The organism is Paenibacillus vini (assembly GCF_018403325.1).
GTDB lineage: Bacteria > Bacillota > Bacilli > Paenibacillales > Paenibacillaceae > Fontibacillus > Fontibacillus vini.
Genome location: NZ_BOSL01000014.1, coordinates 1 through 57,671 on the forward strand (window position 1 = coordinate 1; position 57,671 = coordinate 57,671).

Below are 57,671 nucleotides of genomic sequence, written 5' to 3' on the forward strand. Positions count from 1 at the left end.
GTCCTCTTCGGTAAATCTCTTCTTGCTCATGCAATCCCCCCCCCCCGATGCTTATTCCAGTATACAAAAAGGTACCCACAGCCTGAACACCTTTTTTCAAAGTGTCCAAACTATGGGTACCAGTTTACTCAAGGGGGTCTTTTTTTATATCGTTAAGTCACTATCACTATACACATGACGGAAGTCTTTCAACAGGCCATGCCAACAGTACGGCCGATATGATCAGTCGCCTGGAGACGATGGTACTGAGCGGAGCTGACCTTCCGCTCGGGGTGGTCAGGCAGCAAATCGCCTCGGCGATCGACATTTTCATTCATCTGTCCAGGCTCCGCGATCGTTCGCGCAGAGTGACGGAAATATCGGAAGTAGTAGGAATGAAGAATGGGGAGGTGGTATTGAACCCGTTGTACCAGTTTCAGGAGAAGGAAGAGAGGTCGGGCAGAATTATCGGCGCATTGGAAAGCACCGGGAGACAATTACTGCACACGGAGAAGCTGAGCATGGCCGGAATGAGCCGCTTTGCCCGGGAACAAGCAGGTGTCGGATTATGATGGCCGGGAAGCGAACAACCGGAAAGGCCGGAAAGGTAACGGAGCCTTCCAAAGCAAGCCGGGACGCATTGCCGGATTACCGGGTGTATGTTCTTTCCAAAGGGCAAAGAATGGGCTGCTTGCTGTTTGGCGGACTCGCATTGTACGGAGTAGGCTATGTATTTTTTCATTCGCTGCTGCTTTCGTTGGTCCTGACATGCGGTACCTGCCTGATTCCGAAGTATTGGAGCCGGTATTTGCTGCGCCGAAGGAGAGAGAATCTCGGACTTCATTTCAAACAAGCGCTGTATTCGCTCTCTTCTTCACTGGCCGCCGGGCGCTCGGTTGAGAATGGATTTCGCGAAGCAATTGCCGATCTGAGACTTCTGTACCCCGACGGTAATAATGATTTGATTGTAGAGCTGGGCATCATTTGCACAAGAATGGAGTACGGGCAGCCGATTGAAGAAGCGCTTCAGGATTTCAGCCGCCGGGCTGAGCTGGAGGACATCAGCAACTTTGCGGACGTCTTCACAACCTGCAAACGGTCCGGCGGGGATTTGGTGGAGATCGTAAGGCGGACCTCGGCTATCATCAGCGAGAAGCTGGAGATCAGCCAGGAGATCGGGGTCATGATCGCCCAGAAGCGTTTTGAAGCCAAAGCTATGCTCGCTGCTCCGGTGCTTTTTCTGGTGTTTATGGATATGTCTTCGCCCGATTACATGCAGCCGCTCCATAGCGGGATTGGCCTGGTTATTTCAGCGTTTGCGCTCTTGCTGTTTGCGGGATGTTCATGGCTGATCCTGAAAATTATGGACATTCGAATTTAATAGGGAGGGATCCTGTTGAATTGGATTTGGACAGGACTTCTGGTTTGCTTGTTTGGTAGCTGGGGAGTGCTGTTTTATTACGCTTCCGGCAAATACAAGGGTTGTTCCAATATGGAGATGGAAGGGATCCGTCTGCAAAGGCTGGCGCCCCCTATGCTTTATCTCCTTGAGAAATTGCAGGTGTCCCAAAGGTTTCCGTTTTTCTTCTTCAAAATCCAGCGCTCGGTTCAAAAAATTTGCGGAGATCGCCGCGGAGGCGAATACACGTTGTTATTCCTGGCGGAAATGCTGTCGTATAGTTGGCTTCTGATGGTGCTGGGTAGTATTATGGCGCTTTTCATGAACGGGGATTTTAGCGGTTTCTTAATGGGAGCGGTATTGGCCGTATTGCTTCCTGCGGCGCTTATCAATGATCTGCATCGCAAGGTTGTCCGGCGCGAACGCGAAGTGTTGCTGGAACTGCCGGAATTATTGAACCGGATCATCCTGCTGGTCGGAGCCGGGTCTACGGTACAGCAGGCGATAAGACATTGTCTGGAACGCGGTAAAGAGAAAGAAAATCATCCATTGTACCGTGAGCTTCTGCAAATGCAAAGGGAATGGGAGGGAGGATACTCTTTCCAGCAGGCAATGGAGGGGTTCAGCAAGCGATGCGGCATACAGGAGGTTTCAGCATTTACCACCGCCGTGCTGCTCAACTTCCGTCGGGGAGGAAATGATTTTGTACTGGCGCTTCGCGATCTGTCCCGCTCATTATGGGAACGGAGAAAGGCGGTGAGCAAAACGCTAGGGGAACAGGCTTCTTCCAAGCTAGTGTTTCCCATGGTTCTGCTCTTCCTGGTGGTTGTTATTTTAGTCGGTGCTCCGGCATTTATGATTATGGATTTGTAAGTCAGCAAACATTTCAAAGGAGTGAAAAGAATGCTTACACAGATTTATGGGAAAATGAAAAGCTTTTGGCGTAATGAGGATGGGCTTGGAATGCTCGAAATGATCTTGATCATCGCGGTGATCGTAATTATAGCCGTCATTTTCAGGACACAGCTTAAAGAAATCGTCACCAGCCTGCTCGGCAAGGCGAAATCCAAAACGGAAAATTTTATGGATGGTCAATGATCCGGGTACTGCGTGACCGGGAGGGGAGCTTCACGCTTGAAGCTTCGCTTGTTCTCCCAATTATTTTTTCCACCGTTATGATCCTGTTGTTTTTCTGCTTGTATTTATATCAAAGGGTGTTGTTAGGCCAAACGGCAGTTGTGGCGGCGGAACGGAGTGCGTTCGTATGGGATAACAGTCGTAGGGATCCCTATACGGGGGCTTTCGAGGCGAACCATTATGATCCATTGTATTGGCGGCTGAGTGATGATGGGATGCTGCAATCGATATTCGGTTCCTCCCGGCAAACGCCACAAGTTGCGCTCCGGCTTCCTTCCACCGGCGTATCCGAGGATTCCCTGCCGTTGTATAAGCTCAATCGGACCGGTAAAGCCATCCCCGAAGTAATGAACGGAAAGATGGAATACGATAACAAGGTGCTGCTTCGCAAGGTGAAGGTGTCTTTAAACCGCCTGGTGCCTCTTGTTCCTTTGGAGCGAGTCATCGGTGACCTGGCGCAAGAAGGGCAGGCGGAATCTTATGTCGTGGATCCTGTGGAATGGATAAGGACAGTGGAATTGGCCCGTTATTATGGAGCCAAATTTAAGGGCAGCGATGGAGCGGAACCGGTCGACAAGCAAGAAGCGGGAAAAGCGTTGGAATTGTTCGGCAAGTAAAGCGGTCGGGCATGGGTCTTTGTCCGCCCGGAAGGGGGAAGAGGAATGTTTCACCCGCATCGGTCCGAACGGGGAGCGGTTTCGGTCTATTTGATTATGATTTTTGCTGTGGTTTTCGCTTTTGTTTCTATATTCATAGATTTTGCGCGGATGTCCGCGTTGCAGGCAAAAACCGAGATGCTGGCGCACGCCGCATCCCGCTCGGTCATGTCCGCATATGACCCTCAGCTTGTCGAACAGTACGGTTTGTTTGCTTTTGGGGAAACGGACGAAGGATATATCATGTCGAAGGTGCTGCAGGATCAGTTAGAGCTTGTACAACGAAGCGATGATCTGCCGGTATTAGGGGTGCGGCTCGATTCATCCACCGCAGAGCTTCAACGTCCGCTCGGGACTTATGCCGTTTTTGAACAGCAGATCAGAGAACAGATGAAGTATAAGGCGCCCATCGATTTTACGATCGAGGTGATCAACAAGTTTAAACCAATGGCCCAGGTTATGAAGGAAGCGTCCAATACGGTCGATCTGCTGGGCAAATTGCAAAAGCTCTATGACCGTCGTGAAGCGAAGCTGGATGAGCTGCTTGAGAAGCAGAGCAAGGCGGCGCAGGCTGCCGCGGAAATGGCATCGCTTATTCCACGCTCCGGCGGTTCTGGGGTCGGGACTTCCATTGACGACGGCATTTCGACCGCAGCGGATGTAGCGGCGCAGTACGCCGATTATGCATGGAAAGTGGAGGAGGACCGGAACCGGGAGCCGTTGGAACGGATTTATACCTGGGAGATCAGCCGTTATCAAAATGGAGCCTCACGATTGTTCGGCAAGCTTGGGGATAGAAATAGGGACGCTGACAAGCAGCATAAGGAATTGCTCCCACAAGCAAGGGAACTGCTTATGGAGGCTAAAGATATCAATGAGCAGATGAGAATCGTCATTGAAGAGGCCGAACAGCGTCCGGCTCAGGATGGTTATAACGAAGTATCCGCCATGGCCAGTACCGGAGGCGGGGAGCCGGCAACGGGCGGTGATGAAATTGCCAAGATCCGTCAGCGAAGCCGAGATTTGCTATTGCCGGAGCAGTTATTCTCCGACTTTGAAGCGGATATTGCCGAGCAGGAGACAGGTTTTGAGAATCTCTTCGGTTCGGCAAATTCCTTTTTATCCTTGGAGGGTTCTGTCTTTGCTGCTTCAACCTCCACGGGGACTCTTGAATCAGCGGTGAGCGGCATGGGTGGGAAAGTAGACAAATATATGCGTGATTATGTGGATTCGGGCGCCGGGAATATCTTGTTTCAAAACCAAAAAAGGCTCGAAGCCCATCGAGGATCCGACGAAGAGAGAAAGCGTACCGAGCGTGAAGCAAGCGGCAAGCTAAAGGAAGCGAAAAACCTCGTCGGCCGAATTTCGGATTTGAAAGGCGAATTGAAGGAGCAGCAAGAGCAATTTGACCGGTTGGAATCTTTTTACAAGTCTAACCGTGAATTGAATCAGCAGTCCATGAACGGTGAAGATGCCGGTTCAACAGTCAAAGAAAGCCCTTATGATGCCGGAGGCGAGGCGATGGCCGGAATGGACTCGTTGTATGGGGGACTCTCAGGTCTTATGAAAGGAATGTCCGACAGCTGTTTTCAGACCGAGTACATCGTTAGCTATTTTGAGTATCTGGATATCAGTACGCTGGACGAGCTTATGGAAGGTAGCGAAAGCGGCCGGGATAAGATCGATATTTTGGCGGATGCTTTTGCTGCGGACAAACAGGAAGTGGAATATATACTTTACGGCTTTCATAACCCGGCTGGTAATATTGCGGCCGCTTACGGGGAGATATTTACGATGCGGTTGGCGATACGAACGATGGAGGGGTTCATTAAGAACGGAGCCAAGGGGAATCCGCTGTTGGTTCTGGCGGCAGCTCTGTTGTACGGAGTTGAGCATGCAGTAAAGGATATGATTGAGCTTACGAAAAAGGGCTCCATACCGTTAAGCGATTATTTGAAAGTTAAGCTTACATACCGGGATCACTTACGAATATTTTTGCTGCTTCACGGACGAAATGAAAGGAGACTTTCGAGGATGCTTGCGGTTATCCGTATGAACACCGGGATCGCACCGGAGGAGCGGGCGACATATTTGAAAAGTACGGTGACGACAGCCATCCCTTTATGGTTTCTGCCCGGTGTTGCCAAAACGATGGGAGAGACCGGAGCCCTAACTGGCAGGGTGGAAGGAAGCAGATATTATGCAATTAAACAAGCGGACTTCTCCTACTAAAGGAGATCGTATGGACGGAAACCGGCGGCTTCAGGGAAGTATCGTCCTTGAGGCTTCCCTCGTAATGCCGGTTTTCGTCATCGTAATATTCCTGTTTATTTACATGGTCCAGATGACTTTGTTATCCACACAAATGCACGCCGTGGCTGCAAATGCGGTCAAACAGGTTTCTGCCCATATGTATCCCGTGGCGCTTGCCGTTTCTAAGCAGTCCGTCGATTCGGCGGAAGCGGAGGGGGGAGAGCAATTGTCTGTTGGAGGGAAGCCATCGTCGTCCGCAAGGAGCATGCCGGGTCTCTCTTTGCCGGAATGGGCAGATCAGTATGCTTCATCGCTTCCCGCGCCGTTCTCCAATTGGATTTCTTCAGCGGCCGACAAAGGCGTCGAACCGCTGCAGGACATAAAAAACAGTGTCACCGAAAGCGTGCTGGACCCGGTTGTAAAGCCTCTTATCAGGCCCTTCTTAAAAGGCACGTGGTTGAATGAACATCGTCTGCATGTCAGCCGCGTCACCGTACCGGATATGAAGACGGGTAAAAATCCTTATTTCGGCCTTGAGATCAGTTATGAGCTGCCGATTAAAGTTCCGTTTACCGGGCGGCCCATCGTGCTTCAGGCAAGAGCCGAAGAGCGGTTGTGGATAGGCGATACGGGAGAACTGGAGCATGGAAACGGGAACGGAGAAGAGAATGGAGAAGCAGGACAGCCTGCGGTGATTCTGTCCAAACCCGAGCCTGCCTACGCGGGTCATCGGGCCAGGATTACGGCTCGGATCGCACCGGGTTCGACGGCCAAATTGACGGTGTACTACAAAAGCGGGGCAAGCCAGGCCAAGTACCTGGGTGAAGCCTCCGCAAACGGAGACGGGCTCGTGGAATGGGAGTGGCTGGTCGGAGGAAATACGACGCCAGGCACATGGAGTTTTGTTATTGAAACGGAGGAAGGTCTGGAGACAGCCGGACAATTCGCGGTCGAAAGTCCAAGGTCTTCGAAATAGAACCGCTTGTGGCTCGTAATCTCCAGACAAAATTTATAGAAACGGAGGGTGATTTTTTCTTGATAAATTGGGACTACTTAGGGTGCTTCATCATATTGGGAGCGGCGTTCATTACGGATATTAAAACGATGAAAATTCCTAATATGATTACCGTATCCGGAATTGTCACGGGGTTGGCGTGGCATCTCCTGACCGAAGGATGGGCTGGGGGACTGTTTGCTCTGAAAGGAGCCGCTGCGGGTTTTGGTCTGATGCTGGTACTTTATTGGTTCGGTGCGGTAGGCGGAGGCGATGTGAAGCTGTTCGGCGGCATCGGGGCCTGGATGGGTACCTATCTGACACTGAGCATTCTGATGTATTCCATTTTTGCTGCGGGCCTAATCGGTGTAGGTGTATTAATCTGGCGGCGGGAAGTATTTTCCCGGCTGCGCGGTGTGCTCCGGCAAGTGATGGGAGCCTTTATATTGCGAAGCTGGAATCCCGTCCGGGCAGGGACGAACAATCAACTGCAGATTCCGTTCATGCTTGCGGTTTTGCCTGGAGCAATTCTGGCTGTCTTTTATTTATCCTAGAAAGGGAGAGGGGGTAGCCTGATATGCGGGAACTGGTCACCGATTTTGTAAGGAACGGCGGTACATATATGGTAGTAACCGCGTTAGAAGGTATGCACTCCAGTCAAATAAGCCGTGTGCAGCAGGCGATGCTTTCCTCGGTGAACATACCGAATCTGCTGAGAGTCGATGTAAGGGAGATAGATTTTGAGGTAAGCATACACTATGAAATTACGGGCAAGCGAATGCTGTCCCAATGTCTGAAGCAAGAGAAAATCGGGATGCCTGAGCTTTACAGTCTTTTGCTCCAGGCGTTGACCGTGCTGGATGACAGCAAGCAGTACATGCTTTCACAGGATAATTTTTTAATGGATGAGAATCATATTTTCGTAGAGGAATCGTTGGCTGCGGGAACGTTGCATTTTGCTTATTTACCGGTAACCGACCGATCTACGGAGGAGCCTTTGGCAAAGAAACTCATTGCCTTGATTACGAAGATGATGACTTCTGTGACTGTGATTGAAGGGAACGGGATTCAGCAGCTTCTCCGCTTTTGTTCGGATGAACTGTTTTCCGTTGCGGAGATGAAGAAACTGTTGCTCCGTCTTCTGCTGGACGACAAACCCGCCAAATCCGAATCCAATATGGTAGCGGGGAAGCGCTTGGTTCAGCAGCCTTTGCCGGCTTCGGTTACTATCCGAGAATATATGCCGCCACATTCGCCTTCTTCGGCTGGTGTTAATATCAATCCACCCTCGTTTCTCGCTCGCGGGAAGGAACAATTTAAATTACCCACAGAGCTTGATGATAACGAACAACAAGTAGGTGAGACGGGAGAGAATGAAGAGACAGGCTCAACTTCCAAAACAACTTACATCATGCTCGGTGCGTTACTGGTGATTGCAATGATTTGGAAACTGCTTTATTTTGATCATCCAGGGAGTTTTTCATTGATGATTTGCCTTGCATTGACCTTGCTTATTGCTGTGTTTGCCATGCTTATATGGAAAGGAAAATGGAGCATTCCCGGGCGCTTCAAGCTCAGCGGCAAGCAACATGATTCCGAAGAGTTAGAGTTATCGGACAAAAGGGAGGATCTGCTTCTGGAGAAGGGCTGGCGATGGAACGAGCCTAACGAGCCTTTGAACAATTTGACGGGGATTCCTCCGGTTCAGGAGGATCGCTATGCTCCTCCGGTTGTCGAGCCCGCTGTCAACTTTGTTCCTGTGCCGCAACCGAAGACGGTATTATTGAGCAGGCGGAGTGCTCATGGTTCCGAACCGGACATGTCTTCGTCCTCCGAGCCGAGCTTTAGTCTCGATCGGATGGGTCCCGGGGAAGATCGAGGAGAGTCGATACCGCTTAGTCCGGGCAGTTTTGTCATAGGACGCTCTGAGGAAATGGTTCAATATGTGGATCTGACGCCAGGTGTCTCGCGGGCGCATGCGGAATTGATGATTCGTGCTGATGAATGCAGCCTGAAAGACCTCGGCTCCAGAAACGGAACCCGTTTGGGGGGAGAAGTCATCGCTCCCTACAAGGAATATTCGCTGAATCCGGGGGACTCCTTCATGATTGCCGAGTGTACCTATACCTTGCGAAAGTCCGGCAGACCGTCTCTCTAATTTGCCTGTAATCGTAGATTATCCTGACGAAAGAGAGTATAATAAGCGAGAATCATTCTCAATTAAAGGATAGGATTGGATTGATTAATTCGTGTATAATACTCAAGCTTACATAATCTATCATCGTTAAACGTCAAAGGATGGTTGTGACTCATGACAGCTTCGACTCAAGCTCCCAAATCCCGTTATCGTACCCGGCCGATAGCGGCTACGTTAATTTTGTTCGGCGGCGTCATTTTGCTGCTGTTCGCAATCGGGCTCTCCATCTCCGTTGGAGCGGCCAACATCAAGTTAGGAACGGTATGGAACTCATTGTTTCATTTTAACGGCAATTTGACGGAGCATCAGATTATTCTGGATATGCGGCTTCCGCGTGCGCTGGCTGCTGCATTAATCGGAGCGGCTTTAGCCGTCGCCGGTGCAATCATGCAGGGGATGACCCGCAACCCGATGGCCGATTCCGGATTGCTGGGACTGAATTCCGGGGCAGGCCTCGCACTTGCTGTTTGCTTTGCGTTTTTTCCGAGCACTTCATTTCTGATGATGATGTTTTATTCGTTTGCGGGCGCGGCGGTCGGTGCCGGTCTGGTGTTTGGAATAGGCTTTATGTCCAAGGGAGGCATGACCCCCGTCCGGCTGACTCTCGCCGGTGCGGCGGTAAGTATGCTTTTGGTCGCTCTGAGTGAAGGAATCGCTATTTATTTCAAGGTAGGTCAGGATCTCGCGTTTTGGTATGCGGGGGCGGTAACGGGAACGACCTGGACACAAATCGAAATCGTTGCTCCTTGGGTGGCTGTAGGGCTGGTCGGAGCATTTGCGCTGTCCAAGTCGATTACCCTGCTTAGCCTGGGCGATGAGGTGGCTACCGGCCTCGGTCAAAGAACCGGCTTGATCAAAGCGGTCAGTATGATTTTTGTCCTGATCCTTGCCGGGAGCGCGGTGTCGCTGGTTGGCGCCATCGGATTTGTGGGCCTCATGATCCCCCATATTGCAAGATTTCTCGTCGGAGTGGATTATCGCTGGGTAATCCCGTCGTCGGCAGTATTGGGCAGCTTACTTATGGTGTTCGCGGATATATTGGCGCGGATGGTCAATCCGCCTCATGAAGTGCCGATCGGCGCGCTGATTGCGGTGATCGGGGTACCGTTCTTCCTCTACCTGGCGTTGAAGCAGAAAGGGGGATTGGAATGAGCGCACCTGATTACTCGGCCCATCTGCGCAAAAAGGCGATCCGGGCCTACACCGTTATCGCTCTGTTTGCTGTTTTGATCCTCGTTGTCTTTATGATCAGTATGAATACGGGGGTCATCCGATTATCTCCCGGCGATGTGTTCAGAACCTTCTTCGGAATGGGAACGGCCAAGCAGGAACTTATTTTATATGATTTCAGACTGCCCCGGATCGTGATTTCCGTCCTGATCGGAATGGGGATGGCGGTTTCCGGTTGTATTTTTCAAGGAATTTCACGCAATCCGTTGGCCGACCCAGGAATACTGGGTATCAATGCCGGTGCGGGTCTTGCCGTTACGTTGTTTATTTCGTTCTACCCAACGGCGGCCGCGGCACCTGTCTTTATGATGCCGTTTCTGGCCCTGTTAGGCTCAACAGCAGCAGCGGCTTTGATCTATGTGCTTTCTTACAAGAAGCATTATGGGCTCCAGCCGATCCGTATGGTGCTGGTCGGTATTGCGCTTGCGGCTGGAATTAATGCAGCCATGATCATATTACAGCTGCGCCTGCGTCCGGAAGACTATCAAATGCTGCAAGTATGGCTGGTGGGAAGCATTTGGGGGACGTCTTGGAAATATGTATTAGCTTTGCTGCCATGGATAGTTATTTTAATGCCTTATGTGTTTATCCGCGCCAGAGCATTAAATGTGCTGAGTCTCGGTGATCAGACGGCGACGGGGCTGGGAACTTCGATCGAACGTTCCAGGCTGGGCCTGCTGGCCGCCGCAGTCGGTCTGACCGGTGCGTCGGTCGCGGTCGGCGGCGGAATCGCTTTTGTCGGCCTGATCGCTCCGCATTTGGCCAGACGTCTGGTGGGACCGAAGCATGAACATCTGCTTCCGGCTTCCGCTCTTGCCGGCGGTCTCCTGGTGATCGTCGGCGATACGCTGGGGAGATGGATTCTGCAGCCTGAAGAGATTCCTACGGGTATCGTGGTTGCCATCATCGGGGCCCCGTATTTCCTGTATTTGCTCACAAAGTCGAAAATCTGACTGTGTACGTGTTCAGAATTGTTTGCTTGATTTCAATGCCGTCAAAGCTTCCTCCAATCCGGGATAAGTAAACGTGAAGCTGGCCTGGATTGCGGCTGCTGGAAGCACCTTTTGTCCTTTCAGCAGCAACATCGACATTTCTCCGAGGAGGAGCTTTAGAAGCGGACCCGGCAAAGGGAACCAGTTCGGGCGGTGATAGACGCGGCCGATGGAGGAGCCGAATTGTTGATTGGTAACAGGGTAGGGACTGACCGCATTTACCGGACCGGATATCGAGGGATGCTTGACGCAAAAGTCGATTAACCGGATCTGGTCATGCAGATGAATCCAGGGTACCCATTGCCTTCCGGTGCCGATCTTTCCGCCGACTCCCAGCAAGAACGGGAGCCGCATCAGCGGGAAGGCGCCTCCGCTGTTTCCGAGGACGACTCCGGTCCGAAGCTTCACGAGCCGACGGCCGGCAAACCCTTCCTCTGCGGCGGCTTCCCACTGCTCGGTCACTTCAGAGAGGAAGTCGCTGCGCCCCTGTTCGCGCTGATCGTTTTCAGTGAATTCGCGACTGTAGGACGTCCCGTATATGCCTACGGCGGATGCTTGCACGATGACCTCAGGACCAGGCGTGTACAGCTTGCTGAGCCGTGCAACTTCGCGGGTTGTCGTTAAACGGGATTCCAGAATGCTTCGTTTAGCCTTGGCGGTCCACCGCTGGCTCAGCGTGGCTCCCGCGAGATTAACAAACACATGCGAGCCCTCCAGCGGGGAGGGGTCCTTCTTTAGTTCATCCCATGTCCAAAAGGTTGGTCCAGAGGTACGTCCCATGGCTTCCGGTGCATCTGTGGTTTTTGTTCTGGAGACGACCAATACTTCATGGCCTTCCTTCAACCAATAACTGCTCAACGCCCGTCCGATAAACCCGGTTCCCCCGAAAATAACGCATTTCATGTCGCAATCCTCCCTATTATGTAATCATGTTTACATAAAAACATCGTTCTTCTTTGTCTTTTACCTCTATTACACCGAACGGTTCATCCTGCTATAAAGCAAAAAACATCCGGTGCCTAGGTTCGTCAGGCCGGATGCATTTTTGTGCCGCACTTATTTGTTCATCAAATGCCGGTAAGGCTGGTAATCGATCTGGTTCTTCTCCAGAAAGGTAATCAGAAACTTGTTGTCTCTTTTCGGGGTTGCAGAAATATATCCTTTGATGCAATGATCCCGAGTCACCTCGGAAGCCTTCTCCTCAAGCGCGATTCTGCCGATTTCGGCGGCAATCGAGTGCTTGGCGATATCGCGGAACGGCCCTGGTACAGGCTGTACCAGCATGGTCAAGAAAGCTTTGGCCTCGTCCGTCCATAAATGGCGGCTTGTTTCGACCCAGTGATTTTGCCAGTCCAGTTTAGACTTGCCATCCGCTTTGGGAAGCACCTTCAAAAATTTGCGGAACATAAAAAATCCGCCGATGACCATTAACCCTAGCAGCACGAACCCCCAGAAGACAATACTGTTTAAAAATAAGTTGCTCGGTCCCTCCGAAGACAGCGGGAGCAGCAAAGCGTTGTTCAGCATGGACTTCACACCTCGATATTCTTCATGTGATATTTGTAATTGATAAAAATTATACCGTATTTCCACGATTATTTCGACACTTCTATAGATTCGGAGGAACATTTATTAGGACCCTTCCAAATGTTTCGGCATTGTCCGCCTACGCTAGCTTTATTTCGATTTTCAAGATAAAATAGGGTTGTTTAGCGATTTACTGTCCAAAAGGGGGAAAAGAAAATGCTTAAAATAGGCTCCCATGTCTCATTCTCGGACAAAGGGCTGTTAAGCGCAACTGCGGAGGCCGCTTCTTACGGCTCCAGCTCGTTTATGATATATACCGGTGCACCGCAAAATACGCGGCGCAAACCGATCGAATCGATGAATATCGAAGCTGGGAAAGCGGCGATGGAGGCAGCCGGAATCGACGAAATCGTCGTCCATGCCCCTTACATTATTAATCTCGGGTCCTATAAATCGAATACGTATCAGCTTGCGGTCGATTTCTTGCAGGAGGAGATCCGCCGGACCCATGCCCTTGGCGTGCGCAACATCGTGCTGCACCCAGGAGCTTTTACCGATAAAGACGCCGAATACGGCGTGGAACGGATTGCCGAAGGCTTAAATGAAGTGCTGAACGGCACGAATGAAACGGACGTCAACATTGCGCTCGAGACGATGGCAGGCAAAGGTACCGAGGTCGGACGCAGCTTCGAAGAGATCGCGGCGATCATTGATAAGGTGCAGCACAACGAACGGCTGACCATTTGCATGGACACCTGCCATATTCATGACGCTGGCTATGACATCGTGAATGATCTTGATGGCGTGCTTCGCCAGTTTGATGATCTTATCGGACTTAACCGGCTTGCGGTCGTTCATATCAATGACAGCAAGAATCCGATCGGCGCGCACAAAGACCGCCATACTCCAATCGGAACGGGTTGGATCGGTTTTGAAGCGATTAACCGGGTCGTTCACCATGAGGCGCTGCAAGGGCGGCCTTTCATTCTCGAGACACCTTGGGTAGGCAAAGACGCCAAAACCCAGCGTCCGATGTACGAAATGGAAATCGCATTGCTCCGGGGCGAGGTTGCCGCGCGATTTGGCGAGAATGTGCTCACCGAAATAGAGCAGCTCGGGTCCTTTTTTGCCGGACAAGACATTCATCCGCGGGCTTTTGTGCTTGATACATGGAACTTGCTCAAGAGCGACGCCAAGGCGAAAAAGGCGGATCCGCGCGAGCCGATGGAACGACTGTACGATCTCATAGCCGCAGCGAATTTGTTCCCGGATTATAACGAGGAGCAGATTAATCAGCGCCTGCTGGCCTGGCTGTCTACAGGGCATTGATCGTATTCGTTGCCAACAGATACACATAAGACACAGGGGGATTTAGAAAACGATGGATACACACGTAAAAACGGGCGGACGCCCTGTTAAACCATATGAGAACAATCGGGCGCGGATGCTGATATCCTGTCCCGACGGCCCCGGCATCGTAGCCGCGGTGTCGCAATTTCTCCATGAACACGGCGCGAACATCGTTCAGTCGGACCAGTATACGATGGATCCGGAGGGCGGCATGTTTTTCATGCGGATCGAATTCGACCTGGAGCAATTGGAAGACCGGGTGGACGGGCTGAAAGAAGATTTCGGGTCTATCGCGGACAAGTTCGAGATGCAGTGGAATCTGTATCAGCTTAGCCATAAGAAAAAACTGGCCATCTTCGTTTCCAAGGAAGACCATTGCCTGGTCGAGCTGTTGTGGCAGTGGCAGGCCGGAGATCTGGATGCAGAGATTTCTATGGTCGTCAGTAACCATCCCGACATGAAGGAATACGTGGAATCCTTCGGAATTCCGTACCATCATATCCCGGTTACGCCGGATACGAAACCTGAAGCCGAGCAGAAGCAGCTTGACCTCGTCAACGGAAAGGTCGATTTGATCGTGCTGGCAAGATATATGCAGATCGTATCTCCAGCCCTGATTCAGCCGTACCGGAACCGGATCATCAACATCCATCATTCCTTCCTTCCGGCATTTGTCGGTGGCAAACCGTACGCCCAGGCCTATGAACGCGGTGTGAAAATCATCGGCGCTACCGCCCACTACGTAACGGAGGAACTGGATGGGGGACCGATCATCGAGCAGGACGTTCAGCGGGTTAGCCACCGCGATAATGTCAGCGAGTTGAAACGGATCGGCCGGACGATCGAACGTGTCGTGCTGGCTAGAGCCGTGAAGTGGCACATCGAGGACCGGATTCTCGTGCATCAGAACAAAACCGTCGTATTTAATTAAAAAGCTTGATACAGATCAACCAACCGCGCGGCAGACAGGAGTTCACATGCCGCGCGGTTTTTGTTTTCGGGGTAACTTTTTTATCCCGGTTTTCGTTTAGGGTATGAAGGGGATTCAGGCAAATACATATCGGAGAGAGGGGAACGTCCTGTGCTTTTTTCAATAAAACGATGCTCGGCCATTGTCCTGTTCGTGCTTGCAGTCATGACTGGGCTCGGAGCTTTTGTTCCGCAGCCGGCTTTCGCGGCGGGACCGGCGATCGGCATTCAAACCGAGGTCGGCTTTGAGGGCAATGTGAAAATGAATGAATGGAGCCCGTTGACCATTACTCTGAACAGTAACACGGACGTGTCCGGGGAGCTTGTGGTTCAGGTCGAAGATCCTTATAACGGGACGAGCGTATCCCATATAAAAAAGGTCGATTTGCCGGCAGGAACGACCAAGGCTGTCACGTTCGGCATCTTGGGCAGCAGCTTTGACAATAAGAACAATGAAATTCGTTTTTACGAAGGCTCGGCCGAGTCGGGCAAATATATTCCTTTTTCCACCGGCAAGCCTTATTTGCTTAGCTCCATCAATCGAAATACGCTGATCGGCACATTGGCAGGCGATCCCGACAGCATGAATTTTTTGGCAGCTTTGAACGGTACCGGGAATAATGCAGGCATCATCCCTTTGAAAGGCGAGCAAATCCCCGTAGATGGGGTATTGCTTTCGAGCTTGGATGTGCTCGTGTTGAATAATTACCCGACAGACACCCTGAACGACAAGCAAATTGAAGCCGTTCGCTCATGGGTGAACCTGGGAGGAACGCTGGTGCTTGGCGGGGGCCAAGGCTACGCCAAAACGGCTCAAGGGTTCGAAGACTTGTCTCCCGTAGAATTCAAAGGAAGCGCGGATGTCCGCTCCTTCCCCGAGTTGGTGCAAATCGGAGGCAAGCCGCTGTCTTTAAGTGAACCCTTTCCCGTATCTTCCGCGGTCGTGAAAGAGGGGGCCCGGGCGGATATCTCGTCCGAATCGCTGCCTTTGTTTGCTTCCTGGGCTTCAGGTAAGGGCAGGGTTATATACGCCGCCTATGATATGGCGATGGAGCCCCTGCATAGCTGGGGCGGGCATGCAGCAGTATGGAATACGGTACTAAAAGAAGAATTGTCAGCGAATTCCGGCACAATGGGAGGCTGGGTCTCCGGGACGAACATGATGTCAGGCGTAAGCTACTTGCTGGATCTGTTCCCGTCGTTGACGCTGCCTCCATTCTCCCTGCTGCTTTGGCTATTGCTGGGATATGCCGTTATCGTAGCTCCTGTGTTGTATTACGTGCTTAAGAGATTCGATAAGCGGGAATGGTCCTGGGGGCTTATTCCGCTGATTGCGGTCATTGCCAGCGTCGGTATTTACGTTGCCGGCACCTCCGGTAAATCAAGCGTACGCACGCATACGCTCAGCATTGTGGAGCTCGACGGCAAGGGACAGGCTACGCGGTCTGCAGCCACCGCCTTGTTCGTACCGCGCGGCGGCACTTACAATTTGACCTTCGCGGCCGGTACTTACGTTTCCGTTACACGAGAGGACGGGCTATTGGGAGGCGGGCAATCGGGAGGAGCCAACCGGCAGTTGATTCGGGTAAATCCGGAGGCGACGGATGTGAAATTGAGAGATATGACGCACCGTTCGATTGCCAAGCTATGGATGAGTAAATCGGAACCGCTCCAATCCGGAGCGATGAAGATTGAGGTTTCCTATGATGACAAGGGCAATCTGCAGGGTACGGTTACGAACGGAACCAACGGTGATTTGAGCGATGGAGCCTTGCTGGCCGGAGGGAAAGTGTATGCATTGGGAGAGATTCCTAAAGGGAAATCGGTTCCGGTTCCCCCTTCCATTGCATCCGTAGTATATCAAGATTACGGTTCAGCTTTGTTTCCCCATACCTCGACCTCGGGTAGAAACGACGATTATTTGCTCGAACGTCAACGTGGAATGATCAATCAATATGTAGGTACGGGGTTAGTCTCCGGCAATCCCGTATTTCTCGCCTGGAACAAGGAAGAACTGGGTGAATATAAAGTCAACGGCAAGGTAGCGGCCTCTGAGCAGCTAAATATGATTGTGCAGGCTTTTTCGCCAAGCTTCACCCATAACGGCGAAATGGCGATTCCATTTGGACTAATCGCTGCAAAGGTTACTGAAACGACATCCAAAGAATGGGCAAGCGAGGGGCCCGGCAGGGTGAATATGTCGCCCGGCGATATTACATTGGAGTACGAATTGCCGAAAAACAAGGATATTCATTATTCGAATTTGGAGCTGCGCTGGACTTATTCGGGTGATCAGACGAGCGCGATGATTTGGAATTGGGATAGTGGGGCATGGGAAAAGCTGGACGGATTGAACAAATACCAGGCTGAATTCTCCACAACCGCAAAATCCTATTTACAAAACGGGTACTTGAAAATCAAAATTACGGCCGGAGAATGGGATTCCTTCGACCTCCCGGAAATCGCCCTGAAAGGAGAGGCCGGCAAATGATTGAAATTCAAAATTTGACGAAAACCTATGGCGGGTTTGATGCCCTGAAGAATGTCAATCTGTCGATTTCCAAAGGAACCGTGTTTGGCTTTGTGGGCCCGAACGGAGCCGGGAAGACAACTACGATGTCCATTTTGGCTACTTTGCTCGCACCTACCTCAGGAAGCGCGAGGGTCGGTGGATTCGAGGTGACGGAACAGCCGCACGAGGTTCGCAAAAGAATCGGCTACATGCCGGACTTTTTTGGCGTATATGATCAGTTCAAGACGACGGAATATCTGCATTTCTATGGTGCAAGCTACGGGATTCCGCGTGCGGAGCGGGAGCAATTAATCCCGCAGTTGCTGGAGCTCGTCAATTTAAGCGACAAAAAAGATGCTTATGTGGATAGCTTGTCGCGCGGCATGAAGCAGCGCCTGTGCCTGGCCCGCTGTCTTGTACATGATCCCGAAGTGCTCATTCTGGATGAGCCGGCTTCGGGACTTGATCCCCGCGCCCGGATTGAAATGCGGGAAATTCTGAAGGAATTGAAGCTGATGGGCAAAACGATCATTATTTCGTCCCATATTTTACCGGAGCTTGCGGAAATGGTGGATGAGATTGGCGTGATCGAGCACGGGGTCATGGTCGCCCAAGGCAAAGTGAGTGAAATACAAAACCGGCTTAGAGTAAAAAGAGTGCTTCATATCCGTGTGCTCGATCGTGCGGAGGAACTGGCGGAGCGGCTTCGGGACGAGGCGCATGTCAGCCAGGTGTTTCATGATGAGACCGGCGTCCACGTACACTTCGGCGGCGGCGATGCCGAGCAGTCCCGGTTACTTGGCGGCATGATTTCAGCCGGGTATCAGGTGATATCTTTTCATGAGGCGCAAAGCAATCTGGAGGACGTATTCCTTGAGATTACGAAAGGGGGAGCCGATCATGAACAAATGGCGTAGAGTGCTCATTAATCCCGTGCTCGGTAAGGAATTTACTTTGCGAATGCGGACCCCCAAGTCAGCTTTTTCCGTATTTGCATATGTGCTTGTGATGGGGCTTCTCGCGATGGGCATTATTTACGTGATGACGTCCGGCGGGGGAATTCAAAACGGCAGAGTCGATTCCGGGGTGAGCCGGATGATGTTTTACGCGTTAAGCATCGCGCAGCTCGTATTAATCGCGTTCATGACTCCTGCTCTGACGGCAGGGGTGATCAGCGGTGAGCGGGAAAAACAAACCCTGAATATGCTGCTCACCACACAGCAAAGCTCGGCTACTATTGTTTTGAGCAAGCTCTTTTCATCGCTCAGCTTCATGACGTTGATTATCCTGGCGACTTTGCCGGTATATAGCATCGTATTTTTGTACGGCGGGGTATCGCCGAGCCAGCTGGTATCCGTGTTTCTGTTTTATTTGTTCGTGATGCTGCTGCTCGGGTCGATCGGCGTATTTTTCTCCACACTGTTAAAAAGAACGATCGTATCGGTAATTATGACCTACGGCGTTGGCCTTGTGATCTTCCTGGTGACCGGGTTGGCTTATCTGTTTGCGATGAGCATTGATCGAGCCAGCTATTACAATTTAGGCGCTCCGATGCGGGCTTATTCATGGGTAGGCTACCTGCTCGGACTTAATCCGGCCGGGGCGCTGATCAGCATTTTCGAACCGTCGTTTTCTGAATCGGCGTTTATGGTACAGCGGAGCAACCTCCAATCCTCGGCACCTATCGAATTGTGGCAGGAATTCATCCTTGTTTACAGTCTGGTGATCCTGTTATTTCTGTGGATCGCCATCCGCCGCATTCGGCCGGTTCGAGGGAAGAAGCAGCGTAAGAACATTCCGGACAATCCAGTACAGCCGGTAAATCCGGATGAGGGAACCTAACCCTTTTTGCTATAACTCTATGACAATTCAGTATAATTGGGAGTATCAACATCAGGAGAGGAGGCGGCAAATGTGGAGCAGTTGAACAATCAATTAAACATGGTGCGCCGTCGGCTGCAATGGTTTCGGGAACTGGCCGGAATCAGGCAGGGTTGCCTGGCCGGACTGCTTGCCGCCTCTCTTTTGCTTGCGGCAGGGAGGCTTTGGCCAATAGAAGGCGTTATATTTTATGCCTTGGGAAGCCTGGTCCTGCTGACTGCGGCGGGTTGGCTGTGGGGACGTCTGCGCCTGATCCCGCTCGCTGAAGCTGCTCGCGAAATGGATACCCCGGAAGCGGGGAAGGAAAGACAAGATTTTATGGCAACGGCGCTGGCCTTTGCCGGAGACGATTCGCTTCCGGCCCGTTTGCAGCGTAAGCAGGCGGAGGAACATGGAGCGGCCTATGTGCAGGAGCTTAAACGGCGCCTGCCGCGGCCTCGCCGCCGCAAAGGATGGTGGGTTCCTTTGGCAGTTGGTGCGTTGGCGGTCGTCCTGCTATCCGTTCTGCCGAACCCGATGGATCAGGTGCTTGACCAGCACCGGAAGGAAAGGGAATGGATTCACGCCCAGCAAGAGGAGACCGATAAGCGGATCCAAGAGCTCGAAACCAAAGAGCTGGAGCCTTTGGCCAAGGATGCTCTTTCCAAGGAGCTGGCGGATTTGCGGCAAGCTTTGGATCGGAGCCGGGAGCCTGCTGAAGCGCTGGATAACATGGAAAAGACGATGCAGCGGCTGAAGGAGATGCAGGATAAACTGGATTTGAAACAGCAGCAGACAAGTGACTGGCTTGCGGATTTGAAGAATCACCATGCAACCGAAGGGCTTGCCTCAGCATTGGAGCAAAAAGATGCCGGTAGCCTGGATCAAAAGATGGATGAGCTCCGGCAGAAGCTGCCCGGCATGACCCCGGAGGAACGGCAGGGCTTGGCGGACGCTCTCAATGAGATCGAGAAATCGGCTCCGGAAGGGAATGAGGATGCCAAGCGGCTGGCGGAAGCGTTGAAGCAGGCGGCTTCCGCAATCGACAGCGGAGACCAGGTGATGAGTGATCAAGCGCTGGAGAAACTGGCCGAAGCATTGAAGCAGCAGCTTCAGGCGTCCAATGCGGATGCCGGTCAGGCTGAAGCTGCCGCCGCTCTCGCTTCCGCATTGGCGAAGCAGGGAATGGGGCTGGCCGAGGAAATGGCAGCCTCGGGCCTTGCCGTGTCCGACACGTGGAGCATGGGAGGCAGCGCCGAGCAGCTTGCCGCCGGAGAAGGAGTTGCCGGCGGGGGAGAAGCCGGAAGTGAGGCGGGTGGCGAACCCGGAGCCGGTCAAGGTGCGGGAGGCGCTGAAGGAGCCGGTTCGAACCCTGGGTCAGGCACGGGAACCGGTAACGGAGGGGCTGGTAATGGCACTGGTAATGGTGCTGGAAACGGCAGCGGCGGCGGATCAGGCCAAGGTCAAGGCCAGGGTCAAGGTACGGGCCAAGGTCAAGGACAGGGAGGCGGCGCAGGATTGGGCAGCGGGGGAAGGACTCTGGTGACTACCCCGCGCGATCTGAAAGGGAGCGGAAATGTACAGACCGACGGAGGACCGAGTACGGGAGGCACCGTGCAAAAAGGCGGGGAATCCCCCGTTTTTGACGGGGTAAGCCGACCTTATGAAGAGGTATACAGCGACTACGCTACAGAGGCGAAGCGTTCCCTGGAGCGAAGAGATCTTCCGCAAAGCATGCAGAGCCTGGTGGAAAATTATTTTACGGAGATAGATCCCGGTCCTTAAGCCGAGACAAGAGGAGGAGAATTGTGATGTTGGAACCGTCAGCCCAGGTGAAATCGTGGAGCGATACGATCGATCATGTACGCGAGCAGATTTCTCGCATCATTGTCGGACAGCAGGAAGTTGTAGAACAGATGCTTTGGTGCATTTTTGCGGGCGGACATGCCTTGCTTGAGGGGATTCCGGGACTCGGCAAAACCGTGCTGGTGAAGACGATTGCCGATACGCTGGACCTGTCTTTTTCGCGGATCCAGTTTACGCCGGACTTAATGCCGAGCGATATTACCGGCACGAATGTCATCAGCTTCGGTCCGCAGGGCACGGCAGATATGGTCTTTCAGGCAGGTCCGGTGTTCAGCAGCATCGTACTGGCCGATGAGATTAACCGGGCATCGCCGAAAACCCAGAGCGCGCTTTTGGAAGCGATGCAGGAGCAGACGGTGACCGTCGGCGGGGAAACCAGGAAGCTGCCCCAGCCTTTTTTTGTATTGGCGACGCAAAATCCTCTGGAGCAGGAGGGAACCTATCCGCTGCCGGAAGCGCAGCTGGACCGGTTCATGGTTAAAATCCACGTCGGTTACCCGTCTCCGGAGGAACTCAAGGAAATCGTCCGGCGGACGACCTCGGGCAATCCGCCGGTGCCGGAAAAGAAGACCACAGCGTCCGAATTGCTGGAAATTCGCAAGGCTTCCAAAGAAGTACTGCTGGCTGATGAAGTGCTGGATTACGGGGTCCGCTTGCTGATGATGACCCACCCGGAAGAGAAGGAGGCACCGGAAGCCGTTCGAAGTTATGTCCGTTTTGGTTCCGGACCGCGCGGGATTCAGTCCATCGTTTCGGCAGCCAAAGTGCGGGCGATTTCCAAAGGGAGGCTGCACGTTTCTACCGGAGACATCGCGGCGGTAGCCGTTCCGGCACTGCGGCACAGGTTATTTCTTAACTTTGAAGGTCAGGCGACGGGGATTTCTCCCGACCGGATCATTGAAGAAGTGCTCTCCGCTTTGGAGGGGACCCGATGATGAGCCCGCTGCTTCCGCCCGGCCTGCTTCCCAAGCTAGAGAGATTATCGGTGAATTCCAGCCGGAGAGTGCGGGGAACCGTCCAGGGCAAACGGCGGTCAGGGCAATTCGGAGCATCTCTGGAATTCGCCGACTACCGCGAGTACACGCCGGGGGACGACATCCGCCGTTTTGACTGGAGCGTTTACCGCCGGACGGGCAGGCCTTTTGTAAGGCAGTACTGGGATGAGCAGGAAATGTACGTCAGTCTTTACTTGGACATTTCGGCGTCCATGGATTTTGGCGGTCAATCGACATCAGATCAAGGGGGAATCACCGGTCCGGAGAACAAGCTGCAATATGCCAAAATGCTGGCGGCTGCCATCGGTTATATGGCACTGGCTTCCGAAGACCGTGTTCAAGCTGCTTTATTTTCGGCTGGAATTGAAGACAGGCTCCCGGGTATTCGCGGAAAAGCCTCGGCTTCCAGACTATTTTCCTTTTTGCAGGAAGCGGCGGTTTCGGGTACCGGGGATATGTCCCGGGCGTTGCATACTCCGTCTTCCTTACCGGTTAGACCGGGAATGACCTGGATTTTCTCCGATTTGTGGTTTGAGGGCGGAACGGAGGAAATAAAGGCTACACTTTCTTATTTTTTGGCGGCGGGTCAGGAAATCGTGCTGGTTCATGTTGTTTCGCAGGATGAGCTTCAGCCGGAGGTTAGCGGAGACTTGCGCCTTGTGGACAGTGAGCTGGGAACGGGTAAAGAGGTCGCGATTACCGGCAAGGTGCTTGATGCCTACCGGAACGAGCTGCTTAGATATACCGGAGAAATCTCCGGGTATTGCAGTGAACGGGGCATTCGTTATGTACAGACGCCGACCTTTTGGCCGCTGGAGAAGGGGATTTTTGAAGCGCTTCGCGGGGCGGGAGCCATCGTTTTTTAATGAGGCGGAATAAGAACGCGGTGATCAATAGGACAGCAGGGATGGAGGGATAGCGTAATGGGGATTGCTTCTTGGGCAGGTTTATGGTTCGGTTTGGCTTTGCCGGCCATCGTCATCATGTATTTATTCAAGCGAAAATATCTCGATACGATCGTTCCGAGCCATTTGCTGTGGGATCGGGTTCTCCGCAATATAGAGGCCAACCGGCCATGGCAGAAGCTTCAAAACCGGCTGCTTCTCTGGCTTCAGCTGCTAGCCGCAGCCCTGCTGGTAGTCGCGCTGATGCTGCCTTTCGTATGGGTCCGGGGCGGGAGCCAGGGACATACGGTAATCATTGCCGATACGTCGGCCAGCATGAGCGCGGTTTGGGGTGCGGCAGAGCGGGATAAGGATATGCAGGATACGAATTTGGACCGGATGAAGAAGCAGCTGAGAGAGGACATAGAAAGGATGTCTTCGGGCCAGGAGGTGACTCTGCTGAGACTTGGAAGTCAACCTCAGGTCCTGCTATCCAGGGAAAAGAACAAGGACGCGCTTAAGAAAGCCGTCTCCGAGTTGTCTGCGGATTATGGAAAAGCGGCCTATCGTGAGACGCTGTCCCTGGCTTCTGCGCTGACCTGGAACGACCCGGAGGCAAGCGTCGCGATCTATACGGACGGCCAGTGGCCCGATGTTTCCGGCTCCGGGAACGTCGCATTTGATGTTCCGGTTCAAGTGAACTCCGTTCAAGATGAGCTGGCGGGCAATACCGCCATCGTTCAATTCGGGGTCAGGCAAGACGGGGAGGAAGGCGGAGTTTCGGGCGTCGCCGTCGTGAAGAACTACCGGAAGGATAAAACGGAGGCCTCGCTGGACTTGTATGGAGACGGACATTTGTTAGCCACCCATCAAGTGGTTGTAGAAGGCGGGAAGAGCGCAACGGTTTCTTTCGAGCGACTTGATTCGGCCGAAGTATATCGGCTGTCATTGAGCGGCGGGGATGCCTATGCACCGGATAACGAAGCGTTCGCTTTTCGCGAGAAGGCGGATTCGGCCAATATACTGCTGCTTTCTTCCGGAAATCTGTTTCTGGAAAAAGCGCTACAATTGACCGGGTCTCGAGTTACGCGCATGGATCCGGGTGCTTCTACCGGCAAGAATGGCGGTTCCGGAGCTCCGGCATTGCCTGACGCCAAGCCTGATATCATCGTCATCGATGGTGCGGAGCCCGATTTCGTAGGGGAGGGCGCATGGAGAGATCTGTTGAAAGAAACCCCGCTATGGACTTGGGGAGGCGGAGGTGAGAAAGCGCAGCCGGAAAGCGGGGAAACGGAAACGTTAAGTCATCCCGTAACTCGTTACTTGTCATTATCTGAGGCGCCGACAGGGCAACTGCTGAAGAGGGAGGTTCCTGTATGGGGAGAACCTCTTCTGAAAATCGGCAGCCTGCCCGCGGCTTATGCGGGAAAAGATCAGGGGGTAGCCCGGCTGGTTTTCCTGTTTGCGCTTGAGGACAGCGATCTTCCGCTGCGTCCCGAGTTTCCGATTCTGGTGAACAATGCGGTGGAGTGGCTGCGAACCGGGCAAGCTACCGGTCTTGGGCGTGTCATGGCCGGAGCTAAGTTGGATCTTCCCGTCGCTGCTGATGATATCGATGGGACCTGGATTCCTCAGGAGGGCTTTGCTTTGCAGGCCGGGGCGGAGCAGGTAACGGCAGAGCGGAAGCAAGGCGTGGTCTCCTCCCGTCAAACGTCTCCCGGCATTCCGGGATTGTGGCGTCTTGAAGTTAAGGGATCGGAAGGTGCGAAAGAACGGACTTTTTTGGTGCAAGTAACGGCCGACCCGGCGGAATCCGCTTTTGTAGGCATACAGCCGCTCCAGGGAGCAGGAAACCTTTCGGACAAGCCTGTTGAAGGTGCTGTTCAGATGGAGAACGGAAGCCAATCCGGACAGTCCGACAGCCTGATCTCCAAAAGCAGGCAATCGCTGGTTTACCCTGTCGCGCTCTTGGCGCTGCTTGTTATTTTAGTGGAATGGGGGGTGTATCAGCGTGGGCGTTCAATTTGATCATCCCTGGGTATTGCTGCTGTTACTTCCCCTTGCCATCGGAGCGTTCTATGCTTATCGAACCGACTTCAGGCTGAAGGGAAGCCGCAGGAAGTGGGCCGTCGGTTTACGAACGACGATCATTGCTTTGCTGGTGCTTGTGTTAGCGGGATTTCATACATTTACTTTGGTGAAGGACAAAGAAATCATCTTCTTGGCGGATCGTTCCGCCAGCATGATGGACCAGGATCCCGTATGGGACTGGATCAACAAGGCCGGCGCTGAAAAAGGCCCGGAAGACCGCGTCGGAACGGTAGCCGTAGGGCTGGAAGCGGCCGTCGAGAAAAATCTGGATACCGCACCTGTTTCCGGGGGGAGATCCGAAGCGGCGGTGAATTCGGGATTCACCAATCTGGCTGGAGGCTTGCAGCTTGCGGGCAGCCAGTTCGGCGGCGGGGAAAACCGGCGGATCGTGCTCATATCGGATGGCGAGAACAATGTCGGAAACGTCCTTACGGAAGCGGCTATGCTTAAGGAACGCGGAATAGCGATAGACGTGCTGAAGGCGGTGCCGCCGGAATTGAATGATGCCGCGGTAGAGGCTTTTCATGTACCTGAGAAGCTGTACCGCGCGGAGGCGTTTGCTTTTGAAGTGCTGATCCGAAGTACGTTTGCCGGAGCCGGAGAGCTTCGTTTGTATGAGGACAACCGGGAGATCGGAAGGCAGAACATCACATTGGAACGCGGGGAGAATCTTTTTTCGCTGCAGGGATTGGCCAAAGAGCCGGGCTTGCATCGTTACCGTGCGGAAATATTTCTGGACGGCGACGAGCAATCGGCGAACAATGCCAGTTATGCAATTACCCGGGTTACGGGGAGCCCGAAGGTGCTAATTGTAGAAGGAAAGCAAGGAACCTCCTCAAATTTGAAAAATGCGCTGGCTTCCGGGTTGATCGATCATACGGTGATCGGCCCGGGCATGCTGCCGTCGGAGCTGGTTAAGTATGCGGGTTACGACAGCATTCTGTTTAATAACGTCTCCGGCGAACAGGTCGGCGGCAAGCAGATGGATTTGATTGAACAGGCCGTCCGCTCTTACGGCATCGGATTCATGATGATTGGCGGGGAAGAAAGCTTCGGCATGGGAGGTTACTTCAAAACTCCGATCGAGAAGCTGCTTCCCGTATCCATGGAATTGGAAGGCAAGCGGGAAATCCCTTCGCTGGGCTTGATCCTCGTGATCGACCGTTCAGGCAGTATGGGCGGGGACAAGCTGAAGCTGGCTCAAGAGTCGGCGATCCGCACCGTGGAGCTGCTAAGGCCCAAGGATACGGTGGGCGTGGTGGCTTTTGACGATCAGCCCTGGTGGGTGGTCGAGCCGCAGAAGCTGGATGACAAAGACGGCGTAATCGCAAAAATAAACAGTATTCCAAGCGCGGGCGGAACGAATATTTTTCCGGCGGTATCGGCAGCTACGGAGGAAATACTGAACGTTCAGGCCCAGCGAAAGCATATTATTCTGCTGACGGACGGACAATCCGCTGTGAATTCGGGATATGATGACCTGCTGAAGACGATGACGGACGGGAAAATCACGATGTCGACCGTGGCCGTGGGGGACGATGCCGATGTCAATCTTCTGCAAAGTCTGGCCGCCGGGGCAAAGGGACGGTATTACCTTGTGAAGGACGCAACGACGCTTCCGGCTATTTTTAGCCGGGAGGCGGCCGTGATCGCCAGAACCTATATTGTGGACAAGCCGTTTGTTCCCGCTATTGTTCAGCCCGGGGACTGGAGCGGCTGGTTTCAGGACGGATTGCCCAGCATTTACGGCTACGTAGCTGCAACACCGAAAATGACGGCCCAAACGGTATTGTCCAGCCCGGAACCGGACCCGCTGCTGGCAAGATGGCAGTACGGATCGGGGCGGACCGTGGCCTGGACCAGCGATCTGACGGGCAAATGGTCACGCGATTTCGTGAAATGGAGCCGTTTTCCCGGATTGTTCGCCGATATGGTGAAGTGGACGTTTCCGCAGTTTGCGGCTTCGCCTTATGAAGTCAACACTACCGTCAACGGTAATGAGGTGACCTTCGAAGTGACGGCAGAGGGCGCCGAAGCTCCCGAGGAGCTTGAAGCGCTGGTCAGCGGGGAAGACGGAGGCGAGGAGCGCGTCCCGCTCACCCAGGTTTCCCCGGGCGTTTACGAGGGGAGTATGGCGGTGAGGTCTTCGGGATCCTTCTTGCTTCAGCTCCGGAACCCGAGCGGAGCCGACGGGGATGAGGGTGAAATGGCGGGGATGCAGGGAACCGGCTTCGTCATCCCGTATTCGCCGGAATACCGGCTGCCCCCGGCCGAGCCGGAGGATACGCTGCAGGCCTTGGCCGAGCTGACCGGCGGCCGCGTCTTGGACTGGAACAAGCCGGAGGCGGCGTTCCAGTTCACCGCGCAGCCGACGCGGTCGCTGCGCGGCTGGGAGCGCCCGCTGTTGGCCGCGGCGCTCCTGCTCTGGCTCGCCGACGTCGCTGTGCGGCGTCTGGCGCTGCCTTGGGGCCGCATGGCGGAGGCCATCGCCGCGGCCATGCCTTGGCGCCGCCGCGCCCGCGCGCTTGCGGCGGCTGCGGCGCAGCCCGGTGCATCCGCCGGCGCTGCCGCGGATGCCGGGCTCGCCCGGCTCGCCGCACGTAAATCGCGCGCGGCCGCCTTTTACGGCGCGGACGGCGACGGCACGGAACGCGGCGGCATGCCGCCTGCGTCCGGACCCGCGGCCCAGCCGGGAGCTGCACCGACGGCGTCGCCGACCATGTCGCCGACGGCCAAGCCCTCTCCGCCATCGGCCGGTCCCCAGGCTCCAGGCCCATCATCACCGCCTTCCCCTCCGCGGGAGACGGCCGAGCCTGACCAAAACGACACATCGTCCCAGGGCGGGACGGGGAGCGATCGTCTTGGCCGCCTTTTGGATGCCAAACGGCGCGGCCGGCGCTAGTCTCGCAGGTTTTATTTCGATTTGACTGGGCGATTTACCGCGATATTATGCTAAATACATCCTTTGTCCGCCCTTCGTGGACAAAACCTCAAAATGTCTTTTCAAAAGAGGACAAAAGGAGAGTAGAGACCCTCAAAGCCACCTAATCCATATATAGATACCCTTCATCATAATTAATACTATATACGGACTTGCTAGACCCGAGGCGCTGATATCTCTTTCACGGAAAAGTGTCCACTCTTTGAAAGACAAATTAAAGGTTTTTTCCACGCTAGGCGGACATTTTCGTAATACAGGCTGTCCTTATTACATCCATCTGAATATGCTTGTACCAACAGCTCCAATTGTTTGGGGCTGTTTTTGTTTTTCTTCTTTCGAATGATACCTGAAAAAAACAAACCTGAATCCCAAATTTCACGCCTTGTTGAAAGCGTTTTAGGGAGCAATAATTGACCTATCTTGAATCTAGGGGGCATGAATGAATGGTAAGAAGAGCAGCATTGAAGCCATTGGCGGTAATCTTGGCCGCAGTGATGGCGCTAAGTCTAGCGGCTTGCGGAAATAGCGGCAAGAGCGATACCGCCGCAACCGAGAAAAACAATGGCGCGGCTGTGCAAGGCAGCAGCAGTGACAAGAAGATCACAATTACTTTCCAAAACATTTATCCGGACCCGACGACCCCTTCGCACAAGACATTAAATGAACTGGTCAAACAGTATGAGGCGGATCACCCGAATATCCACATCGAACTGGATACGCTCAATACGGACCAGCAAAAAGTAAAACTGAAAACACAAGCCGCTTCCAAAGAAGTGCCGGACATCACGATCGTCAACCCGGCGGCGCAAATGAAGCCGTTCGTAGATGCGAAATTGTTCGCGCCGCTGAACGATATGCTGGATCAAAACGGGCTGAAGGATACGTACCAAAGCGGATTGCTGGATTACTACAGCTTCGATGGCAATGTGTACTCCCTGCCGGACGGCAACAATATTGAAGTCGTGTATTATAACAAGGAATTGTTCGAGCAAGCCGGAATCGCCAATACCCCTACGACTTATGAAGAATTCCTGAACACAGTTAAAACGCTGAAAGCAAAAGGAATTACCCCGCTTGCGATCGGGGAGAAGGACTCCTGGACCGGTTCGTTCCTGTTCATGAATATTTTGCTCCGCACGAATGGAGGTCCCGGATTCCTGCAGGATGTGATGGACGGCAAAAAAACATTTGAAGATCCTGCGTTCATCGAAGCGGTGGACAGCTTCCAGGAGCTGGTACAAGCCGGCGCGTTCCCGGACGGAGCGACTTCGATCGATGCCAATGCCGGGGGCAATATTTTTAAATCGGGCAAAGCGGCCATGTGGGTGATCGGTTCCTGGGAGACCGGAGCGATCGATGCTTCCTCCGTGGCGGGCAAAGTTGGAGCATTCCAATTCCCGACCGTAAACGGCAAGGGCGATCCTGATGAATTTATGCTGGCGCCGGGCAGTGCGTTCGCCATATCCGCAAACAGCGAGCATCTGCAAGAAACGAAAGACTTCCTTAACTACTTCGCTCTCAATTTTCCGAAGAAGCAATTTGAATTCAAAAATGCGGTCGGTCTTGGCCAAAAAGTGGACGGTGACCTGAAGGCGGCCGGTTATTCCGATCTGGCGATCGAGGTCGCAGAGCTGTTCAATAACGTTAAAGGCGGCGACCTGGCGTTTGACAATACGATGAATCCGGCTACGGCCCAAGTGCATCTCAGCAGCATCCAGAACCTCTTCGTACAAAAGGTTGACTCCGCTCAAGTGGCGAAAGAGCATCAAGCGGCTTTTGAGGCCAACAAGGAATAAGGAATCACGGATTCCGAGCGCGTTATACCGTCGATGCGGGGCAGCTTCGTGCTTCTCCGCATCGAATTTATATGAAGGGGCGAAATAAGATGAAAGTTCTCAAGGTACCCGCCGGAACAATAGCCGTCTTCGTATTGCCGTGTTTGCTGCTTTATGTGTGCCTTGTTTTTGTACCGATCCTGGTTTCCTTTTATAGCGGACTGCTAAAATGGGACGGCATCGCGAATGCGGAATTTATCGGCCTGGCCAACTTCCGGGATATGTTTGCGAATGATCCTGTTTTCTGGCCGTCGGTCAGACGAACGCTGCTGTATGCGCTAGCCTCCATGCTGGAAATTCCGCTCTGTTTGTGGATGGCGATTTTGCTGCATCGTTATTTGAAAAATGGCAGCAGACTGGCCTCCATTTATTTTACGCCCGTTATTTTATCGGTCGTTATTATCGGCCAGCTATGGAAAACCATCTATAACCCTACCTCCATGGGCGGCATGCTGAACGGCGTGCTGGTCTCCCTTGGTTTGGACAGCTGGACGCATAATTGGCTGACGGAGCCGAGCATCGCCATGTACAGCATTTATCTCGTTTCGCTCTGGCAGTACTTCGGATACCATCTGCTGATTCAATATACCGGGGTAACCAATATACCGGAAGAGATTTATGAAGCCGCCAAAATCGACGGAGCCGAAGGCTTTAAAGCAGATCGTTTCATTACGATGCCGCTCATAGTTCCTATTTTTAAAATATCGATAGTTCTTGCTTTTATCGGCTCGTTGCAGGCCTTCGACATGGTCATGGTCATGACAGGCGGAGGACCGGCTCATGCGACCGACGTCATTTCAACGCATATGTACAACAGCTCGTTCCTGTCCTTGAAGTATGGGTACGGCAGTGCGATTGCGACCTTCCTGGTAGCGGTATGCCTGTTGTTCACGGTCGTTATCAATTTCTTTTTCAATAAGCTTGAAAATAGATACAGCTAGGAAGGAGTGCGCGATATGTTGAAATTCAAAAAGGGAGTCGTGTATCTCCTGTTCGCAATCCCTGTTGTTACTCAGCTTTACCCGCTTCTATGGTTGCTGTTCTATTCTTTGAAAACGAATGAGGAGATCTTGGACGGGAGGTTCTTTTCACTACCGAATGCGCCTCAATGGCAGAACTACAAAGAAGCTTATGAGGCGGGAAATTACTTGAAATATTTGTCCAACAGCGTTTTGGTGACCGGGGTTACAATGATATGCGTAATACTTCTGAGCTCCATGGTGGCTTACGCGATCTCCCGGTTTCGCTGGAAGTACGGCACGGTGGTGATGACCGTCTTCTTGATGGGCATGATGATCCCCATGCAGGCAACTCTGCTCCCGCTGATGGTCATCTTCAAAAATGTTGATATCTTGAACACGCATTTATCGCTGATTCTGCCTTATATCGCCTTCTCCACTCCGATCGCCGTCTTTATCCTTAGCGGATTCATGAAAGGCATTCCTCCTGAGATCGAGGAGTCGGCCTATATTGACGGAGCGAGCATTTACCGGATCTTCCGCAGCATTATTGTACCGGTATCCATTCCGCCGATGATGACCGTGTGCATTCTGACCTTTATCACGATCTGGAACGAATATATTTTGGCGGCGACATTTATTTCTTCCGAGAGATTGAAAACCTTGCCGTTCGGGGTGTACACCTTCGTCAGCCAGTATTCCGTCAATTACGGCAACATCGGCGCGTTTTTGGTGATGGGGGCGCTGCCCGTCATTCTGATCTATTTCTTCCTGTCGGGGCAAATTACGAAAGGGATGGTTGCAGGCGCGGTAAAAGGCTAATAAATGCATGGATCTATTCGTTACAATTTTAACCTATTTATTTATAATATAAGTGCGAGTTCAAAAAGTAAGCTTTTCAGCACCGAGAAGGTTGCGAGAACCCGAAGAAGGAGGAACGGAGTGTAGGCAAACCCTACATGAGTACCGGACTTCGAGGGTGAACGCAAGATTCGATGTCGAATCCATATCTCGAAACACTTCGTGATCAAAAGATGACTTTTTGAACAACCTCTATAAGAGCAGCAAAACATCGATGGAAGGAGGTTATCCATGCCTACCGGTTTTCGTTCCATACACCATCGCCTGTTTTTGCTGTTTCTTTTTTGCATGTCCGGCTGTGTGCTCATAGTGAGCCTGCTTTACTACAATCGGACTACGGATCAGTTTCACGAAAAAATAAGCGATTTATCGCAAAAAAACGTGGCTCAAACCGCGGGATTGTTCAGTTTGATGTATCAGGGCTACGACAGTCTATCCAAATCGCTCAGCAACAATTTCGAAATGATTCGGCTGTTGAATGAAACCAGCGATGAGCCGGCGGTAGAATTTATTAACGAGCAAAGAATTACGAATATTATCGGAGCTATATTTTATTCGCGGGATGATTTGGTTGGCATCCACGTGATCACCAATAAGGGCAAAGTATATAACTACGGAAATTATATGAACGTCGTCAAGCCGAATTATCGGGAAGAGGAATGGTATCGGCAGTTGAAGGATTCATCGGGAAAAATGGTCTGGCTCGGCGTGTACGAGCATTCCTTGATCGATCAAGTGGAGGATAGCCCCGTATTTTCGTTTGGGCGGCAAATCTATGATTTGGATGAGCATAAACCCATCGGCATCGTGCTCTATGAAATGAACCCGGAGCCGATTTTGAATGCCCTGGATAATTTGAAGCTGGGTGAACATAGCGAGGTGTTTCTGGTATCCCAGGATGGCCGCGCAGTGTCTTCGGGTAAGGAGCTGCCGCCGGAACTCGAAAGCCTGCCCTTTGATGCCCCTACGGGCAACGTTCTCGTGCAGCAGGATTCAAAGCATCTGATCGTCGCTTCACGACTGCCGTTCTCAGGCTGGTCCGTTGCCAGCATGACGCCGAATCGCGACCTCAATGTGGAATTAATGGAGATGAAGCGTTACCTGCTCATCGTTATATCGATCCTTATTCTAGTATCCGCCCTGATCGCTTCCATCATCTCGCGGACGTTCAGTTCCCCGCTCAAAAAACTGATCCGGGAGATGAAGATGGTGGAGATCGGCAAATTCCGGGGGATGTTGAAAGTATCTTCCTATCAGGAAATCAATATTCTTGTTGCTTCCTTCAACAGGATGGTCAACCGGATTGAGGAGCTCATTGAGCGGGTGAAAATATCGTCGGTCAGCGAAAAAAACGCTGAAATCCATGCTCTGCAATCCCAGGTCAATCCGCATTTTTTGTACAATACGCTGGACATGATTTATTGGATGCTCGATGAAAAAGGGGAGGATCCGCTCGGGGAACTCGTACTGTCCCTATCCTCGATGTTCCGCTATAGCAGCCAGTGGGAGGAAGGCGCGGAAGTCACGCTGCGCGAGGAACTGGAGCAGACCGGTCATTATTTGAAGATCATTACGATCCGGTTCGAGGGGCGGCTTCAGATTGAAACGGAGCTGGAAGAGCGCTGGCTTGATTATCGGCTGCCGAAAATGACGGTGCAGCCTGTCATTGAAAATGCGGTGAAGCATGGTCTGGAACCGATGGGCAGACGTGGAAAATTGAAGGTTTATACGCTGCAAGAGGATGATGCTTTAAAGATTATCGTAGAAGACAACGGAAACGGAATGGACCCGGAGCAATTGAACCGGTTGAAGCTGTCGTTAAATCAGGAGGGGCCGAAAGAGACGGGCAAGACGGGGATCGGCTTGCAGAATTTGCATCGCAGGCTGAAGTACATGTTCGGGGAAGCCGGCGGTCTGCAAATCGAAAGCGCTCCCGGAAAAGGGACGCAGGTTGCGATCGTCATGCCGCTGTCGCCGACAGGAAAGGAGCGATGAGCTTGGACATTTTAATTGCCGACGACGAAAGGGCGATCCGGGAAGGCGTCCGGCGGAGCATCCGGAGGAATTGGCCGGATTTTGGACTTTATGTGGCGGCATCGACGGAGGAAGCGGTCAAGCTGATGGGTGAACAGCGGATCGACATCGTGTTGACCGATATTTTGATGCCGGGAATCAACGGACTGGAGTTCATGAAGATTATGAAGCGCAAATATCCTCATGTGAAATGGGTCGTGATTTCCGCACATAGCGAGTTTTCCTATGCTCAGGAGGCGGTACGGCTGGGAGCCCGGGATTATTTGCTGAAGCCGATCGGTAAGGATCGGCTCTATGAGGTCATTGCCGGCCTTGCTCAGGAAATCGCTCTTGAAAGCGAAGAATCAAAAGAGCGTGCGCGGCTGATAGCCAACCTGAAATATTTACGGGAAGGCGTGTTTCAACGGTTGGCATTCGGACTGGACGTCGGCAATCTGGATATGGGCTCTTTTATCCAGGAATATCATGATTATTATCTGCTGCTCGTCCAGATGAATGCCGGGGATCGGAGCGTCAGGCTGGAGCATTTTATCGTGGAGAATGTGTTATCGGAGTTGATCGACGGGCATGGGCGCGGCTTTGTCATCAGCTATGACCAAACAAGTCTGCTAGGCTTGTTCACACTTGAGAGACGGGGCGGAATCGAGGATTTTCAAGAGAAGGTCAAGGCGCATTTGTCCCATTACTTGAAAGTGCCGTTTCAGATCGTCGTGTCCGGACAAAACCGAAATATAAAGATGATACCTAAGCTGGTATTTCAGATGAGACAGGCTTGCATGTCCCAGGCTTCCGAATTGGAGCCGCTAAAAGGGAGCGGAGAGAAAGCGATCGATGTCGCCCTGGAGTATATTAAAAAGCATTATTGCGAGGATCTGTCCTTAGAAAAAACCGCTGCGGCGGTCTTTTTGAATCCGGCTTATTTCAGCCAGCTGTTCAAGCAAATCACAGGTCAGGGGTATAAGGAATACGTCACGACCTTGCGGCTTGAGCAGGCCAAGCTGCTGCTCATGAATCCGAAGCTCCGGCTGGCGGAGGTCGCCGAGCGCGTCGGCTATCAGGATATGCGCCACTTTACCCAAGTCTTCAGGAAACGGGTCCAGATGACGCCTACCGAATACCGTCAGCAGCAAAACATAAATATTCTTGTGCCAAGAGAGGGAAAGCTATAAGAGGTAGCAAGTGTCAAAGATGGGTATGGAAAACGGATGCATGAAGTGTTACAATAGATAAAGTCAAAATGATCATTTCAATTTGAATGTTTTACTTAGCAAGCTTAAGCCTTTCTTTGTGCACAAGAATTTTTCCATGACCAAGGAGGAAAAGAAATGCCATTGTCAGACAACAACACCATTGAAAATTTGTCGATCACCACGATCCGTACCCTTGCGATCGATGCGATCGAAAAAGCGAAATCCGGCCATCCCGGCATGCCGATGGGTTCGGCACCGATGGGGTACCAACTGTTCGCCAAAACGATGAACCATAACCCAGACCATCCGACATGGATTAACCGCGACCGTTTCGTATTGTCCGCAGGACACGGTTCCATGCTGCTATACAGCCTGCTTCATTTGTCCGGTTACGATCTCCCTATGGAGGAGCTCAAGCAGTTCCGTCAATGGGGCAGCTTAACGCCGGGCCATCCGGAATTCGGACATACGGCTGGCGTTGACGCTACTACTGGTCCACTCGGCCAAGGGATCGCCATGGCTGTCGGTATGGCAATGGCCGAAACCCAGCTTGCGGCAACTTACAACAAGGGCGATCTGAAAGTGATCGACCATTATACTTACGGCATTTGCGGTGACGGCGATTTGATGGAAGGCGTAGCAAGCGAAGCAGCTTCCCTTGCTGGTCATCTGAAACTTGGCAAACTCATCTTCCTGTATGACTCCAACGATATCTCGCTGGACGGCGAATTGAACCTCAGCTTCTCCGAGAACGTAAGACAACGTTTTGAAGCTTATGGCTGGCAAACGCTGCGCGTTGAAGACGGCAACGATCTGGATGCTATCCAAGCCGCAATCGAAGAGGGCAAACGCGACACCGACCGTCCGACTCTGATCGAAGTGAAGACGGTTATCGGTTACGGAAGCCCGAACAAGCAAGGTAAAGGCGGCCATGGCGGTACGCACGGCTCCCCGCTCGGCGCTGACGAAGCGAAGCTGACGAAGGAATTCTACAAATGGGTCTATGAAGAAGATTTCTATGTGCCTGAAGAAGTGCGCGAACACTTTGCAAAAGTGAAGGAACGCGGCATCGCTGCAAACAAGGCTTGGGACGAAACATTCGCTAAATATAAAGCGGAATACCCTGAACTTGCCGCTCAATTCGAAAAAGCGGTAGCTGGCGAGCTTCCTGCCGGCTGGGACAAGGATCTTCCGAAATACAGCGCCGAAGACAAAGCGGTTTCGACTCGCGTGGCTTCCGGTAATGCACTGAACGGTTTGACTGGCGGCGTACCGCAGCTTCTCGGCGGATCCGCTGACTTGGAAAGCTCCACAATGACGCACCTGAAGGGTCTCCCTGTTTACACGGCGCAAAGCCGCGAAGGTCGCAACCTGTATTTCGGGGTTCGCGAATTCGGTATGGCTGCTGCGATGAACGGGATTGCCCTCCACAGCGGACTCAAAGTATTCGGCGGCACGTTCTTCGTGTTTACGGACTACCTGCGTCCGGCCGTTCGTCTGGCTTCGATCATGAAGCTGCCGGTAACTTACGTGCTTACGCATGACAGTATCGCTGTAGGTGAAGACGGCCCGACTCACGAACCGATCGAGCAGCTTGCTTCCCTGCGCATCATTCCTGGTCTGACGGTCATCCGTCCTGCAGACGGCAACGAGACTTCGGCTGCCTGGGCTTATGCGGTTGAGAACCAATCCAACCCTGTAGCACTGGTGCTGACTCGTCAAAACCTGCCGATTCTGGAGAAAACAGCCGAGCTTGCTCGCGAAGGCATCAAACGCGGCGGCTATGTGGTATCCGATGCGAAGGACGGCAAACCGGTAGCACAAATCATCGCTACAGGCTCTGAAGTACAACTTGCTGTGAAAGCTCAAGCGGCATTGGCTGAAGAAGGCATTCACGTGCGCGTTATCAGCTTGCCAAGCTGGGATCTGTTCGACAAACAGGATCAGGCTTACAAGGATTCCGTCATTCTGCCGGAAGTCAAAGCTCGCGTTGCCGTGGAAATGGCGCATCCGTTCGGTTGGGAGCGTTACGCAGGCGAGAAGGGTTCCGTCATCGGCATCGACATCTTCGGGGCTTCCGCGCCTGGGGACAAAGTGATCGAAGAATACGGATTTACTGTTGAAAATGTAGTGAAACATGTGAAGGATCAATTGAAGTAAGGGATTCGATTTACCGTTGAGGGGAGCGGGAAACGTGGAGCAGCAATTGAAAAATGTAACTGTAGACAAAGCCGCCAACATTTATTTTGACGGCAAAGTAACGAGCCGGAGCGTATGGCTTCCGGACGGCAGCAAAATTACGCTCGGGATCATGCTTCCCGGAGAGTACGAATTCGGGACGGACTCGCTTGAAGTGATGGACATTTTGTCCGGCGACCTCAAGGTTCTGCTTCCGGGCGAAACGCTTTGGAGAGAAATCAGCGGCCGCGGCACGTTCACCGTGCCCGCCAATGCTTCCTTCAAGCTGGAAGTCCGCAGCGTAACGGATTACTGCTGCTCCTACGGATCAGGGGCTTAAATGCATCAGGCCGGTCTATCGGCTTGATGCCGGCTCATTGCCTGGCTTCGATTATCTCGATCAAGTTCTAATACATCAAAAGGCAGGTACAAGCTGAGCGCTGTACCTGCCTTTTCTAAAACGTGTTTCAAAATAACAGGAAAACTATTGCTGACGATCGCCGATCTTTTGGCCGATCCAGGCTTCGTAAATCTTGACAACGGCAGACAGGTCTTCGTCCCCGAAGCCTTCGGTCTGCCCTGCCTGAAACAGGCTTTTGGCCAGGTTCAGCATCGGAGAAGGAATGTTTGCTCCGTCCGTAAGCGAGGAGGCGAGCTTCAGATCCTTCAGCATCAGTGCGAGCGAGAACTGGTTAGTGAAGTCATGCTCGATGATTTTGCGCCCCTTCAGTTCCGCGGCTTTGCTGCCGGCCGAGCCAAGCTGGACGAGCTCGAGGAAGCGGTCTGCCGGCAATCCGGATTTCGCCGCGATGGAGAAGCCTTCGGCGAGCGCCAGGTTGTTTATGCCAACGATCGTATTGTGCGCAAGCTTGGCGACTGCTCCGGTGCCGTTCTCGCCCATATGGAGAACTTTTTTGCCGAGGCAGTCGAAAATGTCCATCTCGTTGGCGAGAACATCGGCATCGCCGCCGACCATGAAGACGAGGCTGCCGTCGATGGCGGCTGGAGAACTGCCGGTCACAGGGGCATCAAGGAAGACGCCTCCGAGGTCAACGACCAGACCGGCCAGCTTCTTCACAAGCGCGGGCGAGATCGTACTGCAGTCGATCACCGTCGTGCCGGGCTTAAGTCCGGACAACACGCCGTCTGCGCCTTCATAAACAGCTGCGATGGAAGCATCGTTGCTGACCATCGTAATGACCGTCTCTACGCCGGACGCTGCCTCCTTCGGGGTTGAGGCGACCGCTGCGCCGAGTGTAGCCAGCGGCTCGCATTTTGCCGCCGTCCGGTTATATACGGTAACCTCAAAGCCTTGCTTGAGTAAATTAGCGGCCATTGGAGCACCCATCGTTCCCAATCCGATAAAACCGATTTTTTTCAAAGTAGTCACCTTCTAAAAAGAATTGAACAGCATTTAATTATTTTACCATGCAGGCCGGAAACCTGCACATTGCGCCTTGTTTTCGCTGGAAATTTACAGTATCCTAGTTACAAGTTGTTACAATGGTTGTCCAAGGATAGGCAGTGAGTCTTAAATAAATAGATGGAGGTATTTTTCAACATGTCTAAAAAAGTGACGTTTGATTACAGCAAAGCTTTGCAATTTGTAGGGCAGCACGAAGTGGATAACTTGGAAGCCCAAGTCCGTGCGGCTCATGAACAATTACATAATGGGACAGGCGCCGGCTCCGATTTCCGGGGTTGGATCGATCTCCCTACGGCATATGATAAAGAAGAATTCGCCCGCATTCAGAAAGCGGCGGCCAAAATTCAAAGCGATTCCGAAGTGCTGATCGTGATCGGTATCGGCGGTTCTTACCTCGGCGCTCGCGCAGCGATCGAATCGCTCTCTCACTCGTTCTACAACATGCTTCCGAAGGATAAACGCAAAACTCCGGAAATTTACTTTGCGGGCAACAACATCAGCTCCACTTACGTGAATCATTTGCTCGACCTTATCGAAGGCAAGGATTTCTCGGTCAACGTCATCTCCAAATCGGGTACGACGACGGAGCCGGCAATCGCATTCCGTATTTTCCGCGCAGCGCTGGAGAAGAAATACGGTAAGGAAGAAGCTCGTAAACGGATCTATGCAACGACCGACCAGGAGAAGGGCGCGCTCAAAAAGCTTTCGAACGAAGAAGGCTACGAAACGTTCGTAATTCCGGACGACGTGGGCGGACGCTACTCCGTATTGACAGCAGTAGGCCTGTTGCCGATTGCCACTGCAGGCATCAGCATTGAAGATATGATGCAGGGCGCGGCTGACGCGGCCAAAGAATTCAGCAATCCGAATCTGGCGGAGAACGCAAGCTATCAATATGCTGCGGTCCGCAACGCATTGTACCGCAAAGGTAAAGTAACGGAAATTCTCGTCAATTACGAGCCTTCCCTGCATTATGTATCGGAATGGTGGAAACAACTTTTCGGCGAGAGCGAAGGCAAAGACTACAAGGGTATTTTCCCGGCAGCCGTCGACTTCTCGACCGACTTGCACTCCATGGGACAATTCATTCAGGAAGGTAATCGGAATATCTTCGAAACCGTCATCCAAGTGACCGAAGTTCCAAGCCATATTACGATCGAATCCGATCCGGCCGACCTCGACGGATTGAACTTCCTGGAAGGCAAAACATTGGATTTCGTCAACAAGAAGGCTTTCCAAGGCACTTTGTTGGCGCATACCGACGGACAGGTGCCGAATTTGGTAGTCAATGTTCCTGATTTGACTCCATATTCCTTCGGTTATCTGGTATACTTCTTTGAAAAGGCCTGCGGTATCAGCGGTTACATGATGGGCGTCAATCCGTTCGATCAACCGGGCGTAGAGGCTTACAAGAAAAACATGTTCGCTTTGCTGGGCAAACCGGGTTACGAGAAAGAAAAAGCGGAACTTGAAGCGAGACTTTCCGAATAATCGTATTATTTTCACCAAGGGCAGGAATAAAGCCGCCAGGAAGCAGTTCACCGGGGTCAACCGGTTGGGCTGCTTCTTGGCACATTCATAAGGATGGAGTCATATGTTGGAACGTTACAAAACGGTTCGCAGAGCCGGAGACAAGGAAATCGTCATCAAGAAGTCGAGATTTATCGGGCATGTAATGCCGGTGGAGAGCGAGGAAGAAGCCGTCAGCTTTATCGAAGAGATTAAGAAGCGGCATTGGAATGCTACCCACAATTGCTCGGCCTATATGATCGGCGAAAGAGACGAGATCCAGAAGCAGTCGGATGACGGTGAACCGAGCGGAACGGCCGGCAAGCCGATCCTGGAAGTGATCCGGAATCAGGGTCTAAAGAATGTTGCCATTGTCGTAACGAGATATTTCGGAGGCATTATGCTGGGAGCGGGGGGGTTGATCCGCGCCTATACGGACGGAGCCGTTGCCGCCATCGAAGCGGGGGAATCTATCACCCGCGTACTGCATCGCGAAGTATTTGTCGAGTTGGACTACACTTGGCTTGGAAAAGCCGAAAATGAGCTGAGAAACCGGGGGATTCGCACTGGTGAAACCGGGTTTGCCGACAAGGTTACATTGCTTTGTCTGCCGCTCAACGAAGAGACGGAGAGCTTTAAAGACTGGATGACCGATATGACGCAAGGGCAGGCTGTAATGACGGAAGGTGACAAGGTTTACTTTATTGAAGGGGAATAATGCCTATGGCTAGAAGAGCAGTAGAGCAGGAATTGTCGAGGGAAAGAATTATGGATGCCGCGAGACATCTGTTTATCACGAAAGGATATCGCGGGATTTCCATGAGGAGCATCGGGCAGCATTTAGGTTATAGCCACGGTTCTCTTTACTATCATTTCAAGGAAAAAGCGGAATTGTTCTATGCCATCGTCGTGCAGGATTTCAATCATCTGGCCCGGTTATGCGAACAGGTGACGAAACGCCCGCCGACCGAAGGTTTGACCAAAGCGGAACAACTGATGCTGGAATTCATCAAATTCGGTCTGGAGCATCCGCATCAGTACGAAATCATGTTTATGCTCAGGGACGAAGAAATATTGGCATATTGCAAGTCGGAGCAGGCCAAGTGCTTTGATATGTTTGACAAGATTATCCGCGGTTTTTTGAGAGAGGAAAGGCACCCGCTTGAGAGCAATCCGTCCCTTCCGCTTAGTATGTTTTTGGGAATACACGGATTTATCTCGTTTTACATTCAGGATCACCTGACCTTCGAAGAAATAATGCCCGCTGCCGTTGCCCACGTCAAAATGTTAAGTCAAAGCAGTTACCGATTAACGTCATAAGACGTTTTTGTTTTCCGCGCATACTTTACTCGTTCACACTATCATAGCTGTACTCCTTTATTACATTACTATAATAACGTAACGGACTTCCATTTCGTGATAATGAACTTTTGCAGGATTTGCCCATATTAACAAAGACGCGTTTCTCCAGGGAGATCCGCGTCTTTTGTTTTATTATCCTTCCATAATTTTGACAAGGTATTGGCGGTGCCGGGGACCGTCAAATTCACAAAAGTAAATTCCCTGCCAGCGGCCTAGCATCAATTCTCCTTCATGAATGATTACGGTTTGTGATGAACCGGTCGTGATCGCTTTCAGATGGGAGGCCGTGTTTCCTTCCGCATGCTTGTATTTCGGATGGTTCCAGGGATACACTTCGTCGAGCCTGAGAAGGACGTCATGTTTGACATCGGGATCAGCGTTTTCATTAATGGTGATGCCTGCTGTCGTATGCGGGCAATAGATAACGACAACTCCGTCTATAACTCCGCTTTTATGAACGAGCGAAATGACTTCGCGTGTAATGTCGCGCATTTCGTCCCGCTTGGACGTTGACAGTTCCACGGTATGCAGCATAAGCGATAAGCTCTCCTTTGTCTTCCGATTTACTTAGCTTTCTATATCTGTATTGTACCCATAGTCGCCTGAACCTCCAACATGAAGGGGGATATTTAAATTTATTGACGCATTCGAGCGGGTTTGGTAAAGTGTTTTTATACCATAAAACCAAGTAAGTATATAAGAATAAATAAATTTAAGTATATATGATAAACAGGCGAAAGGAAGTGGCTCTCCCATGCATGTGGAAGTACGGAATTTGGATAAACATTTCGGCAGTTTTCACGCGGTAAAAGATGTCAGCTTCGGGATTGAAAAAGGGCAACTGATCGGACTTCTCGGACCGAGCGGCGGAGGGAAAACATCCATTCTCCGGATGCTTGCCGGATTGGAACAGCCGGATTCAGGCGAGATCCTGTTTCACGGACAGCGGGTCAACGCACTCGCACCGCAGGACCGCGGCATCGGCTTTGTGTTCCAAAGCTATGCGTTGTTTAAGCACATGACCGTATTCGATAACATCGCCTTCGGTTTACAAGTCAAGAAGGCTACGAAGAGCCGGATTCAGGAGCGCGTCATGGAGCTGGTGGAGCTGACCGGGCTGAAAGGCTTCGAGAAGCGCTATCCCCACCAGCTGTCAGGCGGACAGCGGCAACGCGTCGCTTTTGCTCGGGCGCTGGCTCCAGAGCCGCAATTGCTCCTGTTAGACGAGCCTTTTGCGGCGATTGACGCGAAGATCCGCCAGGAGCTTCGTTCCTGGCTGCGCGAATTAATTGAGCGCGTCGGCATTACTTCGATATTCGTGACGCATGACCAGGATGAAGCGATCGAAGTGGCGGATGAAATCATGATTATCAATGAAGGGCGTTTAGAGCAGAAAGGCTCGCCGTGGGATATTTACAAGGAACCGAACACTCCGTTCGTTGCTTCGTTCGTAGGGCAGTCCACGCTAGTCGAAAGAGCGGCCGACCTGAAAGGGTTTGAAGCGGAAGCTGGAGATGGCAAAACGCAGGCATTGATCCGTCCGGAATACCTTGAAGTAGGTTCAGAGCATGAATTTACTCTGCTATCTGCCACCGAACCGGCTGTGGTGAAGCATCTGCACTTTCGCGGAAGCGAATGGCTCGTAGAAGTGGAGGTCGGAGGTCACACCCTGACCACGTTCCGCTCGCTGGAGAAAGAAACGTTGAAGGCCGGTCAGCAGGTCCGTGTTCTGGTGCACCGGGCATATCTGTTCAATGAAGAGAAAAGCTGGATCGTTGAAAACCCGCTGAAAGGCGGACCGATCAGCGTAATGATTTAATTGAACACTAATATTAGAATAAAAGGACCAAGGAGGCGTAAGAAATTGCCCGCTTGGTCCTTTCTTTGTATTTAAGCTCTTGCGCGAATTTCCTGGCGCATAAATAATGCGTAGGAGATTCCGAAGCAGATGATCGTTGCTGCGATCAGCCCTGTCAATTGGGGCCAGACAAGAATAACGCTCTGCCCTAGTGGCAGCGGGCTGGCAATAGCACCAACCAGCTGATCCATCGTGAGCGGTCCCAGCGTCCGGATGCCGGGGGATAGCATCGTCGTAATGGTTTCCGAGAAGAGCTCGGTCGGGGACAGCCGGTTCAGTGTCAAAATGAGATTCATTTGACGCAACTGAGCGGCAGGGTCCGGCTGTGTACTGGAAACCGCGGTAGCGCTGTTAATCATACCGATGATCATGCCGTAAAAGATTGTAAAGAATAGCCAGACCGCAATGGACGACAAGGCTGAAGTCGCTGCTTGGCGAAAACGGATCGAGAACAGGATGGACAAGTTTAGCCAGAAGCCGATATAGATGACCGCGATCACAAGGAAGAGCACGATTCGGCAGAATTCCTCCGGCGAAGGAGGATAGCCGATCGTCAATAAGCTGAGTCCCATGACGAGAAAGCCGAGAGAGAACACGACGATGAAGATCAAGAATAAGGACGAAATGAACTTTGCGATAATGAAATCGTCACGGTATATCGGCTGCGACAGTAGGCGACCCAGGGTTCCTTTGTTCCGTTCCGAATTCACGGCGTCGAAGCCTAGTGCGATGCCGAGCAGCGGGCCCAGCCAGGACAAAAATGTGGCGAACGACGGTACGGCCAAACTGGAACTCGTCAGAGTGAACATCCTTAAAAACAGAAAGGATTCTCCATTTCCTGTTTTGTCCAGGGTGCCGTCCCGGATGGCCGTGACGGCGGAATAGATGGACCCGACGCAGGCAAGGATGATGATTCCGATGAGGATGCCGAACCTCCAACTGCGAATGTGATCGCCGATTTCTTTTTTTACCATGACCCAAAAAGAAGAGGAAGAGCCCGGTTCACGAGCTTGGGCGGGTCCGGTAGAAACGTTATTAAACAAAACCTCGATTTTTTGCTTAATCTGCAGCCAATTTATCGTCATCGTTATCCCTCCCTTTCAAAGTAACGATGATAGATATCGTCCAGGCCGTATTCTTTACGACGAAGATAGGTAAGTTCCGCTTCTTCTCCGATTACGATCTCTGCAATTTTTGGCGTAAGATCACGGTCGCAAACAACGGTCAGAATTTCATTGTTACGAGAGATGGTTTGTACGCCTTCCAGTTCGGACAAACGATGAACCAGTTGGTCTGTCCAATGCGCCGTCCCTACCTCAATCTGGATCAGGCCGTCCTCGTTCAGGGCTTTCGACAGGGACGGGATATCTCCGGCCGCGATGAGTCTGCCTTTCACGAACAGGCCGACCCGGTCGCAAATTTGCTGAACCTGGTGAAGATGGTGCGAGGATAACAGCACGGTCAGTCCTTCGTCCCGGCTAAGGGAAGAGATGAGTTCCAATAGTTCGCGAACGCCTTCCGGGTCGATCCCCAGGGTCGGCTCGTCAAGAATGATGACCTCCGGGTTTTTAATCAGGACATCGGCCAGACCAAGCCGCTGCCGCATACCCCGGGAAAAGGCGCCGACTTTTTTGCCCGCACTGGCGGCCAGGCCGGTCCTTTCCAGCAGCGAAAACGCCCGCTCGGTCGATTCCGACTGAGGCAGCCCGTTCAGGCGGGCAGTATAGACCAAATTATCCAGTGCTGTCCTATCCTCGTAAAAACCGACATCATCGGGAAGATAACCGACTTTCCGCTTCACCTGGAGCGCCTCCCTGGCGGGATCATGGCCGCAGATCTTCGCCTGCCCGTCAGTAGGTTCGGTCAGACCGAGCATCATGAGAATCGTCGTCGTTTTCCCCGCTCCGTTAGGTCCAAGCAAGCCGAAAATCTCACCTTTTGCAATGTTCAGGTCCAAACGGTCCACTGCGATATGTTCACCGTATTTCTTGGTAAGCTTGGTAAGCTCGATGACCGGCATTCCCGAAGGTGTCCCTGAAATCATACCGTTTGAGCTAACGGAGTTTGTTTGTGTATGGATGGTTTTCATGCTTACCTTCTCCCGAATTTCCGGAATAGATAATAAATTCCCGCAATGACGGCCACAATGATCAGAATCCCTATCCATCCCCATAGTACGGATGATTTGACGGTGACTCTCAGATCCGCGCTCGAGCTTTTTCCCGAGGTGGAGGCGCTTAAATTAACGACATAGTCTCCAGCCAGCGATTTGCCGCTTGATTTGATAATGGCCTGCACCTGTTTGCTCTCTCCGGGTGATACGGACGTGATATTGGACGGTTCAAATGATACCTCCCAACCCGTAGGGGCGTTCGAAGAGAAGGAGATATCCTGAAGTTCCGCCGAGCCGGTGTTTTGCACAATAAAATCCAGCTTTCGCTCCCCGCCCGCTTTAATGTCGGTACTGAGCAGATTGTTTTTTGTTGTAAACTGCATTTCATAGGTGCCGGTAATTACGGCTTCCAGTTCGGCATTTGCCGTAGTTTCCCCGCTGGATGCTGCAATTGGGATTTTGTAGGTTTCCGCTGAAACTTGCTCCGGCGGTTTTACCTCAACGGTAATTGATTTCTCCGTGTTAGGCTCTACCTCTACCGAGGTAACGCTGTTGCCATCCGCTTTGAATCTGACATCCCAGCCCATATCGGCCTGTGCGCTCAAGGCATAGGTTTGTTTCTTTGTCGTGCGGTTTTTTAGAACCGCGCTGTAAGTAAAGGTCGAGTCCGAATGCCCCTCCATGTTGGCTTGGTCCACCGTCAGTTCGGTTTTGAAGGTGCCTTGCTCGAAAACGTTCACGATGAGCGGAAGCGTAGCATCATCGGCTTTTATTTTAAAGGCGTAGCGCCCTTTATCGATTTGCAGCGGAACTTCCAGTTCCAGGTTGACACTTTGCGTATCTCCCGGTTTTACGGCAATGCGGGAAATATCCCGGCCTCCGGCGGATAAGGTGTATTTCCAGCCGGTGGATGCCGTATCGAGCGACAGAGCTGCGGAAGCCGTCGCCGCACCCCGGTTAATGACGTCGATCGAATAGGACACGGATTCGCCGGGAGCGGCGGACCATTCCAGATAAGGGGTGTACAGTTCAAGTGCGCCTGCCGCCGAAGCTTTGGAAGGTCCGAAATAAGCGCCGACAGAGAGCGTAGTGAGCAAAGTTAGCAGCAGGAACGCCGCTTTTCTGAAAGAAAGTACCATCTGGGTATTCTCCTCCTTGAATCGATAATCTGAAGGCAATCGACAAGTTCGTTACCCGGTATCTGCCTCGGCTTCTGACGGCGCAACAACGATGGGCCCCTCGTTTTAATCGCCTGCCGAAAAGTCAATTTCATACCGGAAACGTCTTATTCTCATTGCCGGTTTCATAAGTGATACGAACGAGAGAAGGTTTTGGATTTACAGAAACGAAAAAAAAATTCGGGGTTTTCAAACGCCTTCGTTTTTGGTAAAACGAGGATAAAGAGGGAAGAGTCAAGTACGGGAGGGAAGGAGTCATGGACCCGCATAATGAAGAAATGGCGATTTCGCTGCGGGAGATGTGCGATGGATCGGTTGAAGCTTTCGATTTGTTTTACAGTGCCTACGCGCCATTTATCATGCAGGTAGCGCTTCGGCTGCTCGGGGAGAAGATGGAGGCGGAGGATATTTGTCATGAAGTATTCCTGGAGGTACTTCGGAGAGGCAAGGATTACGACCCGGCACGCGGTTCTATCCGAGCCTGGCTTGCGGTAAAAACGAGAAGCCGCTGCCTGGACAGGCTGCGGCGGAGGCAGCGGGTCTCGCCGATCGCGGAGGAGTTAGGAAAGGCCGATCCTTCCGGCGAGGATCACATCCTGTCCCGGCTGGAGCAGGAAGCGTTGCGGACGGCGATTCACGGGCTGCCGGATACCCAAAAGAAGGCGATTGTAGGATCGTATTATTCGCTGCAAACGCAGAGGCAAATGGCCGAAGCCTGGAACGTTCCGATCGGCACGGTAAAATCATGGATTCGCTACGGGCTGGTGAATCTGCGCAGGCAGTTGGAACAGCAAGGCTGGAACGGTTCGTCGGAAGGAGGGAAGCGGCATGGACAGGATGGTTCAATATAACTTCATGACAACGGGAGAAAACCGAAGCGGTTCCTCTTGCTTGAAGTCCTTTTCCGAGGAAGAATGGATCGATTGGTTAATGGGACTTGGAGGAGAGGCCCGCCGAGCGGAGATGGAGGCTCATTTGTCAGCCTGTCCGTGCTGCAGAGAGATCTGCGAAGCTTGGGAGCCTCTTGTATCTCCGGACACCACAACAGATTTATCGAATGGCCCGGATTCCTGCACAAATGTCCTGCTTTCCGAATCGCTTCATCGCAGGCTGCGCCGGCGGGTTTATCTTACCAGGATTCGCTCTGCGGCCAAAAATCTGCTTGCCGTTCGTTTCAAAGGCGGAGCCCTGCTCACCGGAGCGTTCATACTGCTCATCTTTGTCGGATGGATTTTCCGGACCGGGCTGCATAACGATGAATCCTGGGGAAATTACGTGGAACGTTACGAGCCGTCAGCCATATCGGTGATGCAGAGACCCGACAGCATTTCATACCCGATGGATTGGGGGCGGCCCGAGCCGGAGGCCGGCGTCGTCTGGTATAATGAGAATTCCAGGGAGATGCTGATGCTGGTGGGGGGCCTTGTGCCGGCAGAGGACCAAGTGCTTCATGTCTGGGCCGTCAAGGCTGGAAGCCGCGATAGTCTGGGGCTACTGCAGTATCATGCTTATCGTGCGCATTTGTACGTGAAAGACAGGGATGTTCTGGATGAGGCCGACAATATAGAACTGACAATTGAGTCAAAAGATGGCGGTCCATCGACAAGATTGCAGCAGGTTATGTTTTCTGTGGACCTGAACGGACGGGAATTAGAATAGAGTCCGGCTTCGGCAACTTTGCTATAGACAGAGAGGACGGATACGAATTGGAACAGCTTGTTTTTCTTGGAACGGGAGACGCCATGGGCGTGCCGAGAGTATATTGCGGTTGCGCCATATGTGAAGAGGCGAGAAAGGGCGGGGTAAACCGTCGATACCGTTCTCTGGTAGCGGTTGAAGCGGAACGGACTGGAGAGAATCAAGGGAACCCGTTCCCGTTTGGCGAAGAGGAGGGGTTCCTGATTGATTGCGGTCCGGATTGGCGCAGTGCGATGGAAAGGCGGGAACAGCGCTTCGCGGGTCAAGTGTTGGTGACACATGCGCATTTCGACCATATCGGCGGTTTGCCGGAATGGGCTGACGCCTGCCGCTGGCTGGATCGGAAAGGACAGTTGTATGCGCCGCAAGAGGTGCTGGATACGATATTGCGGCAGTATCCGTGGCTGGACCGGAATCTCGATTTGCATACCGTGGATCAGGGAGTTACTTTGGCGGGTTGGAGCATCCGCGGATGGAAAGTAAACCACGGCAAGAATGGCTACTCCTATGCGTATCGACTGGAGAAGGACGGCTTTGTTTGGGCCTACTGTTCGGATTCGATTGCCCTTCCCCCCGAGCAGCGCGGGCTGTTGGCCGAATTGGATCTGCTGGTACTGGGTACAAGCTTTTACCATGAAACCGCAGAATTCTCCACCCGTTCGGTGTATGACGTAAAAGAAGCGCTTGAGCTTCTGCAGGAAATAAAACCGAAGCGGACGATTTTTACACATATGTCTCATGACATTGACCTGCGGCGGGATTACGGCTTGCCGGAAGGTGTGGAATACGCACGGACAGGGCAGACCGTTTTGCTCCGGTAAAAACGGCAATCACATTAAGAATTGAAAAAGACTTCGAGTATCACCGGTCGGGTGATATCCGAAGTCTTTTTGTTCGTTGCGTATGGTGTTTATGCTTCAGTACCAAGTACAAACTTGTCGATGACGTGCTTGACGCCATCCTCGTTGTTGCTTGCCGTGACATAGTCGGCGATTTCTTTCAGCGCCGGGATGGCATTGCCCATGGCGACGCCGAGACCGGCGGCCTCCAGCATCTCATGGTCGTTCCAGGAATCCCCGATCGCGATGCACTCCGAAAGATCGCAGCCGAAATGGTCGGCGAGGAATTTCAGCGCATGGCCTTTGGTTCCCTCATGATGCATAATTTCAAGGAATTGCGGCTTCGATTTGGTAATGTGTACGCCGTTGCCGAGCAGTTCGCGAAGCACAGGAGCGATTTCGTCCAGGTAGTCCGGATCGTCGATGATGAGCATTTTCGGCGTCGGCTGGGCGACGAGTTTGGAAAAGTCCGGTTCGATATAATATTTGGTTTTGTTCAGGTCCGTATAGTCGATAATTTTTTGGTTTTCTTCGCGGGCGTAAAGCTTGTCGTCGATATAGGTTTGCAGATGCAGATTATGCTCGATGCAATATTCAAACAGCTTCTGCGCAGCATCCTTCGGAACATAACGCTCGTACAGCACTTGCTCGTCCAGAAGATTTTTGACCAGCGCGCCTTGATAAGTAATGATAGGAACGTTCAGTCCGGTTTGGCGGGCGATCGCCTGGGCCGAGGCGTAAGCCCGTCCGGTTGCCAGAGTGACGACGGCCCCTTTCGCTACGGCCTGCTCCAGCGCCTGTTGTGTGGCAGGGGTTACTTCTTTGTCATCATTAATCAGTGTATCGTCGATGTCGATTGCAATGAGTTTATACAATGTGTTCTCTCCTTTTCGGGACGAAAGCGGCTTTCATCCTTCTGTCTCTAAAAAATTCAACTGCTTCTATTGTACCTCACAAGGCTCAGATTTCAATTCCGCGAATGGTCATTCCCGCAAAAATACATGCACATCATATCAACCGAGGCAAAATCAAGCCTGGCGCCCCTCAAAAACCGGGAAGAATGGCAAGAACAAGCTAAACCAATTCTTCCCTTTACGGGAATATATGTTCTCAGGTAGAATAAAGAAGGATTTCATATTCCAAAATGTACCAATCAATGATTCAGGGAGGGAACAAGTATGCCGAGAACGTTGCAGATCACCCCGGGAGTGATCCATTCGTCGCCGGAAAGTCTGGGGTTTGATCCAACACGTTTGAAGAAATTGGATCATCATTTTACGGGCCTGGTCGAAACGGGGAAAATCCAGGGAGCAAGCTACTTGGTGGCGCGGGATGGTCAAATCGTGGCCAATTGTGCGATAGGAAGTTTAACCTATCATGATGGAAGCCCCGGGCTGCAGCCGGATTCGATCCGGAAAGTGTATTCCATTACGAAAGCGTTTACCGCCGTTGCCATCGCCAAGCTTGCGGAAGAAGGCAAGTTATTCTATCAGCAGCCCGTCAATACTCTGATACCGGAGTTTGATACGGAGAAGCACCGGGACATAACGATTTGGCATCTGTTGACGCATACTTCGGGGTTAATGGCGGATCCGGGCTGCCAAACCGAGCCTTATCAGCTCCCTTGGTATGAATGGTGGATTCATGAGAAGAAGGAGCATAGCAAAGACGGGCGCCTGCCGGACGGAGAATGGATCCGTACGATTCTTAGCGGACGAATGTGGTGCAAGCCGGGTGAACAGTGGAATTATTGCACGGCCGGCTATGCCATTCTTGGAGAGATTATCGCCAGAGCCAGCGGAAAGTCATATGGACAATACATACAGGAAGAAATTACGGGACCGCTAGGCATGGAACGCACGTTTTTGAATACGGTTCCAGAGGAGTTTCACGCAGAGGTATGTTACGTCAACCGTTGGCAGGAGAATGAATTCCGGTCGCCACACGATATGACGGGCATCCCGGCCGCCGCAGGAAACGGTATATTTTCCACGCTGGAGGATTTGTGGAAGTTCGGGCAGTGCCTGCTTGACGAAGGCACCAGCAACGCCTACACCCTGCTCGGCAGAAGAATGGCCCGGAATTTGGTCTCCAATCAATTGAATAACGTGCCCTCGACCTGCTGGGGAGATAAGGTGAAGAATTATCCGATGTCTCTCGGCTTGAATCTGAATCATAACGATATCTGCACGCCGGGGACATTTTCTCACGAAGGTGCCGGGCATAGCGGATTGTACGTCGATCCGGTCGAGAGGCTGGTCTATGTATTCTTCGTGCCAAGCCTCACGGGATGGGTGCCTGAAGCGATTATCAATCCGAGGGCTATTGTCTGGTCGTCGCTGTTGTAGACGGGCGGAACTTGCGCTCCTATATAGAAAGGAATGGTATTCATGAATTTAACCATGAGCTTACATCATGGACGACTGGATGCGACGCCGGAAGAAGCCGGTTTCCGGCAAGAAGCATTGGACCGTCTCGACAAGCTGCTCGGAGAACTTATACAGGACCGTAAAATTCAAGGCGCTTCCTATCTCCTCGCGAGGGGAGGCAAGACATTTGCCCATACTTCAATGGGATCCCTCCGTCATACCGAGTTTAGCGGCGATCTCAAGCCGGGCTCCATTCGCGGAATCGCCTCCGTTACGAAGTGGTTTACGATGGTTGCAGTGCTGACTCTGATGGAAGAGGGCAAGCTTCATCTGACTCAGCCAATTAAAGACTGGATTCCGGAGTTCGACCACAGATTTTATGAAAAGATCAATATCACTCATCTGTTGACCCATACCTCGGGTTTGGCACCGGATATGGGATATTTTCTTGAGCCTTATCCGGTAGGCTGGTGGGATCTCGAGTTTGCCTATGCGGAGGATGAGACCGAAGACGATAAGGAAGAGAAACCGCGGCGGAGCCAGAAGGAGGAAATTGCGGAGCGCAAATCGCGATGGATCAAAGCGATGCTGGCCGGACCGCCGGTTTGTCCGCCAGGGGAGCAGTGGAACTATTGCACGGCAGGCTATATACTGCTCGGTGAAATCATTAGCCGGATCAGCGGGCAAAGTTATGAAGACTATGTTTACGAGTCGATATTACGACCGCTCGGGATGGAGAAGACCTTTTTTACCGTGCCTGAGCCTCTACATGATGAGGTTTGCGTCACTAATGACTGGGAGCTTCAAAAATTATCGCGGGATAAGGAACCCGCGTGGGCCGGGCCTCGTTCGGGCGGCGGATTATTTTCTACGCTGGAGGATTTAAATAAGTTCGGTCAAATGCTGCTAAACAAGGGCACCTATAATGGAGCCAGAATCCTGGGCCGCAAAACGGTGGAAATGCTGTCCAGGGTTCAGGTTCCGGGCGGACTTCCGGCTTTCGGTTGGGGCGAACGCCAGAAGGACAGCGAATTTGGGCTGGGCAGCTCATTGGGAAGAGTGTTTGATCCGTATAAGCCGAACACGATTTTTCATGAGGGCGCGGGGCGGTGCGCTTTGATGGTGGATCCGGATGAGGAGCTGGTAGTCGCCTTTTTTGTGCCTTCCATCGAGAGCTGGGTGCCGGAATCAATCATCAGCGTGAAAAATGTGATTTGGTCGGGCTTGCAATGAAACGCCCGTTTGGCATTATTAAGGCGGTAGGCTGGGCCACTTATAAAGAGTGGGCGGCCTTCCGCTCCCATATGGCGGTCTCCATCCTCATCGGGCCCATTTATTTTCTGGTGCAGTACTTTATCTGGAGCGCCGTCTTTTCTTCCAGGGAGACTTTGAACGGATTCACCCTGACACAAATGCTTGCTTATTACGGAATCATGTCTTGCATTAACTATCTTACCTTCGATTTCGCCGATTGGAATTTACAGATGCTGATTCGGACGGGCAAGTACGTAACCTTTGTGCTGCGCCCGGTTTCTCATGTGTTTTTTGCACTATGTCAAAAAATAGGCCATCGTTCGCTAGGCTTCTGGATGGAATTTTTGCCTGTTTTTCTGATCTATCTATGGGTCTTCCGGATCGACTTGCTTCCTTCCCGGCCGATTTGGGCTGTAATCTCGGTAATTCTCGGCTTCCTGATGACATTTTTGGTGAATTACTGCATCGGTTTAACCGCCTTCTGGCTCACAAATGCCGACGGGGTGCGCAGCATGTTCCATTTGCTGCGCAATATTTCGGCAGGTGTTCTTGTCCCGCTGACCTTTTTTCCGGAGCTTATTCAGCGGGTGCTGTTCTTCCTGCCGTTTCAGTTTATGCAGTACGTGCCTGCAAGGGTATTTATCGGGGAATACGAGCTGGCCGGATTTACGATGTCCATTCCGCAAATTGTCGGACTCCAGGCATTAGCCGTGCTGTTAATGTGGGGAATCACGGCGCTGCTGATTCGTCTTGGCAACCGTAAGTTTACGGGGGTGGGCGTATGAAATCGGTTTTGAAGTGCTATGCGGCAATTATGAAGACCAAGCTGGCCGAACGGATGGCCTACCGGGCCGATTTCTTCATCAGCATCCTGATGATGCTGATCGGGGATCTCATGTTTCCGCTAGTTACGCTGCTGCTTTATAGCTCGGGGGCTTCCTTTCCGGGCTGGACGCTGCGGGAAGCGATATTGATTCAGGGGATATTCACCTTGGCGAAGGGCGTAGCGTTTCCTTTCTTCTTTGGAATCGTGTCGACGACTTTGTATCATGTACGGGAGGGCTCGTACGATATTTTTCTGTTGAAGCCAAGGTCCGTCCTGTTTATCACGATGGTTAGCTCCTTTGATATCGATGACTTCGGCAGACTGATCAGCGGCGGGTTATTGACCGGCTGGGCGCTGTCGGGGATGATGGTGCCGGGTGCGGGGGAATGGCTGCAATTCGGGGTCTTGTTCCTATGTTCGATGATTGTGCTGTTTGCGTTCTCGCTGTTCCTGTCGGGAATGCTGTTCAAATGGGTCGGGAGCAGCCGGGTTTATGAAATTTTCGACTCGGTATCCTTGTTCGGGATGTACCCGGGGAGTATTTTCTCCAAAACTTTTCAAAATGGGCTGACTTACGTCATTCCGATAACGATGATCGGATTTCTTCCGGCCGCAGCTTTGTTGGGAAGGCCGGTGGCCGGCTCCTGGGTTGCAGGCGGGGTGTGCTTCCTGTTTCTGGGGGCGGGGCTGGCCTTCTGGCATTACATGCTGCGAAACTATACTAGTGCGGGGGGTTAAGCCTTGATCATTCAAGTTCGGGAATTGCGAAAAAATTACATGACGTATCAGCGGGGCGCTTCTTTCCGGGAGACGCTAAAGAGCGTATTCAAACGCAAAGCTATTACGGTGGAAGCGGTCAAGGGGCTAACGTTCGAGGTAGCTGAAGGTGATATTGTAGGCTTCCTCGGTCCGAACGGAGCGGGAAAATCGACTACGCTGAAGATGCTTACCGGCGTGCTGCACCCCACTTCAGGCGAGGTGCAAATCCTTGGCTTTACTCCATGGAAACAGCGCAAAAAATATGTACGCAACATAGGTGCCGTGTTCGGGCAAAAATCGCAGCTCCTATGGGATATTCCTCCGATTGATGCGTTCTATATGAACAAGGAAATATACGGTTTGGAGGAAGCGGCCTTTCGTGAAACGCTGGACCATCTGGTCGAACTGCTGGACGTTTCGGAAATTATCCGGAAGCCGACTCGCCAACTGTCCCTGGGCGAACGGATGAAATGCGAATTCATCATGGCGATGCTGCATCGCCCGTCGGTCGTGTTTCTGGATGAACCGACGATCGGACTGGATGTCATCGCCAAGGAGAAGATTCGCGCGTTTATCCAGGAAATGAACTCGCAAGGGGTCACCTTTATTTTGACCACGCATGATCTTGAAGATGTTGAACAGTTGGCGCGGCGGGTAATCGTAGTCAATCACGGGGAGATTGTATTTGATGACTCGATTTCGGCCCTGCGCGGGTTCCTCGGCGCGAAGAAGACCGTTCGCATTACGACCGAAAGCGCGGCGTTATGGGACGACATCCATGGGGTCAGGGTGTTGAGCCGCGAATCGGAGACGGAGACCGAGCTGGAGCTGGATACGGATAAGCTACCGCTCAAGGAGTTCATAAGACTTGTGAATGAACGGCATACGATTATGGATATGGCCATCGATGCGCTTCCGATCGACGTCATCATCAAAGAACTGTACCAGGGAAGCTAAATACGTAAGGCCCCAGGATGCTTCATTCCTGGGGCCTTGTCCTATTTTACCAAGGGAGGGGGGATACCTTTAATCCAAGTCGATGTCTTCAATGTTGGTGAAATTTACTCTGACGCGAACCCATTCGCCTCTTCTCCTTACGCGGAGAACGATATAATTCTCAAAAACACTTAGCAGTACGCCTTCGATATCTGACCCTACAAACCGATCGACATCCACACGCCTTCCAATCCATCGCCTAGCTTGACGGCGCAGCCTCGCGATTCGGCGATTCATATTGATCTGTTCACCTCTCTTTCCTGGAATAATGCATTCTATGATTCGTGCTTCAGGTTTGATAGAGATAAAAGAGGAGATAGAATGAAAAGGGGCGTTCGGTGTCAAAAACGATGTCGGTATAATCACAATTTAAATGTTTAAATTATGCTATATTGATTTCTGAATTTGGAGGGAATTTATCGCTTTGGAGGCGGTGGGCGGATGTACAGCATATTGCAGGAGAAGATTGCGAAGCTTTTTCCGGGTTATTTCTCGATGGTAATGGCGACGGGAGCGTTGTCCATTGCGATGTATTTGTTGGGGATTCCGATCCTCCCGCGGCTTTTGCTGTATTTTAATGTGATGGTGTATGTCATGTTATGGATCCTGAATCTTATCCGCATTCTGAAATATGGCCCCCGGGTGAAAAGCGATCTGACGAGTCATTCCATGGGACCGGGATTTTTCACTTGCGTCGCCGGAACCTGCGTATTAGGAAGTCAATTTATCGTAGTGGCGCATTCTTATGCTGTTCCTGCTGTTTTGTGGATTTTGGGAATCGTGTTATGGCTGATCGTGATGTATACTTTTTTTACCGCTGTGACGGTCAGAGAGAAGAAACCCGATTTGGGAGAAGGCATTAACGGAGCCTGGTTGATCGCCGCGGTGGGAACGCAGTCGGTATCCGTCCTGGGAACCCTGTTGTCTCCGCAGATCGGCAGCGGCCGCGAAATGGTCCTGTTCTTTACGCTTTGCATGTTTCTATTGGGATGTATGCTGTATTTGAGTATCATAACGCTGATCTTTTACCGTTTTACGTTCATAGAGCTGAAATATGCCGCTTTAACCCCGCCTTACTGGATTAATATGGGGGCGGTTGCGATTGCTACCTTGGCCGGATCAACGCTGATTCTTCATGTTCGGAATATGCCGCTCCTGGTGGAGATCACGCCGTTCCTGAAAGGCTTTACGATATTCTTTTGGATTACGGGGACGTGGTGGATTCCGCTGCTCTTTATTTTGATGATTTGGCGGCATGTCGTGCACCGTTACCCGCTTACTTACGATCCGCAATTTTGGGGCATGGCGTTCCCGCTGGCTATGTATACAACGAGCACGTACCAGCTCTCGCAGGCGTTAAAGCTTCCGTTTCTAGTTGCGATCCCGCGTGTTATGGTCGTGATTGCTTTCGTTGCCTGGATAGCGGTGCTGGGCGGATTCATCCATCATCAAATCATCTCGTTCGGAAAAGCTCATTTAAAGGTGAAAGGTAATTAACCAGACCGGAAGCTGGACCGAAACTGATGGAAAAGCAAGCAAAAAACCCGGAGCGGAAAGGAATAGTGCTTCCAGCTTCGGGTTTTTGTTGTTTACATGTCTATTGATACGTTAATCTTCAAGGAAGACGAGTCCGATAAAATCGTCCATTTCCAGATTGCCGAAATAATGCTTAACATCGATTCCGGATAACGCTGCGCGGACATCGTTCTCTTCATAACGCACGCCTTTGAGCTTGTCTTCAATGTCGGTCACATCGCCGACACCGAAGAAGTCGCCGTAGATCTTGATGCCCTGGATATGGCCGTCCTTGATATCCATCCGCAAATCGATGATGCCGACCGGGAATTTCTTAGCGTGCTTCACATTGCTTTCCGGAGATAATCCGTAATTCCAATCCCAGTTCTTATAGCGCTGTTCCGAAATTTCGCGGATTTTGTCCCAGTCTGTTTCCGTCAGCTTATATTGCGGCACATCCTTCGGATCCATGCCGAAAATGTGGCGGAGCAGCTCGGAACGGAACTCCTCAATCGTCATTTTGCGGTCCAGGAAGTCGATAATGTTCGCGACGCGGCTGCGTACGGATTTCGTGCTCTTGGATTTGAATTTCTCGGGATTCGCATGCAGCGAGGCCTGTACATCTTCCAAGTTCAAGTTGAACATCAAGGTGCCGTGGCTGAACATCCGGCCGCGCGTCGCAAATTGGGCGTTGCCCGATATTTTTTGTTCCCCGACCTGAAGGTCGTTACGGCCGGTCATTTCGGCATTGACGCCGAAGGAGCGAAGAGCCTCGACTACCGGTTCGGTGAACTTGCGGAAATTATGAAACGATTGTCCGTCATCCTTGGTAATAAAGCTGAAATTGAGATTGCCGAGGTCATGATATACCGCGCCTCCGCCGGAAAGACGGCGAACGACTTGGATGCCGTTTTCTTTTACGTATTCGGCGTTGATTTCTTCGATCGTGTTCTGATGCTTCCCGATAATGATGGACGGAGCGTTAATATAGAACAGCAAGTAGCTGTCGTCCTCCAGTGGAAGATGTCTGAGCGCGTATTCTTCGATGGCCAGATTGAGTGACGCATCGGTAATTCCCTG

At 52.1% G+C, this 57,671-nt stretch carries 50 protein-coding genes and 1 pseudogene (1 of these 51 running past the window's edge); 41 read left to right on the top strand and 10 right to left on the bottom strand.

All coding sequences use genetic code 11. The annotated features are described in order from the left end of the window. Window positions 1–173: 173 nt before the first annotated feature. From KJS57_RS19015 to KJS57_RS19065, 11 genes and pseudogenes are all read left to right on the top strand, one after another. A pseudogene (locus KJS57_RS19015) lies at window positions 174–551 on the top strand (CpaF family protein); the annotation flags it as partial. Then, window positions 551–1,360: a type II secretion system F family protein gene (locus tag KJS57_RS19020; protein WP_211022178.1), complete on the top strand. Its 810-nt coding sequence runs from the start codon at window positions 551–553 to the stop codon at window positions 1,358–1,360. The pseudogene KJS57_RS19015 and the gene KJS57_RS19020, both read left to right, overlap by 1 nt. A 12-nt stretch (window positions 1,361–1,372) precedes the next feature. After that, window positions 1,373–2,251 (top strand): type II secretion system F family protein, encoded by an 879-nt coding sequence (locus tag KJS57_RS19025; protein ID WP_211022179.1) that lies wholly within the window; start codon window positions 1,373–1,375, stop codon window positions 2,249–2,251. Window positions 2,252–2,281: 30 nt separating this feature from the next. Then, complete coding sequence (locus KJS57_RS19030) at window positions 2,282–2,476, top strand: Flp1 family type IVb pilin (RefSeq protein WP_211021819.1); 195 nt, start codon at window positions 2,282–2,284, stop codon at window positions 2,474–2,476. After that, window positions 2,473–3,132, top strand: a complete 660-nt coding sequence (locus KJS57_RS19035; RefSeq protein WP_244861626.1) for a TadE/TadG family type IV pilus assembly protein — start codon at window positions 2,473–2,475, stop codon at window positions 3,130–3,132. Before KJS57_RS19030 ends, KJS57_RS19035 begins: the two co-directional genes overlap by 4 nt. A gap of 45 nt (window positions 3,133–3,177) precedes the next feature. Continuing rightward, window positions 3,178–5,403 (top strand): TadE/TadG family type IV pilus assembly protein, encoded by a 2,226-nt coding sequence (locus tag KJS57_RS19040; RefSeq protein WP_211021822.1) that lies wholly within the window; start codon window positions 3,178–3,180, stop codon window positions 5,401–5,403. Further along, entirely contained in the window at window positions 5,372–6,400 is a 1,029-nt protein-coding gene (locus KJS57_RS19045) for a pilus assembly protein (protein ID WP_244861627.1), read from the top strand. The genes KJS57_RS19040 and KJS57_RS19045 overlap by 32 nt, the downstream gene beginning before the upstream one ends. A 59-nt stretch (window positions 6,401–6,459) precedes the next feature. After that, entirely contained in the window at window positions 6,460–6,972 is a 513-nt protein-coding gene (locus KJS57_RS19050) for an A24 family peptidase (RefSeq protein WP_247681746.1), read from the top strand. 23 nt (window positions 6,973–6,995) lie between these two features. Further along, a complete protein-coding gene (locus KJS57_RS19055; RefSeq protein ID WP_211021824.1) occupies window positions 6,996–8,576 on the top strand; it encodes a DUF6382 and FHA domain-containing protein in 1,581 nt (526 codons plus the stop codon). Between the two features lie 153 nt (window positions 8,577–8,729). Next, window positions 8,730–9,767: a FecCD family ABC transporter permease gene (locus tag KJS57_RS19060; RefSeq protein ID WP_211021826.1), complete on the top strand. Its 1,038-nt coding sequence runs from the start codon at window positions 8,730–8,732 to the stop codon at window positions 9,765–9,767. Further along, window positions 9,764–10,798: a FecCD family ABC transporter permease gene (locus KJS57_RS19065; protein WP_211021828.1), complete on the top strand. Its 1,035-nt coding sequence runs from the start codon at window positions 9,764–9,766 to the stop codon at window positions 10,796–10,798. Before KJS57_RS19060 ends, KJS57_RS19065 begins: the two co-directional genes overlap by 4 nt. A gap of 12 nt (window positions 10,799–10,810) precedes the next feature. On the opposite strand, the gene KJS57_RS19070 is transcribed toward KJS57_RS19065, so the two are convergent. After that, window positions 10,811–11,740, bottom strand: coding sequence for a TIGR01777 family oxidoreductase (locus tag KJS57_RS19070; RefSeq protein ID WP_211021829.1), 930 nt, complete (start codon window positions 11,738–11,740; stop codon window positions 10,811–10,813). Window positions 11,741–11,893: 153 nt separating this feature from the next. Then, the gene (locus KJS57_RS19075; RefSeq protein WP_211021831.1) at window positions 11,894–12,364 is read right to left on the bottom strand and encodes a DUF2621 domain-containing protein; all 471 of its coding nucleotides are present in this window, start codon (window positions 12,362–12,364) and stop codon (window positions 11,894–11,896) included. Window positions 12,365–12,580: 216 nt separating this feature from the next. Here KJS57_RS19075 and KJS57_RS19080 point away from each other — a divergent pair, with 216 nt between their 5' ends. The 17 genes from KJS57_RS19080 to ppnP all read left to right on the top strand — a co-directional run bounded on the left by KJS57_RS19080 (window position 12,581) and on the right by ppnP (window position 37,229). Further along, the gene (locus KJS57_RS19080) at window positions 12,581–13,693 is read left to right on the top strand and encodes a deoxyribonuclease IV (protein ID WP_213655999.1); all 1,113 of its coding nucleotides are present in this window, start codon (window positions 12,581–12,583) and stop codon (window positions 13,691–13,693) included. Between the two features lie 52 nt (window positions 13,694–13,745). Continuing rightward, window positions 13,746–14,645 (top strand): formyltetrahydrofolate deformylase, encoded by a 900-nt coding sequence (gene purU / locus KJS57_RS19085; RefSeq protein ID WP_211021836.1) that lies wholly within the window; start codon window positions 13,746–13,748, stop codon window positions 14,643–14,645. A gap of 150 nt (window positions 14,646–14,795) precedes the next feature. Next, window positions 14,796–17,174: a DUF8725 domain-containing protein gene (locus KJS57_RS19090; RefSeq protein WP_213656000.1), complete on the top strand. Its 2,379-nt coding sequence runs from the start codon at window positions 14,796–14,798 to the stop codon at window positions 17,172–17,174. Continuing rightward, window positions 17,171–18,112, top strand: a complete 942-nt coding sequence (locus KJS57_RS19095; protein ID WP_213656001.1) for an ABC transporter ATP-binding protein — start codon at window positions 17,171–17,173, stop codon at window positions 18,110–18,112. The genes KJS57_RS19090 and KJS57_RS19095 overlap by 4 nt, the downstream gene beginning before the upstream one ends. Beyond that, window positions 18,096–19,037 carry an ABC transporter permease gene (locus KJS57_RS19100; protein WP_213656002.1) on the top strand — a complete coding sequence of 314 codons (942 nt, stop codon included), beginning with the start codon at window positions 18,096–18,098 and terminating at the stop codon, window positions 19,035–19,037. The genes KJS57_RS19095 and KJS57_RS19100 overlap by 17 nt, the downstream gene beginning before the upstream one ends. Window positions 19,038–19,109: 72 nt before the next feature. After that, window positions 19,110–20,840: a DUF8809 domain-containing protein gene (locus KJS57_RS19105; RefSeq protein ID WP_213656003.1), complete on the top strand. Its 1,731-nt coding sequence runs from the start codon at window positions 19,110–19,112 to the stop codon at window positions 20,838–20,840. Between the two features lie 26 nt (window positions 20,841–20,866). Further along, window positions 20,867–21,856, top strand: a complete 990-nt coding sequence (locus KJS57_RS19110; RefSeq protein ID WP_213656004.1) for an AAA family ATPase — start codon at window positions 20,867–20,869, stop codon at window positions 21,854–21,856. Further along, on the top strand, window positions 21,853–22,782 hold the full coding sequence (locus KJS57_RS19115; protein ID WP_211021848.1) for a DUF58 domain-containing protein: 930 nt from the start codon (window positions 21,853–21,855) through the stop codon (window positions 22,780–22,782). Before KJS57_RS19110 ends, KJS57_RS19115 begins: the two co-directional genes overlap by 4 nt. A gap of 57 nt (window positions 22,783–22,839) precedes the next feature. Further along, the gene (locus tag KJS57_RS19120) at window positions 22,840–24,828 is read left to right on the top strand and encodes a vWA domain-containing protein (protein WP_213656005.1); all 1,989 of its coding nucleotides are present in this window, start codon (window positions 22,840–22,842) and stop codon (window positions 24,826–24,828) included. Then, the gene (locus KJS57_RS19125; RefSeq protein ID WP_213656006.1) at window positions 24,812–27,793 is read left to right on the top strand and encodes a VWA domain-containing protein; all 2,982 of its coding nucleotides are present in this window, start codon (window positions 24,812–24,814) and stop codon (window positions 27,791–27,793) included. The genes KJS57_RS19120 and KJS57_RS19125 overlap by 17 nt, the downstream gene beginning before the upstream one ends. A 482-nt stretch (window positions 27,794–28,275) precedes the next feature. Continuing rightward, window positions 28,276–29,628: a sugar ABC transporter substrate-binding protein gene (locus tag KJS57_RS19130; protein ID WP_213656007.1), complete on the top strand. Its 1,353-nt coding sequence runs from the start codon at window positions 28,276–28,278 to the stop codon at window positions 29,626–29,628. Window positions 29,629–29,717: 89 nt separating this feature from the next. Continuing rightward, window positions 29,718–30,608 (top strand): carbohydrate ABC transporter permease, encoded by an 891-nt coding sequence (locus KJS57_RS19135; RefSeq protein ID WP_213656008.1) that lies wholly within the window; start codon window positions 29,718–29,720, stop codon window positions 30,606–30,608. 15 nt (window positions 30,609–30,623) lie between these two features. Further along, on the top strand, window positions 30,624–31,448 hold the full coding sequence (locus tag KJS57_RS19140) for a carbohydrate ABC transporter permease (protein WP_213656009.1): 825 nt from the start codon (window positions 30,624–30,626) through the stop codon (window positions 31,446–31,448). Between the two features lie 270 nt (window positions 31,449–31,718). Next, window positions 31,719–33,482 carry a sensor histidine kinase gene (locus KJS57_RS19145; RefSeq protein ID WP_213656010.1) on the top strand — a complete coding sequence of 588 codons (1,764 nt, stop codon included), beginning with the start codon at window positions 31,719–31,721 and terminating at the stop codon, window positions 33,480–33,482. Window positions 33,483–33,484: 2 nt separating this feature from the next. Continuing rightward, window positions 33,485–34,690 (top strand): response regulator, encoded by a 1,206-nt coding sequence (locus KJS57_RS19150; protein WP_213656011.1) that lies wholly within the window; start codon window positions 33,485–33,487, stop codon window positions 34,688–34,690. A gap of 156 nt (window positions 34,691–34,846) precedes the next feature. Next, window positions 34,847–36,871, top strand: a complete 2,025-nt coding sequence (tkt, locus tag KJS57_RS19155; protein WP_213656012.1) for a transketolase — start codon at window positions 34,847–34,849, stop codon at window positions 36,869–36,871. Between the two features lie 34 nt (window positions 36,872–36,905). Further along, on the top strand, window positions 36,906–37,229 hold the full coding sequence (gene ppnP, locus KJS57_RS19160; RefSeq protein WP_211021868.1) for a pyrimidine/purine nucleoside phosphorylase: 324 nt from the start codon (window positions 36,906–36,908) through the stop codon (window positions 37,227–37,229). Window positions 37,230–37,373: 144 nt separating this feature from the next. Here ppnP and KJS57_RS19165 read toward each other — a convergent pair whose 3' ends face one another. After that, window positions 37,374–38,270, bottom strand: coding sequence for an NAD(P)-dependent oxidoreductase (locus tag KJS57_RS19165; RefSeq protein ID WP_213656013.1), 897 nt, complete (start codon window positions 38,268–38,270; stop codon window positions 37,374–37,376). Window positions 38,271–38,450: 180 nt separating this feature from the next. On the opposite strand from KJS57_RS19165, the gene KJS57_RS19170 reads away from it, so the two are divergent. From KJS57_RS19170 to KJS57_RS19180, 3 genes are all read left to right on the top strand, one after another. Continuing rightward, complete coding sequence (locus tag KJS57_RS19170) at window positions 38,451–39,806, top strand: glucose-6-phosphate isomerase (protein WP_211021871.1); 1,356 nt, start codon at window positions 38,451–38,453, stop codon at window positions 39,804–39,806. 103 nt (window positions 39,807–39,909) lie between these two features. After that, complete coding sequence (locus tag KJS57_RS19175) at window positions 39,910–40,542, top strand: YigZ family protein (RefSeq protein ID WP_211021873.1); 633 nt, start codon at window positions 39,910–39,912, stop codon at window positions 40,540–40,542. Window positions 40,543–40,547: 5 nt separating this feature from the next. After that, the gene (locus KJS57_RS19180) at window positions 40,548–41,144 is read left to right on the top strand and encodes a TetR/AcrR family transcriptional regulator (protein ID WP_211021875.1); all 597 of its coding nucleotides are present in this window, start codon (window positions 40,548–40,550) and stop codon (window positions 41,142–41,144) included. Window positions 41,145–41,318: 174 nt separating this feature from the next. Here the strand turns inward: KJS57_RS19180 and KJS57_RS19185 are convergent, their stop codons facing one another. Next, window positions 41,319–41,720 carry a secondary thiamine-phosphate synthase enzyme YjbQ gene (locus KJS57_RS19185; RefSeq protein WP_211021877.1) on the bottom strand — a complete coding sequence of 134 codons (402 nt, stop codon included), beginning with the start codon at window positions 41,718–41,720 and terminating at the stop codon, window positions 41,319–41,321. A gap of 220 nt (window positions 41,721–41,940) precedes the next feature. Here KJS57_RS19185 and KJS57_RS19190 point away from each other — a divergent pair, with 220 nt between their 5' ends. Then, entirely contained in the window at window positions 41,941–43,005 is a 1,065-nt protein-coding gene (locus KJS57_RS19190) for a sulfate/molybdate ABC transporter ATP-binding protein (RefSeq protein ID WP_211021880.1), read from the top strand. 71 nt (window positions 43,006–43,076) lie between these two features. Here KJS57_RS19190 and KJS57_RS19195 read toward each other — a convergent pair whose 3' ends face one another. From KJS57_RS19195 to KJS57_RS19205, 3 genes are all read right to left on the bottom strand, one after another. Then, window positions 43,077–44,018 (bottom strand): ABC transporter permease, encoded by a 942-nt coding sequence (locus tag KJS57_RS19195; RefSeq protein WP_244861635.1) that lies wholly within the window; start codon window positions 44,016–44,018, stop codon window positions 43,077–43,079. Window positions 44,019–44,131: 113 nt separating this feature from the next. After that, on the bottom strand, window positions 44,132–45,088 hold the full coding sequence (locus tag KJS57_RS19200) for an ABC transporter ATP-binding protein (RefSeq protein WP_211022184.1): 957 nt from the start codon (window positions 45,086–45,088) through the stop codon (window positions 44,132–44,134). A gap of 47 nt (window positions 45,089–45,135) precedes the next feature. Beyond that, the gene (locus KJS57_RS19205) at window positions 45,136–46,296 is read right to left on the bottom strand and encodes a COG1470 family protein (RefSeq protein WP_213656015.1); all 1,161 of its coding nucleotides are present in this window, start codon (window positions 46,294–46,296) and stop codon (window positions 45,136–45,138) included. Window positions 46,297–46,592: 296 nt separating this feature from the next. Here KJS57_RS19205 and KJS57_RS19210 point away from each other — a divergent pair, with 296 nt between their 5' ends. The 3 genes from KJS57_RS19210 to KJS57_RS19220 are packed head-to-tail and all read left to right on the top strand — an operon-like array spanning window position 46,593 to window position 48,854. Continuing rightward, entirely contained in the window at window positions 46,593–47,186 is a 594-nt protein-coding gene (locus KJS57_RS19210) for an RNA polymerase sigma factor (protein ID WP_213656016.1), read from the top strand. Next, the gene (locus tag KJS57_RS19215) at window positions 47,164–47,994 is read left to right on the top strand and encodes an anti-sigma factor (RefSeq protein ID WP_213656017.1); all 831 of its coding nucleotides are present in this window, start codon (window positions 47,164–47,166) and stop codon (window positions 47,992–47,994) included. The genes KJS57_RS19210 and KJS57_RS19215 overlap by 23 nt, the downstream gene beginning before the upstream one ends. 47 nt (window positions 47,995–48,041) lie before the next feature. Next, window positions 48,042–48,854 (top strand): MBL fold metallo-hydrolase, encoded by an 813-nt coding sequence (locus tag KJS57_RS19220; protein WP_213656018.1) that lies wholly within the window; start codon window positions 48,042–48,044, stop codon window positions 48,852–48,854. 89 nt (window positions 48,855–48,943) lie between these two features. On the opposite strand, the gene KJS57_RS19225 is transcribed toward KJS57_RS19220, so the two are convergent. Further along, entirely contained in the window at window positions 48,944–49,747 is an 804-nt protein-coding gene (locus tag KJS57_RS19225) for a Cof-type HAD-IIB family hydrolase (RefSeq protein WP_213656019.1), read from the bottom strand. Window positions 49,748–50,050: 303 nt separating this feature from the next. Between KJS57_RS19225 and KJS57_RS19230 the strand changes: the two genes are divergently transcribed. From KJS57_RS19230 to KJS57_RS19250, 5 genes are read left to right on the top strand one after another with little or no spacing between them, the layout of a single operon-like run. Then, window positions 50,051–51,220 (top strand): serine hydrolase domain-containing protein, encoded by a 1,170-nt coding sequence (locus KJS57_RS19230; protein WP_213656020.1) that lies wholly within the window; start codon window positions 50,051–50,053, stop codon window positions 51,218–51,220. A gap of 42 nt (window positions 51,221–51,262) precedes the next feature. Continuing rightward, window positions 51,263–52,474, top strand: a complete 1,212-nt coding sequence (locus tag KJS57_RS19235; RefSeq protein WP_213656021.1) for a serine hydrolase domain-containing protein — start codon at window positions 51,263–51,265, stop codon at window positions 52,472–52,474. Continuing rightward, on the top strand, window positions 52,471–53,280 hold the full coding sequence (locus KJS57_RS19240; RefSeq protein WP_211021899.1) for an ABC transporter permease: 810 nt from the start codon (window positions 52,471–52,473) through the stop codon (window positions 53,278–53,280). Before KJS57_RS19235 ends, KJS57_RS19240 begins: the two co-directional genes overlap by 4 nt. Further along, window positions 53,277–54,059, top strand: a complete 783-nt coding sequence (locus KJS57_RS19245; RefSeq protein WP_213656022.1) for an ABC transporter permease — start codon at window positions 53,277–53,279, stop codon at window positions 54,057–54,059. Before KJS57_RS19240 ends, KJS57_RS19245 begins: the two co-directional genes overlap by 4 nt. A 3-nt stretch (window positions 54,060–54,062) precedes the next feature. Beyond that, window positions 54,063–55,037 (top strand): ABC transporter ATP-binding protein, encoded by a 975-nt coding sequence (locus KJS57_RS19250; protein WP_244861628.1) that lies wholly within the window; start codon window positions 54,063–54,065, stop codon window positions 55,035–55,037. Between the two features lie 69 nt (window positions 55,038–55,106). On the opposite strand, the gene KJS57_RS19255 is transcribed toward KJS57_RS19250, so the two are convergent. Continuing rightward, entirely contained in the window at window positions 55,107–55,313 is a 207-nt protein-coding gene (locus tag KJS57_RS19255; protein WP_211021904.1) for an LSm family protein, read from the bottom strand. A 204-nt stretch (window positions 55,314–55,517) separates the two neighbouring features. Here KJS57_RS19255 and KJS57_RS19260 point away from each other — a divergent pair, with 204 nt between their 5' ends. Beyond that, the gene (locus tag KJS57_RS19260; RefSeq protein WP_211021906.1) at window positions 55,518–56,573 is read left to right on the top strand and encodes a tellurite resistance/C4-dicarboxylate transporter family protein; all 1,056 of its coding nucleotides are present in this window, start codon (window positions 55,518–55,520) and stop codon (window positions 56,571–56,573) included. A gap of 111 nt (window positions 56,574–56,684) precedes the next feature. Here the strand turns inward: KJS57_RS19260 and lplA are convergent, their stop codons facing one another. Further along, window positions 56,685–57,671 carry the 3' portion of a lipoate--protein ligase gene (lplA, locus tag KJS57_RS19265; protein WP_213656023.1) on the bottom strand. The gene runs 18 nt beyond the window's last position, so only the last 987 of its 1,005 coding nucleotides appear in the window; its start codon lies beyond the right edge, outside the window; it ends in the stop codon at window positions 56,685–56,687.

What these genes read in the sequence shown, in the direction of transcription:
- KJS57_RS19185 (WP_211021877.1), bottom strand. Translation starts at nt 41,720, where the DNA reads ATGCTGCATACCGTGGAACTGTCAACGTCCAAGCGGGACGAAATGCGC.
- KJS57_RS19135 (WP_213656008.1), top strand. Translation starts at nt 29,718, where the DNA reads ATGAAAGTTCTCAAGGTACCCGCCGGAACAATAGCCGTCTTCGTATTG.
- KJS57_RS19180 (WP_211021875.1), top strand. Translation starts at nt 40,548, where the DNA reads ATGGCTAGAAGAGCAGTAGAGCAGGAATTGTCGAGGGAAAGAATTATG.
- KJS57_RS19255 (WP_211021904.1), bottom strand. Translation starts at nt 55,313, where the DNA reads ATGAATCGCCGAATCGCGAGGCTGCGCCGTCAAGCTAGGCGATGGATT.
- KJS57_RS19140 (WP_213656009.1), top strand. Translation starts at nt 30,624, where the DNA reads ATGTTGAAATTCAAAAAGGGAGTCGTGTATCTCCTGTTCGCAATCCCT.
- KJS57_RS19045 (WP_244861627.1), top strand. Translation starts at nt 5,372, where the DNA reads ATGCAATTAAACAAGCGGACTTCTCCTACTAAAGGAGATCGTATGGAC.
- KJS57_RS19200 (WP_211022184.1), bottom strand. Translation starts at nt 45,088, where the DNA reads ATGATTTCAGGGACACCTTCGGGAATGCCGGTCATCGAGCTTACCAAG.
- KJS57_RS19080 (WP_213655999.1), top strand. Translation starts at nt 12,581, where the DNA reads ATGCTTAAAATAGGCTCCCATGTCTCATTCTCGGACAAAGGGCTGTTA.
- KJS57_RS19190 (WP_211021880.1), top strand. Translation starts at nt 41,941, where the DNA reads ATGCATGTGGAAGTACGGAATTTGGATAAACATTTCGGCAGTTTTCAC.
- KJS57_RS19240 (WP_211021899.1), top strand. Translation starts at nt 52,471, where the DNA reads ATGAAACGCCCGTTTGGCATTATTAAGGCGGTAGGCTGGGCCACTTAT.
- KJS57_RS19145 (WP_213656010.1), top strand. Translation starts at nt 31,719, where the DNA reads ATGCCTACCGGTTTTCGTTCCATACACCATCGCCTGTTTTTGCTGTTT.
- KJS57_RS19215 (WP_213656017.1), top strand. Translation starts at nt 47,164, where the DNA reads ATGGACAGGATGGTTCAATATAACTTCATGACAACGGGAGAAAACCGA.
- KJS57_RS19060 (WP_211021826.1), top strand. Translation starts at nt 8,730, where the DNA reads ATGACAGCTTCGACTCAAGCTCCCAAATCCCGTTATCGTACCCGGCCG.
- KJS57_RS19115 (WP_211021848.1), top strand. Translation starts at nt 21,853, where the DNA reads ATGATGAGCCCGCTGCTTCCGCCCGGCCTGCTTCCCAAGCTAGAGAGA.
- KJS57_RS19120 (WP_213656005.1), top strand. Translation starts at nt 22,840, where the DNA reads ATGGGGATTGCTTCTTGGGCAGGTTTATGGTTCGGTTTGGCTTTGCCG.
- KJS57_RS19210 (WP_213656016.1), top strand. Translation starts at nt 46,593, where the DNA reads ATGGACCCGCATAATGAAGAAATGGCGATTTCGCTGCGGGAGATGTGC.
- KJS57_RS19100 (WP_213656002.1), top strand. Translation starts at nt 18,096, where the DNA reads ATGAACAAATGGCGTAGAGTGCTCATTAATCCCGTGCTCGGTAAGGAA.
- KJS57_RS19195 (WP_244861635.1), bottom strand. Translation starts at nt 44,018, where the DNA reads ATGGTAAAAAAAGAAATCGGCGATCACATTCGCAGTTGGAGGTTCGGC.
- KJS57_RS19070 (WP_211021829.1), bottom strand. Translation starts at nt 11,740, where the DNA reads ATGAAATGCGTTATTTTCGGGGGAACCGGGTTTATCGGACGGGCGTTG.
- KJS57_RS19245 (WP_213656022.1), top strand. Translation starts at nt 53,277, where the DNA reads ATGAAATCGGTTTTGAAGTGCTATGCGGCAATTATGAAGACCAAGCTG.
- tkt (WP_213656012.1), top strand. Translation starts at nt 34,847, where the DNA reads ATGCCATTGTCAGACAACAACACCATTGAAAATTTGTCGATCACCACG.
- KJS57_RS19205 (WP_213656015.1), bottom strand. Translation starts at nt 46,296, where the DNA reads ATGGTACTTTCTTTCAGAAAAGCGGCGTTCCTGCTGCTAACTTTGCTC.
- KJS57_RS19040 (WP_211021822.1), top strand. Translation starts at nt 3,178, where the DNA reads ATGTTTCACCCGCATCGGTCCGAACGGGGAGCGGTTTCGGTCTATTTG.
- KJS57_RS19110 (WP_213656004.1), top strand. Translation starts at nt 20,867, where the DNA reads ATGTTGGAACCGTCAGCCCAGGTGAAATCGTGGAGCGATACGATCGAT.
- KJS57_RS19035 (WP_244861626.1), top strand. Translation starts at nt 2,473, where the DNA reads ATGATCCGGGTACTGCGTGACCGGGAGGGGAGCTTCACGCTTGAAGCT.
- KJS57_RS19230 (WP_213656020.1), top strand. Translation starts at nt 50,051, where the DNA reads ATGCCGAGAACGTTGCAGATCACCCCGGGAGTGATCCATTCGTCGCCG.
- KJS57_RS19095 (WP_213656001.1), top strand. Translation starts at nt 17,171, where the DNA reads ATGATTGAAATTCAAAATTTGACGAAAACCTATGGCGGGTTTGATGCC.
- KJS57_RS19260 (WP_211021906.1), top strand. Translation starts at nt 55,518, where the DNA reads ATGTACAGCATATTGCAGGAGAAGATTGCGAAGCTTTTTCCGGGTTAT.
- KJS57_RS19055 (WP_211021824.1), top strand. Translation starts at nt 6,996, where the DNA reads ATGCGGGAACTGGTCACCGATTTTGTAAGGAACGGCGGTACATATATG.
- purU (WP_211021836.1), top strand. Translation starts at nt 13,746, where the DNA reads ATGGATACACACGTAAAAACGGGCGGACGCCCTGTTAAACCATATGAG.
- KJS57_RS19170 (WP_211021871.1), top strand. Translation starts at nt 38,451, where the DNA reads ATGTCTAAAAAAGTGACGTTTGATTACAGCAAAGCTTTGCAATTTGTA.
- KJS57_RS19030 (WP_211021819.1), top strand. Translation starts at nt 2,282, where the DNA reads ATGCTTACACAGATTTATGGGAAAATGAAAAGCTTTTGGCGTAATGAG.
- KJS57_RS19075 (WP_211021831.1), bottom strand. Translation starts at nt 12,364, where the DNA reads ATGCTGAACAACGCTTTGCTGCTCCCGCTGTCTTCGGAGGGACCGAGC.
- KJS57_RS19020 (WP_211022178.1), top strand. Translation starts at nt 551, where the DNA reads ATGGCCGGGAAGCGAACAACCGGAAAGGCCGGAAAGGTAACGGAGCCT.
- KJS57_RS19065 (WP_211021828.1), top strand. Translation starts at nt 9,764, where the DNA reads ATGAGCGCACCTGATTACTCGGCCCATCTGCGCAAAAAGGCGATCCGG.
- KJS57_RS19235 (WP_213656021.1), top strand. Translation starts at nt 51,263, where the DNA reads ATGAATTTAACCATGAGCTTACATCATGGACGACTGGATGCGACGCCG.
- KJS57_RS19175 (WP_211021873.1), top strand. Translation starts at nt 39,910, where the DNA reads ATGTTGGAACGTTACAAAACGGTTCGCAGAGCCGGAGACAAGGAAATC.
- KJS57_RS19130 (WP_213656007.1), top strand. Translation starts at nt 28,276, where the DNA reads ATGGTAAGAAGAGCAGCATTGAAGCCATTGGCGGTAATCTTGGCCGCA.